The organism is Thermodesulfobacteriota bacterium (assembly GCA_040755095.1).
Classification (GTDB): domain Bacteria; phylum Desulfobacterota; class Desulfobulbia; order Desulfobulbales; family JBFMBH01; genus JBFMBH01.
Genome location: JBFMBH010000004.1, coordinates 1 through 56,523, shown reverse-complemented (window position 1 = coordinate 56,523; position 56,523 = coordinate 1). Strand labels below are relative to the sequence as shown.

General features: G+C 67.4%; 52 protein-coding genes, 4 tRNA genes, 1 other RNA gene and 1 pseudogene (1 of these 58 only partly in view). 42 read left to right on the top strand and 16 right to left on the bottom strand.

The genetic code is table 11. The features are described from left to right. Both AB1634_01725 and AB1634_01720 read left to right on the top strand, forming a co-directional pair. Window positions 1–283 carry the 3' portion of a mannose-1-phosphate guanylyltransferase/mannose-6-phosphate isomerase gene (locus AB1634_01725; GenBank protein ID MEW6218236.1) on the top strand. Its footprint begins 1,124 nt before the window's first position, so 283 of the gene's 1,407 nt are visible here — the last part of the coding sequence; its start codon lies off the left edge, out of view; it ends in the stop codon at window positions 281–283. A 4-nt stretch (window positions 284–287) separates the two neighbouring features. Next, on the top strand, window positions 288–1,052 hold the full coding sequence (locus AB1634_01720) for a hypothetical protein (GenBank protein ID MEW6218235.1): 765 nt from the start codon (window positions 288–290) through the stop codon (window positions 1,050–1,052). 1 nt (window position 1,053) lies between these two features. Here AB1634_01720 and AB1634_01715 read toward each other — a convergent pair whose 3' ends face one another. The 3 genes and pseudogenes from AB1634_01715 to AB1634_01705 all read right to left on the bottom strand — a co-directional run bounded on the left by AB1634_01715 (window position 1,054) and on the right by AB1634_01705 (window position 3,489). Then, entirely contained in the window at window positions 1,054–1,419 is a 366-nt protein-coding gene (locus tag AB1634_01715; GenBank protein MEW6218234.1) for a response regulator, read from the bottom strand. Between the two features lie 202 nt (window positions 1,420–1,621). Next, window positions 1,622–2,986 (bottom strand): annotated as a pseudogene (locus tag AB1634_01710) (PAS domain-containing protein). Between the two features lie 95 nt (window positions 2,987–3,081). After that, window positions 3,082–3,489 carry a TM2 domain-containing protein gene (locus AB1634_01705; GenBank protein ID MEW6218233.1) on the bottom strand — a complete coding sequence of 136 codons (408 nt, stop codon included), beginning with the start codon at window positions 3,487–3,489 and terminating at the stop codon, window positions 3,082–3,084. A gap of 162 nt (window positions 3,490–3,651) precedes the next feature. Between AB1634_01705 and AB1634_01700 the strand changes: the two genes are divergently transcribed. From AB1634_01700 to AB1634_01670, 7 genes are all read left to right on the top strand, one after another. After that, the gene (locus AB1634_01700; protein MEW6218232.1) at window positions 3,652–4,509 is read left to right on the top strand and encodes a ribonuclease H-like domain-containing protein; all 858 of its coding nucleotides are present in this window, start codon (window positions 3,652–3,654) and stop codon (window positions 4,507–4,509) included. 150 nt (window positions 4,510–4,659) lie between these two features. After that, the gene (locus tag AB1634_01695; protein ID MEW6218231.1) at window positions 4,660–5,391 is read left to right on the top strand and encodes a hypothetical protein; all 732 of its coding nucleotides are present in this window, start codon (window positions 4,660–4,662) and stop codon (window positions 5,389–5,391) included. Window positions 5,392–5,423: 32 nt separating this feature from the next. Continuing rightward, on the top strand, window positions 5,424–6,716 hold the full coding sequence (locus AB1634_01690; GenBank protein MEW6218230.1) for a M48 family metalloprotease: 1,293 nt from the start codon (window positions 5,424–5,426) through the stop codon (window positions 6,714–6,716). Continuing rightward, complete coding sequence (locus AB1634_01685; GenBank protein ID MEW6218229.1) at window positions 6,713–7,282, top strand: hypothetical protein; 570 nt, start codon at window positions 6,713–6,715, stop codon at window positions 7,280–7,282. The genes AB1634_01690 and AB1634_01685 overlap by 4 nt, the downstream gene beginning before the upstream one ends. A 504-nt stretch (window positions 7,283–7,786) precedes the next feature. After that, window positions 7,787–8,599 carry a hypothetical protein gene (locus AB1634_01680; protein MEW6218228.1) on the top strand — a complete coding sequence of 271 codons (813 nt, stop codon included), beginning with the start codon at window positions 7,787–7,789 and terminating at the stop codon, window positions 8,597–8,599. Beyond that, window positions 8,578–9,285 (top strand): CxxxxCH/CxxCH domain-containing protein, encoded by a 708-nt coding sequence (locus AB1634_01675; GenBank protein MEW6218227.1) that lies wholly within the window; start codon window positions 8,578–8,580, stop codon window positions 9,283–9,285. Before AB1634_01680 ends, AB1634_01675 begins: the two co-directional genes overlap by 22 nt. After that, window positions 9,286–10,254 carry a fibronectin type III domain-containing protein gene (locus tag AB1634_01670; GenBank protein MEW6218226.1) on the top strand — a complete coding sequence of 323 codons (969 nt, stop codon included), beginning with the start codon at window positions 9,286–9,288 and terminating at the stop codon, window positions 10,252–10,254. A 56-nt stretch (window positions 10,255–10,310) separates the two neighbouring features. Here AB1634_01670 and AB1634_01665 read toward each other — a convergent pair whose 3' ends face one another. Then, on the bottom strand, window positions 10,311–11,015 hold the full coding sequence (locus tag AB1634_01665) for a MazG family protein (protein MEW6218225.1): 705 nt from the start codon (window positions 11,013–11,015) through the stop codon (window positions 10,311–10,313). Between the two features lie 376 nt (window positions 11,016–11,391). On the opposite strand from AB1634_01665, the gene AB1634_01660 reads away from it, so the two are divergent. Continuing rightward, entirely contained in the window at window positions 11,392–12,312 is a 921-nt protein-coding gene (locus AB1634_01660) for a manganese-dependent inorganic pyrophosphatase (protein ID MEW6218224.1), read from the top strand. 684 nt (window positions 12,313–12,996) lie between these two features. After that, window positions 12,997–13,590: a PEP-CTERM sorting domain-containing protein gene (locus tag AB1634_01655; protein MEW6218223.1), complete on the top strand. Its 594-nt coding sequence runs from the start codon at window positions 12,997–12,999 to the stop codon at window positions 13,588–13,590. A gap of 162 nt (window positions 13,591–13,752) precedes the next feature. Here AB1634_01655 and AB1634_01650 read toward each other — a convergent pair whose 3' ends face one another. Then, a complete protein-coding gene (locus AB1634_01650; GenBank protein ID MEW6218222.1) occupies window positions 13,753–14,478 on the bottom strand; it encodes a hypothetical protein in 726 nt (241 codons plus the stop codon). 26 nt (window positions 14,479–14,504) lie between these two features. Next, window positions 14,505–15,326 carry a DsbC family protein gene (locus tag AB1634_01645; GenBank protein MEW6218221.1) on the bottom strand — a complete coding sequence of 274 codons (822 nt, stop codon included), beginning with the start codon at window positions 15,324–15,326 and terminating at the stop codon, window positions 14,505–14,507. Window positions 15,327–15,563: 237 nt separating this feature from the next. On the opposite strand from AB1634_01645, the gene AB1634_01640 reads away from it, so the two are divergent. The 25 genes from AB1634_01640 (at window position 15,564) to AB1634_01520 (ending at window position 38,411) form a co-directional block, all read left to right on the top strand. Next, on the top strand, window positions 15,564–17,834 hold the full coding sequence (locus AB1634_01640; GenBank protein MEW6218220.1) for a tetratricopeptide repeat protein: 2,271 nt from the start codon (window positions 15,564–15,566) through the stop codon (window positions 17,832–17,834). Then, entirely contained in the window at window positions 17,831–18,844 is a 1,014-nt protein-coding gene (locus tag AB1634_01635; GenBank protein MEW6218219.1) for an oligopeptide/dipeptide ABC transporter ATP-binding protein, read from the top strand. Before AB1634_01640 ends, AB1634_01635 begins: the two co-directional genes overlap by 4 nt. Before the next feature lie 90 nt (window positions 18,845–18,934). Then, window positions 18,935–19,855 (top strand): FAD-dependent oxidoreductase, encoded by a 921-nt coding sequence (locus AB1634_01630; protein MEW6218218.1) that lies wholly within the window; start codon window positions 18,935–18,937, stop codon window positions 19,853–19,855. Between the two features lie 30 nt (window positions 19,856–19,885). Further along, window positions 19,886–20,443 (top strand): tRNA adenosine(34) deaminase TadA, encoded by a 558-nt coding sequence (gene tadA, locus AB1634_01625; protein MEW6218217.1) that lies wholly within the window; start codon window positions 19,886–19,888, stop codon window positions 20,441–20,443. Continuing rightward, window positions 20,420–20,512 (top strand) — tRNA-Ser (locus AB1634_01620). The genes tadA and AB1634_01620 overlap by 24 nt, the downstream gene beginning before the upstream one ends. A gap of 90 nt (window positions 20,513–20,602) precedes the next feature. Continuing rightward, window positions 20,603–20,694 (top strand) — tRNA-Ser (locus AB1634_01615). A 23-nt stretch (window positions 20,695–20,717) separates the two neighbouring features. Then, an RNA gene (gene ffs, locus AB1634_01610) (signal recognition particle sRNA small type) lies at window positions 20,718–20,815 on the top strand. Between the two features lie 46 nt (window positions 20,816–20,861). Beyond that, window positions 20,862–22,601: a DNA polymerase III subunit gamma/tau gene (gene dnaX, locus AB1634_01605; protein MEW6218216.1), complete on the top strand. Its 1,740-nt coding sequence runs from the start codon at window positions 20,862–20,864 to the stop codon at window positions 22,599–22,601. Window positions 22,602–22,620: 19 nt separating this feature from the next. Further along, complete coding sequence (locus AB1634_01600; protein ID MEW6218215.1) at window positions 22,621–22,929, top strand: YbaB/EbfC family nucleoid-associated protein; 309 nt, start codon at window positions 22,621–22,623, stop codon at window positions 22,927–22,929. Between the two features lie 10 nt (window positions 22,930–22,939). After that, complete coding sequence (recR, locus tag AB1634_01595) at window positions 22,940–23,590, top strand: recombination mediator RecR (GenBank protein MEW6218214.1); 651 nt, start codon at window positions 22,940–22,942, stop codon at window positions 23,588–23,590. A gap of 124 nt (window positions 23,591–23,714) precedes the next feature. Further along, a tRNA-Val gene (locus tag AB1634_01590) sits at window positions 23,715–23,789 on the top strand. A 102-nt stretch (window positions 23,790–23,891) separates the two neighbouring features. Further along, complete coding sequence (gene thrS, locus AB1634_01585) at window positions 23,892–25,823, top strand: threonine--tRNA ligase (protein MEW6218213.1); 1,932 nt, start codon at window positions 23,892–23,894, stop codon at window positions 25,821–25,823. A 94-nt stretch (window positions 25,824–25,917) separates the two neighbouring features. After that, window positions 25,918–26,463 (top strand): translation initiation factor IF-3, encoded by a 546-nt coding sequence (gene infC, locus AB1634_01580; protein ID MEW6218212.1) that lies wholly within the window; start codon window positions 25,918–25,920, stop codon window positions 26,461–26,463. A gap of 55 nt (window positions 26,464–26,518) precedes the next feature. Then, window positions 26,519–26,716: a 50S ribosomal protein L35 gene (rpmI, locus tag AB1634_01575; protein ID MEW6218211.1), complete on the top strand. Its 198-nt coding sequence runs from the start codon at window positions 26,519–26,521 to the stop codon at window positions 26,714–26,716. Window positions 26,717–26,732: 16 nt separating this feature from the next. Beyond that, window positions 26,733–27,092 (top strand): 50S ribosomal protein L20, encoded by a 360-nt coding sequence (rplT, locus tag AB1634_01570; GenBank protein MEW6218210.1) that lies wholly within the window; start codon window positions 26,733–26,735, stop codon window positions 27,090–27,092. Between the two features lie 50 nt (window positions 27,093–27,142). Then, on the top strand, window positions 27,143–28,156 hold the full coding sequence (pheS, locus tag AB1634_01565) for a phenylalanine--tRNA ligase subunit alpha (protein ID MEW6218209.1): 1,014 nt from the start codon (window positions 27,143–27,145) through the stop codon (window positions 28,154–28,156). Window positions 28,157–28,199: 43 nt separating this feature from the next. Beyond that, window positions 28,200–30,650, top strand: coding sequence for a phenylalanine--tRNA ligase subunit beta (pheT, locus tag AB1634_01560; protein MEW6218208.1), 2,451 nt, complete (start codon window positions 28,200–28,202; stop codon window positions 30,648–30,650). Further along, window positions 30,647–30,949, top strand: a complete 303-nt coding sequence (locus AB1634_01555; GenBank protein MEW6218207.1) for an integration host factor subunit alpha — start codon at window positions 30,647–30,649, stop codon at window positions 30,947–30,949. Before pheT ends, AB1634_01555 begins: the two co-directional genes overlap by 4 nt. Window positions 30,950–30,983: 34 nt before the next feature. Next, window positions 30,984–31,352: a MerR family transcriptional regulator gene (locus AB1634_01550; GenBank protein ID MEW6218206.1), complete on the top strand. Its 369-nt coding sequence runs from the start codon at window positions 30,984–30,986 to the stop codon at window positions 31,350–31,352. Window positions 31,353–31,414: 62 nt separating this feature from the next. Next, a tRNA-Pro gene (locus tag AB1634_01545) sits at window positions 31,415–31,491 on the top strand. Between the two features lie 385 nt (window positions 31,492–31,876). Beyond that, window positions 31,877–32,449 (top strand): hypothetical protein, encoded by a 573-nt coding sequence (locus tag AB1634_01540; protein MEW6218205.1) that lies wholly within the window; start codon window positions 31,877–31,879, stop codon window positions 32,447–32,449. 262 nt (window positions 32,450–32,711) lie between these two features. Next, window positions 32,712–33,284 (top strand): hypothetical protein, encoded by a 573-nt coding sequence (locus AB1634_01535; GenBank protein ID MEW6218204.1) that lies wholly within the window; start codon window positions 32,712–32,714, stop codon window positions 33,282–33,284. A gap of 186 nt (window positions 33,285–33,470) precedes the next feature. Beyond that, window positions 33,471–33,785: a VPLPA-CTERM sorting domain-containing protein gene (locus AB1634_01530; protein MEW6218203.1), complete on the top strand. Its 315-nt coding sequence runs from the start codon at window positions 33,471–33,473 to the stop codon at window positions 33,783–33,785. Window positions 33,786–34,086: 301 nt separating this feature from the next. Then, window positions 34,087–36,681 carry an ATP-dependent chaperone ClpB gene (gene clpB / locus AB1634_01525; protein ID MEW6218202.1) on the top strand — a complete coding sequence of 865 codons (2,595 nt, stop codon included), beginning with the start codon at window positions 34,087–34,089 and terminating at the stop codon, window positions 36,679–36,681. 8 nt (window positions 36,682–36,689) lie between these two features. Continuing rightward, a complete protein-coding gene (locus AB1634_01520; protein MEW6218201.1) occupies window positions 36,690–38,411 on the top strand; it encodes a YgiQ family radical SAM protein in 1,722 nt (573 codons plus the stop codon). Window positions 38,412–38,424: 13 nt separating this feature from the next. Here AB1634_01520 and AB1634_01515 read toward each other — a convergent pair whose 3' ends face one another. The 7 genes from AB1634_01515 to AB1634_01485 all read right to left on the bottom strand — a co-directional run bounded on the left by AB1634_01515 (window position 38,425) and on the right by AB1634_01485 (window position 47,621). Next, window positions 38,425–39,966: a 4Fe-4S binding protein gene (locus AB1634_01515; GenBank protein ID MEW6218200.1), complete on the bottom strand. Its 1,542-nt coding sequence runs from the start codon at window positions 39,964–39,966 to the stop codon at window positions 38,425–38,427. 1 nt (window position 39,967) lies between these two features. Beyond that, window positions 39,968–40,876: a DUF362 domain-containing protein gene (locus tag AB1634_01510; protein MEW6218199.1), complete on the bottom strand. Its 909-nt coding sequence runs from the start codon at window positions 40,874–40,876 to the stop codon at window positions 39,968–39,970. A 58-nt stretch (window positions 40,877–40,934) separates the two neighbouring features. Next, complete coding sequence (locus tag AB1634_01505) at window positions 40,935–42,080, bottom strand: iron-containing alcohol dehydrogenase (GenBank protein ID MEW6218198.1); 1,146 nt, start codon at window positions 42,078–42,080, stop codon at window positions 40,935–40,937. 45 nt (window positions 42,081–42,125) lie between these two features. Beyond that, window positions 42,126–43,010 (bottom strand): phosphoribosylaminoimidazolesuccinocarboxamide synthase, encoded by an 885-nt coding sequence (locus AB1634_01500; GenBank protein ID MEW6218197.1) that lies wholly within the window; start codon window positions 43,008–43,010, stop codon window positions 42,126–42,128. Window positions 43,011–43,102: 92 nt separating this feature from the next. Next, window positions 43,103–44,956: a DNA mismatch repair endonuclease MutL gene (mutL, locus tag AB1634_01495; GenBank protein ID MEW6218196.1), complete on the bottom strand. Its 1,854-nt coding sequence runs from the start codon at window positions 44,954–44,956 to the stop codon at window positions 43,103–43,105. Between the two features lie 9 nt (window positions 44,957–44,965). Continuing rightward, on the bottom strand, window positions 44,966–46,321 hold the full coding sequence (locus AB1634_01490) for a M23 family metallopeptidase (protein MEW6218195.1): 1,356 nt from the start codon (window positions 46,319–46,321) through the stop codon (window positions 44,966–44,968). 115 nt (window positions 46,322–46,436) lie between these two features. Beyond that, window positions 46,437–47,621, bottom strand: coding sequence for an SDR family oxidoreductase (locus AB1634_01485; GenBank protein ID MEW6218194.1), 1,185 nt, complete (start codon window positions 47,619–47,621; stop codon window positions 46,437–46,439). A gap of 143 nt (window positions 47,622–47,764) precedes the next feature. On the opposite strand from AB1634_01485, the gene AB1634_01480 reads away from it, so the two are divergent. From AB1634_01480 to AB1634_01460, 5 genes are all read left to right on the top strand, one after another. Next, window positions 47,765–48,781 carry an NAD(P)/FAD-dependent oxidoreductase gene (locus AB1634_01480; GenBank protein ID MEW6218193.1) on the top strand — a complete coding sequence of 339 codons (1,017 nt, stop codon included), beginning with the start codon at window positions 47,765–47,767 and terminating at the stop codon, window positions 48,779–48,781. Between the two features lie 42 nt (window positions 48,782–48,823). Further along, window positions 48,824–49,117 carry a hypothetical protein gene (locus AB1634_01475; protein MEW6218192.1) on the top strand — a complete coding sequence of 98 codons (294 nt, stop codon included), beginning with the start codon at window positions 48,824–48,826 and terminating at the stop codon, window positions 49,115–49,117. A gap of 161 nt (window positions 49,118–49,278) precedes the next feature. Continuing rightward, window positions 49,279–49,680 carry an Hsp20/alpha crystallin family protein gene (locus tag AB1634_01470; GenBank protein ID MEW6218191.1) on the top strand — a complete coding sequence of 134 codons (402 nt, stop codon included), beginning with the start codon at window positions 49,279–49,281 and terminating at the stop codon, window positions 49,678–49,680. An 80-nt stretch (window positions 49,681–49,760) separates the two neighbouring features. Continuing rightward, window positions 49,761–50,207: an Hsp20/alpha crystallin family protein gene (locus AB1634_01465; protein MEW6218190.1), complete on the top strand. Its 447-nt coding sequence runs from the start codon at window positions 49,761–49,763 to the stop codon at window positions 50,205–50,207. A 24-nt stretch (window positions 50,208–50,231) separates the two neighbouring features. Continuing rightward, window positions 50,232–50,636: an Hsp20/alpha crystallin family protein gene (locus AB1634_01460; protein ID MEW6218189.1), complete on the top strand. Its 405-nt coding sequence runs from the start codon at window positions 50,232–50,234 to the stop codon at window positions 50,634–50,636. 129 nt (window positions 50,637–50,765) lie between these two features. Here the strand turns inward: AB1634_01460 and AB1634_01455 are convergent, their stop codons facing one another. After that, window positions 50,766–52,457, bottom strand: a complete 1,692-nt coding sequence (locus AB1634_01455) for a prephenate dehydratase domain-containing protein (GenBank protein ID MEW6218188.1) — start codon at window positions 52,455–52,457, stop codon at window positions 50,766–50,768. Between the two features lie 267 nt (window positions 52,458–52,724). On the opposite strand from AB1634_01455, the gene AB1634_01450 reads away from it, so the two are divergent. Continuing rightward, the gene (locus tag AB1634_01450; GenBank protein ID MEW6218187.1) at window positions 52,725–53,183 is read left to right on the top strand and encodes an SH3 domain-containing protein; all 459 of its coding nucleotides are present in this window, start codon (window positions 52,725–52,727) and stop codon (window positions 53,181–53,183) included. Window positions 53,184–53,192: 9 nt separating this feature from the next. On the opposite strand, the gene AB1634_01445 is transcribed toward AB1634_01450, so the two are convergent. After that, window positions 53,193–56,051, bottom strand: coding sequence for a DEAD/DEAH box helicase (locus tag AB1634_01445; protein MEW6218186.1), 2,859 nt, complete (start codon window positions 56,049–56,051; stop codon window positions 53,193–53,195). 19 nt (window positions 56,052–56,070) lie between these two features. Beyond that, window positions 56,071–56,283, bottom strand: a complete 213-nt coding sequence (locus tag AB1634_01440) for a hypothetical protein (GenBank protein ID MEW6218185.1) — start codon at window positions 56,281–56,283, stop codon at window positions 56,071–56,073. Window positions 56,284–56,523 lie beyond the last annotated feature (240 nt).

The window sequence follows — 56,523 nt, the reverse complement described above, 5'->3', positions numbered from 1 at the left end:
GATCAAGCGCATCACCGTCAATCCGGGGGCCAAGCTGTCGTTGCAGATGCACCATCACCGCTCCGAGCACTGGGTGGTGGTGCGGGGCACGGCCCGCATCGTCCGGGGAGACGACACCTTCCTTCTGGTGGAGAACCAGTCCACGTACATCCCGGCCAACGAGCGCCACCGGCTGGAGAACCCGGGCAAGATCCCCCTGGAGCTTATCGAGGTGCAAAATGGGTCGTACCTGGGCGAAGACGATATCGTCCGCCTGGAAGACACCTACGGCCGCCAGGACTAGCCTTGTGGCCGCTGCCCTGGCCCTGGCCAGCTGCGCCAGCGGCCCGGATAGCGTCCGGCACCCCGACCTGGCGGCAGCCCTCGGCAGCGCCGAGCCGGTGCTGGTGCTCTGGCCCCTGGCCTCGGTCTATGAAAACGAGCTGTTCAGCCGCGAGGCCCTGGTGGATGCCGAGGCCAGCCAAGGCCTGGCGGCCTGGGTGGCGGAGGTGCTGGCCGCAGGCTTTGGCCAGCGGGGCTGGACGGTGCGTCTGGCCGAGCCGCGGGAGTACCCGGGGCTTGCGGCGGGCGCCGAGCTGGCGGCGGAGGAGCACCGCGCCGCCGGGGCGGGCCAGCTTCTTCAGGCCCTGGATGCCATCGGCCGCGGGGTGCGGCTGCACGAGAAGAACGAGGGCCGGCGCACGACCGATCGCGGGGTGGCGCCGGATCTGGTCCGCTCCCTGGCCGGCGGCGCCGGCAGCCTGGTGGCGGCGGTGGTGGTGGGCTGCGACGGCCGTTTCGAGTTTCCCCCCTGCGGGCAGATCCAGTTTCCTCCGTACCGGCCATCGGACGGCGGCGGGCTGGGCGGTCCGGGCTTTGCCGCCGGCACCACGGTGCCCCGGGGCCTGGCGGTCCAGATCTACTGGCTGGAGGCCGCCAGCGGCCGGCTCCTCTGGTACGACGACGGCCGCTGGTTCAACAGCGACTCCCGCCGGGCCGACGACGTCCGCGCCGGCGTCGAGGCGGCCCTGGCCGAGCTGCCCATCCGGGGCGACACTGGCGAGGGCCGCTGAGCTACTGGGCCTGCGGCGGCAGGTAGCGGCGGACCATGGCCACCAGGTCGGCGATGCCGATGGGCTTGGCGAGGTAGTCGTCCATGCCGGCGGCCAGGCAGCGCTCCCGGTCCCCCTTCATGGCGTGGGCGGTCATGGCCACCACCGGCAGATGCCCGCCGGCGACCTTCTCCCGCTGCCGCAGGCGGTGTACCGCCGCCAGCCCGTCCATGACCGGCATCTGCAGATCCATGAGCACCAGATCGAAGCCCTGGGCCTCCAGGGCGGCCAGCGCCTCCTGGCCGTTGGCCACCGCGGTGACCAGCCAGCCGGCCTGCTCCAGAACGGTGACCGCCAGGGCCTGATTGACCTCGTCGTCCTCGGCCAAGAGGATGCGGGCCTGCCGGGGGGGCGGTGCCGGTACGGTGGCTGTGGCGGCTGGCGGGCTGGCGCCGGCTTCCCGGGGAGCAACAGGCGTGGCGCTGGGGGGGGGGGGCGGCTTGTACGCTGGGCTGATATGGAAAGAGCGCGGTGAAGTGGAAGGTGGAGCCCTTGGCCGGGACGCTCTCCACCCAGATGTGTCCCTCCATGAGGGCCACCAGCCGGGAGGCGATGGCGAGGCCCAGACCGGCGCCGCCGTAGCGCCGGGTGTGGGAGCCGTCCGCCTGGCTGAAAGGCTCGAAGATCCCATCCAGCTCCTTGCGGGGGATGCCGACACCGGTATCCTGCACCGTCACATGCAGGAGCACCTTCTCGAGGTCCAGCATCTCGGTGCTGATCCGGACGGCGACGGAACCGGTCTTGGTGAACTTGACGGCGTTGGCCAGGAGGTTGACCAGGATCTGACGCAGGCGCTCGCCATCCCCCTGCAGCAGGTCGGGCACGTCGCTGTCGATCTGCCAGGACAGGTCCAGCCCCTTGGCCCGGGCCTGCACGGCGAAGATCGGCATCGTCCTTTCCAGAAGGGCCCGCAGCTGGAAGGGCTGGTCTGCCAGCCGCAGCTGCCGGGCCTCGATCCGGGAGAAGTCCAGGACGTCGCCCACGATGCCCACCAGGCGGTCCGCCGAGTCCCGGGCCATGTCCAGGTGGCGGCGGATGTCTGCCGGCAGGTCGCTGCCCAGGGCGATGGCCAGCATGCCAACGATGCCGTTCAAGGGCGTTCGGATCTCGTGGCTGATGTTGGCCAGGAACTGGCTCTTGGCCGCGAGGGCCGCGTCCGCCTTGCTTCTGGCCTCCTGCAGGGCCACCTGCTGGCGGAGCCGTTCGGTGATCTCCCGGATGCTGAGAGCGGCCGAGCCTGCTTCGTCCAACCGGAAAGCGGTCATCTCCACCGGCACTGGCCGGCTGCTGGCCAGATGCTGGATCCGGAGCTCTCCCCGGTACTCACCACGGCGGTGCAGGATCGGCAGGATGGAGTTGGTGAACAGGGAGTGGTCACTGGCCGGGATCAGGTCGGCAAAGGGGCGTCCCAGTCCTGATTCCACGGTGTCCAGACCGAGGAGCCGGCGGCCGCTGTCATTGAGGTAGACGATCCGGCCGCTGGCATCCAGGATGGCCACGGTGTCTGGGCTGTGCTCCAGGACAGCGCCCAGACGGCGCCGGTCCTCGACCGCCTGGCTGTGGGCCTGGCGCAAGGCCTGTTCTTCGCGGCGCCGGACTGTGATGTCCCGGCAGACCTCGATGCCCGCCACGATGCGTCCCTGGCTGTCCCGGAGGGGCGAGGCGGTGATCTCGATGACGGCCTCGCCCTGGGACCCGCGGCCTGTGCGCTCGCAGAGATGGGTTTGTCCATCCCGGAAGGCGGCCAGAAGCGGGCAGCGGTCGCAGGGGTGATCCTGTCCCTCGTACGCGACAAAGCAGGGCTCTCCCCGGTGATCGCCGACCAGGGCCTGGTGGGCGGGGTTCTGGTACCGGATGACCAGGCTGGTATCCTGGATGCTTACCGGATCGCCCATGGCGGCCAGGATGTCCTCGGCGCGCAGGCTGTCCATGAGGTCGCGGCCGGCGGCATGGACAGCTTTCTCAGGGGACGGCGGCAGGCTCTCTGACATCATCGCAGGCTCCCTTGGCTGTTCTTGAGGCTGATCTGGCTGTTGAGGGTCCAGAAGTCATAGATGACCCCGATCCCGAACAGGCCACAGGTGAGAAGATACAGGATACCGCTTGGCCATTTGCCGATGTAGATCCGGTGCGCCCCGAACAGGCCCAGAAAGGTGAGGAGAATCCAGGCCACCGTGTAGTCGATGGGCCCGGGCACAAAGCGCAGGTCCGCCTGCCGGTCCATGGCGGGAATAAGGAACAGGTCCACCAGCCAGCCGATGCCCAGAAGGCCCAAGGTAAAAAACCAGACCGTACCGGAGATGGGCCTGCCGTAGTAGAAGCGGTGCGAGCCGGTGAAGCCGAAGATCCAGAGGATGTAGCCGATGGTGACGCTGTGGGTGCTGGGAAAAGGATGCATGGGACCGGTGTCCTCCTGTCGCCGGGTGGTGCCCCTCGGTCTGGCGCTTGCCTGCGGACAGCCACCACCATACGGGAAATCGGTCTGCGCCTGCAAGACCTGGCTGCCGCGAGACAGCAGCCGCACCGGGGCCGGTATGTGCAGGGGGAGGGAGGTCACGGCATGCTGGAACAGTCCTTCCTGCTCCTGACCGGCATCGGTGTCAAGACCGAGCGCCGGCTGTGGTCAGCGGGCGTCCATTGCTGGGATGACCTTCTGGCTCGGGGTGAGCGCTTTTTTGCCCCGGGGACCATGGTCCGCTTGGTCACTGAGATCGACGCCTGCCGCCAGGCTCTGGCGGCAGGGGATGCCGTCTTCTTCGAGCGGCTCCTGCCGCCGGGCCAGCACTGGCGGCTCTTTCCCCATTTCCGGCCCCGGACCGGCTATCTCGATATCGAGACCACCGGTGACGCCGCCAACCAGGTCACCACGGTGGCGGTCTTCGACGGGGCGGCCGTGTCCTGGTATGTGCGTGGCCGCAACCTGGACCAGCTGGCCGCGGAGCTGGCCGGCTACGACGTGCTCGTCACCTTCAACGGCCGGCGTTTCGATGTGCCGGTGCTGCGGGCCCAGCTGGGCCTGGCGCTGCCCCAGGCCCAGATCGATCTGGTCTCGGTGCTCCGGGCTCTGGGGCTCAAAGGCGGGCTCAAGGCCTGCGAGCGGTCGCTGGGACTCGACCGCGGGCCTCTCGACGGCCTGGACGGCTATGCTGCGGTGCTCCTCTGGCAGGAATTCCAGCGCAGCGGCTGCCGAGCCGCCCTGGACACCCTCCTGGCCTACAACATCGAGGATACCGTCAATCTGGAGGCCTTGCTGGTGGAGGCCTACAACCGCCACCGCGCGGCGACGCCGCTCGTCACCTGCCCGCCTATGCCGGCCCCCGGCCAGCCGCTGCGGCCGATCCTGCCGGATCCATCCACCGTGGCCCGTCTCAAGGCCCGACTGGCGGCCCGCCGGACTGCCGGGCCGCCCCCCTGGTGAATCCTGCCAGATGGGGCCGGACCGACGGCTTTTCCGTTGCATCGGCGCCAGGTATTCGCTATAAGGATCAGCTGTTGATGCCAGGGCTTCGCGGCCTGGTGCTCTCCGGCCGCACCGCGGCTCCATTCCTAAGACTGCCCCCATCGTGCCATGGACCGAAAACGAGGCGTTTGTTCGCTCGCCATCATCCCTCTGCTCCTGGTGCTTCTGGCAGGCTGTGTGCCGAGCACCGTCTGCAAGCCCTTCCCGGACCTGTCCTTGCGGCAGGCAGGCAAGAAGGTGCTGCTCATGCCCCTCGATGTGGAGCTGAGCCTCTTGAACGCTGGCGGGGTGGAGGAGCCCAATGCGGCCTGGACCCAGGATGCCAAGGGCTTCATGGAACGGGCCTTCAATGAGCGTTTCGCCGGTTGCGGCATCACCTTGCTGGCCGATCCGGGCGGCCAGGCGGTGGCGCTCACCGCAGCCGAGCGGGAGCGCCGCAGCCAGATCATCCAGCTCCACAGCGCGGTCGGCACCACGATCCTGAGGCATCACTACCTGGAAGGCCTGCGCCTGCCCAACAAGGCCGGCCGCTTCGACTGGTCCCTGGGCCCCGGGGCGTCGTTTCTCAAGGACAGATACGGCGCTGACTATGCCTTGTTCGTCTATGTCCGGGACAGCTACGCCAGTGCCGGCCGGGTGGTGATGCAGGTGGCCGTGGCGGCCTTGACCGGCGTGGCGGTGGGTGGCGGCCGGCAGCTGGGCTTTGCCTCCCTGGTGGATCTGGAGACCGGCGAGATCGTCTGGTTCAACCGCCTGCTCCGGGGCGCCGGCGATCTGCGCACCCAGGAAGCGGCTGTCGAGTCGGTGGCCGCGCTTCTGGTCGACTTTCCCGCCTCGTGACCAGGGCCACGGGAGGCGGCGACGTGAAGACGATGGCAGCACCCGGAGGGGGACCGGCACGGCAGCAGCGGGGCTGGAGCTGGACCGGCTGGCTCGCCCTGGCGCTCGTGGCCCTGGCGGCTGGGGGCTGTGTGAGCAGCCAGGCCCGCTACGCCGCGCCGGTGGAGGGCATGGCCCAACCCGGCGGCCAGGGGCCGTGGCCGCTGCCGGCGGTGGCGCCCGGGGAGCTGGCCAGCCTGCAGCCTGGCCAGCGGCCGGCCCTGGCTACGGACGAGGCCGGGATCTGGATGGTCATGGACCGGACCGAGGAGGAGTACAAGGAGGCGGGCAACCGGATCACCGACCCGGAGCTGGCGGCCTATCTCCAGGAGGTGGTCTGCCGGCTGACCCCGGAATACTGCGCCGACATCCGGGTCTATGCCCTGCGTGTCCCGTATTTCAACGCGACCATGGCCCCCAACGGCGCCCTGGTGGTCTGGTCCGGCCTGCTGTTGCGGGTGCACAACGAGGCCCAGCTGGCCTCGGTACTGGGGCACGAGATCGGCCACTACCTCCGGCGGCATGCCCTGGAGCGGATGCGGGATGTGGTCAACACCACCAACGTCCTGGCCTTTGTGCGGCTGGCCGCCGCAGCGGCCGGGGTGGGGGTCGCCGGTGATCTGGCGACCCTCGCCGCCGCCGGCGGGCTTTCCGCCTACAGCCGGGATCAGGAACGGGAGGCGGACGGTTACGGCCTGGCCCTCATGGCCCGGGCGGGATACGATCCCCGCCAGGCTGCGGCCCTGTGGCGGCAGGTCATCGCCGAAAAGGATGCCGGCGAGGACAAGACTTTCTCCCTCATGCTGTTCGATTCCCACCCCCCTTCCGAGGAGCGCCTGGCGGCCCTGGATGAGCTGGCCGGCCGGCTGGTGGCCGGCGGCCGGGAGGGCAGTCTGGAGCAGGAGCGCTACCAGGCCATCCTTGCTCCTCATTGGCTGGACCTCTTGCAAGACGAGCTGCACCTGCGCCAATTCGGCCGCACCGAGGTCCTCCTGTCCAGCCTGGCCCAGGCCGGCACCGACCCCGGCCGGCTCCGGTTCGGGGCCGGCGAGCTGCACCGGCTCCGCAACCAGGCCGGGGACCGGGCGCTGGCCTTGGCTGCCTACACCGAGGCCATCGCCGCCCCGACCCATCCGGCGGAGGCCCATCGGGCCCAGGCCCTGCTTCTCCGGGAGCGGGGGGAAGCGGCCCAGGCCCGGGAGGCCTTCCACAGCTACCTGGCCGAGCGACCGGCCGCGCCGGACCGGGAGATGATCCTCCACATGCTGACCCAGGAGACCCCATGAAGCGTGCCATCGTCCGCCTCATCCCGGTCCTGCTGCTCATGATGAGCGGCTGCAGCTACTTCACCCTGGTGGAGTCCGGCACCTCGCAGACCGTGGGCGAGGTCTTCCGGGTGCAGCCCCGCTTGGCCTGGAGCATGCACGAGGACCACGGGGTGGTCTTCTGGACCATCGACGGCCCGGCCTTGCACCGGCTGACCTTTGTCCCGGCAGTAGACAGCGGCGAGGGTCTGGATCTGGGCTTCGGGCCAACCAGGGATCTGCCGGCCTTTGCGGACACCATGACGCCTCTGGAGATCATGGACCTGGTGGAGGCGACCCTGGCCCGGAGTGACTGCCACGGCATCGAAAAGAGCGATCTCAAGCCGGCCCGTTTCGGCACCCTGGAAGGCTTCCGCTTCCAGATGGCCTTTGCCACCCGGTCCGGCCTGCGCTACCGCGGTCTGGTGGCCGGCGCCGTCCAAGGCCGCCGGCTGCATCTGGTGCTGTACGCCGGCAGCGACCTCTACCATTACGAGCGCTATCTGCCCGAGGTGACCGCCATCATCGATTCCATGGAGATCCTCTAGCCCCAGGCAACAGGGCACGGCGGCCGCCGGCCCCGGCCAGGAGGTACCCCGCCATGCCGGCTGGGCGCGAGCTCCGGTCGCTCCCCCGCGCAACCTTCCCACCGGTCACCCGTCCTCCGCTTAATCCGAAATGAGCGTTCCGCCAATTGAGCCCGCCGGCCGCTTTTTGGACAAGAGAACGATGCGGTACGCCCCGGCGGCGTGTTCGGGGCCGGTGGCCGCGAGCGGCAGCTCATCCATCCGGGAAAGGGGGAAGGCGGATGCGACAGGGAAGGCGGAGCGGCATCTTGTCCGTGGTGGCGGTCCTGGTGCAGGGCGGTCTTCTGGGATGGCTCGCCGGGGCGCCCGGCCTGGCTTACGCCCTGGCGGTGGAGTGCACGGATTGTCACCAGGCCAGCCATGTGCAGGCCGCCAACTGCGCCGCCTGTCACGGCGCAAGCCATGAGGCCCGCCACGACCGGACGGTGCTGCCGGCTGCCTCCTGCCAGGAGTGCCACGACGCCAATGTCTACCGCACGGGCCGCCTGGGCGGATCCTGGCCGTTGGAGCCACAAGACCGGACCGGGCCGCGGTCTCATCCTTCTGCCCAGCCTGGCGGCCCCGGAGGTGAGCTTCGAGATCCTTGCCGCCGACGCCGCCTCCATCACAGTGAGCGGCAATATCGCCGCCATCCCGGCCTATGCCGGCCAGGTGGCCAGCGGCGACGCCTTCGCCATCCTCTACGGCCAGTATGTCAAGGAGGAGATGGAGAACCCGGCGGACCACAGCCTGAAGCCGGTGAAGCTCTTCGACCGTGAGGGCACGAACGGCTTTGCCGACGATGGTGGCGATCCGGCGGCCGACCCCAGCCCGGACGGGGTCTGCCAGGTCTGCCACACCGCCACCGACCACTGGCGGGCCAACGCCATGCTGGCCGACCATTTCAGCGGCCGCACCTGCACCGACTGCCATGACCACGCCACCGGCTTTGCGCCCAGCTGCCTGGCCTGCCACGGCTACCCGCCGGTAACCGACGCCCCGGGCAGCCCGGACGGCCTGGTGGACATCCCGTCGCCCACCGGCTCGGCGTCCGCCGGCGCCCACCGGATCCATGTCGACCAGGCCACCGGCTACGGTTTTGCCTGCGACAACTGCCATAGCGGCGGGATGCCGGCCAGCCCGGTCTACGATGACTCCAGGATCCAGATCGGCTTTGCCACCTTCGGCCGCGCTGGAGAAAATACCATCTTCCACGGCCAGACCGCGGTGTCCCCGGCGGTCACCGGCTACGACTACAGGCCACCAACGGCACCGCGGTGGTCAAGGACGATGCCCTGACCTGTGACAACGTCTACTGCCACAGCGACGGCAAGAGCAGTGTGGACGGCCGCCGGGTCACCGGCCGCTCACTGGCCTGGGATGGCTCCGCTTCCGATCCCCAGGGGGACAGCGACACCTGCAACAACTGCCACGGCCGGCCGCCGGCCGGCGACGCCCACTGGACTCACATCTCCCGGGGCTGCACCTGCGAGCTGTGCCATGCCACCAGTGTGCAGAAGGATCCAGCTGCCGGCGCCATCTCGATCCGGGACCGGTCGATCCATGTCAATGGCCGGATGGACGTGGTGGCCGCCCCCCAGTTCTTCGCCCACCAGGCCTGGCAGCCATTGAGCTTTGTTTATCAGCCCAAGGTCGGCGGTGGCACCTGCTCCAGCAACGCCTGCCACATCTCCTGGCGGTTCAGCAATCCCATCGATTGGCGCAACGAGCTGCCGCCGGCCGAGCTGCCGCCGCCGGCGCCCACGGCCCTGACCATGTCCAGCACCTCGGTCAATGGGCTCGCCTTCTCCTGGCGTCACCTGCCCCATGGCCGGCTGGACTACGAAGAGGGCTTCACGGTGGAAAGATCCCTCACCGGCACCGGCGGCTGGGTGCAGATCGGCACTGCGCCGGCCATCAACCACGCTATGGGCGGCACCTCCAGCAGCTTTGTCGACCAGGGCCTGGAGCCCAATACCCCGTAGATGAAGGTCTCCGCTGGCAGCGTCGGCCATGTTCTTTGGACCACCACCAGCGACACCGCAGAATCGATGTCCAAGGCCCTGGCCTTCACCCCCATCGTCGACGGCCAGTTCCATCTGTACGCCCTGGATCTGTCCGGCCATCCCCAGTGGGCCGGCAAGGACATCCGCAGCCTGCGCCTGGATCCCACGGACGTGGCCGGCGCCGCCATGGCCATCGATTTCATCCAGACGGTACCGCCGCCTGCCCCGGCCGCGGCGCCGCCCGCCGCCCCCAGCGGCCTGGTGGCGTCCGCTGTCTTCCACAACCGGGTCGACCTCCGGTGGACAGACCATGCCGACGACGAGGACGGCTTCGTCGTCGAGCGGTCCACCGATGGCAGCACCTGGGTCGTGGCAGCGGACAATGGCAGCAACTTCGTGACCAGCACCGTCTCCGGGCTTGCCCGGGCCACCAGCTACTGGCTCCGGGTCAAGGCGGTCAACGGTCAGGGGGAATCCGCCAGCAGCAACGTGGTGGCGGTCACCACCGCGGCGAGCCCGGTGAGCTTCCAGTTCGAGGCGGCCGGTGACACCGAGGGCTGGGTGAAGAACACCCACCTGACCTCCCTGGTGGTGTCGGGTGGCGCGCTGGCCACCTCCAGCACCGGCACCGATCCTTACCTGCGACGCAGCGGCATGTCCTTTGCCGGCAACGAGGTGCCCCTGCTGGCGGTGCGCATGAAAACCAGCTGCAGCGCGGCGGCCACCACCACCGGCCAGCTCTTCTGGACCCACAGCACTGCTCTGTCCGAGTCGGAGCTGAGGAAGATTAACTTCGCGGTCACCGCCGACGGCCAGTTCCACGACTACCTGATCGACACGGCGGCCCATGGCGAGTGGGCCGGCCGGGAGATCCGCAGCCTGCGCCTGGATCCCACGGTCACCAGCGGCTGCGCCATCGAGATCGACTCCATCGCCACCGCGCCCTGAGGCAGGCTCAGCCGCTCCGGCAGCCTGCTGGCTTGTGGCCGGCCAGCGCCGACCGGTCAATCGGTGGCCGGGACCACGGCCCCGTCGCCGCCGGTCCCCAGCTCGACGATCAGGGCCTCCAGGCGGCGGGCCAGGATCTCCTCGGCATTGAGACCGGCCCTCCTGGCCCGCTCCACCAGGGCCAGGAGGGCGTCGGCCAGCTGGCGGGCATCATCGGCCGGGGTTGCCTCCGGTGGCGGCGCAGCCAGAGACGCCAGGGTGCCGGTGAGATCCGGCAGCGGCAGGCCGTCCGCCGTGGCCCGGGAGAGGATCTTCTGCGCCCGGCGCAGGGCGGGCAGGGTGCGGGGGATGGAGGCCAGACGGTCGGCCCGGCCTTCCGCCGCCTTCAGCCGCTGCCAGGCGGCCCGCTGCGCGGCCTCGTCTGCCAGGCGCTCGCTGCCGAAGACGTGGGGGTGGCGCCGGATCATCTTGGCGATGATGCCGGCGGCCACCGCCGGCATGGCGAAGGCCCCCCGCTCGGCGTAGAGCTGGCTTAGAAAGACGATGTGGAACAGCACATCGCCCAGCTCCTCGCAGACGTGGCCGGGATCCTGGCGATCCAGGGCCTCGGCCAGCTCGTAGGTCTCCTCGATGAGGTGGCCTTTCATGCTCTCGTCATCCTGGCGCTGGTCCCAGGGACAGCCCTCCGGCCCCCGCAGCCGGGCGACGATCCGGATGAGCTCTTCCAGCTTGGCTCCCGCCCCCTCGTTGGCTTGGCTCATCTCCCCCCTCCTCTTTTCCGGCTCCTGGCCTGGCGCGCCGCCTCAGTTCTGAACGTCCGTGCAGGTCCGCTGGCTGCGGATTGACCGCGCGACGGCCCCCCAATCTATACCCGGGGTACTGTTTTGCAAGGCCGAAAAGGGCCGCTTCCGGTGCCGGATGCCGGCCCCTTTTTTGACTTGACGCCGGCCATTCCGGACACTAAGATGCCGACGACCTCTGTTGACAACTGAATGGGTCCTCATCGCCGGCAGAGGTGCCGCGTCACTCCGGCGGGCAGGGACCAGGGCTATGCGGGATCCGTCCCCCGGACCCCGACGGATGTGGTGGATCGCGGCTGAGGGAGCCAAATCACACGAAGCAAAGGAGGAGCGTACGATGTCTGTCTATGTGGTGGGGCACAAGAGTCCGGATACCGATTCTGTGGCGGCGGCGATCGCCCTGGCCAACCTGCGCAAGGCCCAGGGCATGGATGCCGTGCCGGTCATGCAGGGACCGCTCAATCCCGAGGCCCAGGTGGTGCTCAGCAAGTTCGGGGCCGCGACCCCGGAGATCATGACCGACGCCGCCGGCAAGAAGATCATTCTGGTGGATTTCAGCGACCTGGCCCAGGGCCCGGCCAACATGAGCGCCAATGACGTCGTCGAGATCGTGGATCATCACAAGATCGGCGACGTCACCACCAACAACCCCATTTTCTTCTACGCCAAGCCGGTGGGCTGCACCTGCACCGTCATCACCGAGATGTACAAGAGCGCCAACGTCGCCATCTCCAAGCAGATGGCCGGCATCATGCTGTGCGCCATCCTGAGCGATACCGTCAACTTCAAGTCCCCCACCTGCACCGACGAGGACAAGGCGGCGGTGGCCGAGCTCGCCAAGATCGCCGGCATCACCGACCGGGACGCGGTGTTCATGGAGATGCTCAAGGCCAAGTCCTCCATCGACGGCGTGCCGATCAACGACCTCTTGAACCGCGACTTCAAGGACTTCGACATGAACGGCAAGAAGGTGGGCATCGGCCAGTTGGAGCTGGCGACCATCGACCAGGCCGCTGGGGTCCGCTCCGACTTGGTCAAGGCCCTCCAGGGTCTCAAGGCCGACGGCCGCCACTCGGTCCTGTTCATGCTCACCGACGTGGTCAAGGAAGGCACCGATCTTCTGGTGGTCTCCGAGGATCCGGCCCTCATCGAGAAGGCCTTTGGTGGCAAGCTCCAGGGCGAGTCCATGTGGCTGCCCGGCATGATGAGCCGCAAGAAGCAGACCGTGCCGCCGCTGCAGAAGGCCTTCGGCTGCTGAGATCCTTTCCGCCGCTGTTCGGCCACACGGTCCAAGGCCCCGGGGGGTTGCCCCCTGGGGTCTTTTTTTATGCGCCGAGGCCTCCGCTCGCCGGCCAAGGCACGAGGAGAGGCGCAGACGACCCGGTCATGGCTCGTGCAGTGCCCCTGTGCAGGGTTGGCGGATCCGCTGCCGGCCGCAAGCTCCGGAGGGGTGGCTTTCCGGCATGCGGCAACCGCCCCTTCATCTGCCCCAGCGGACCGCTCTTGGCAATGATCCGCAGCCAGCAGCTGGCTTGACCGGCGCGGCTTCCGGGAGGCATACGATGGACATCCCGGCCAGGACAACGGTGCCTCGGCCGCAGCCCCCATGGAACACGCCAAGGAGAGATATGCCCATGCGATGCCGGGGGGGCAGGACGGGTGGGGAAGGGGATTCCGGCTTCCGCGTTTCCGAACGGCTATTCCGGATTGCCGAATGGACTCCTTGTCGGGCAGCCGGCAACCATCCGACCAACTGGTTGAAATTGCTGGATGTTGAAAGAAGACCTCCCGCTCGGCAGGGTGGCGCCCTTTATGCATAGCCTTCTGCGCAGGCGGCACCCTGAGCCGTCGTGGCGGCCAAAGATGCTAATCGGCCGCCTCCCCCCCAGGGCGGGGACTCTCACACTTGGCAGAACAAGGCAACCGAAGGAGCGAGACCACGATGAAGAGACTGCTGCGGGCCGCATTGGCAACCGGATTCTTGATGCTCGGCATGACCAACCTGGCACAAGCATCGACGGTTATTTACTCCAATCCCAACCTGGGCGACCATACCACAGATGCCGTGACCATCAATCTGAGTGGCCTGGCGCCACATTCAACGGTCACCGTCAATTTTGACCTCTTCATCATGGACAGCTGGGATGGCTCGGATGGTGGCTGGTCACCAGACGCCTTCGGTTTCAGTGTGGACGGGGCGGCTCAGGGCTGGACATTTGACAACTTCGGCGGGGCCGAGTCCAACACCGATACCGCCGATGGAATCGGCAACTACAACGGCATCAACAGCTGGGGGCCAATCGATCGCTACTTCCAGAACTACAACAACGGCTTCACCTTTGCCCACACGGCGACCACGTTGAGCCTCTCCTTCTATGGCTATGGCTCTGGATTTCAGGGCATCAACGATGAATCCTGGCGCGTGACGGAGCTGGTAGTCTCCTCGGATGCCGGGACCCCGGTGCCCGCGCCTGCCTCCATCCTCCTTCTGGGCTCTGGCCTTGCCGGCCTGGCCTGCCGGCGGCGACAGAGATAGCACGGGGCTCGTTTCCCCTCTGCCCCCAAAGGCAGGGCCGCTCATCTCCGGGCGGCCCTGCCTTTTTTTGGGTGCGTGCCACGACACCTCCGGCGGGTAGCGCTCCGCTTCGGTCTCGCCGGCAACGGGTGCAGCGGCTCGGGGCGGCGGTCGTTGTCTCCTTCAGGCCGGGCCTGGTGGTCCGGCCGGGTCGGCGGGGGTGAAGAAGGGCTCCAGGCTGCTCAGGTTGGCGTCGATCTCCATGGAGAGCATCTGCGCCAGGGAGTGAAGGATGGTCATGGCGTTGCGGTCGGCGTCCCGGGAGGAGATGGCCCGGATCCGTTGCAGGATGGACTCGTTGATCTGCTGCACCCGGCTGTAATGAGCGTCCAGCTCCTTGAGGCCGAGGTCCGGGGGATGACCTTCCTTGAACCGGAAGTACTGGCCTAAGAGGTAGAAGGAGATGGCCCGGACCATGGTCTCCTCCACCGTGGAGAACGGCAGGTGGAAGCGGGCCATGGGCTTGAAGGGCTGCATGACCGGGCAGCCGCTGGTGGCCATCACCAGGCCGAGGATGGAGTACAGGCCGTCCTGGACGGAGGTGTCCTTGGCATAGGTGCGGTCGGCGGTGATGCAGCGGACATGAACCTGATCGAAGGAGGGGGTGTCCGCGAAGGCGTCGACGATGCGGGCAATGCTGGCGGCCAGGGGGCAGATCGCCTCCGGGTCCGGTGGCAGGGGACAGCAGGGGCACTGGTGGTCGGTGAGGGCGGTCCAGGGCGGCGGCTCCCCCCCGGCCTTGGCAAGGAGGACCAGCCGCTCCATGTCGATGTCCAGGGGGAAGACCTTCACCGGACTGTCCGGGAAGTGGAATTCGTAGCGGACGGTGGCGACGCCGGTGTCCTGCATGGGGATCTCCTGTCGGTCGGTCGATCTCACTCCTTCGGCGGCTCGCCCACCAGCTCGATCATCCGGTCGGCGGGCTTGAAGCCGGGGATAACCCGGCCGTCGCCCAGGATCAGGGTAGGGGTGCTGTTGATCCGCAAGCGGGCGCCCAGGGCGATGTTCTGGTCCACAGCCTCGCCGGCGCAGGTGGCAGCCGGAATCGGTTTTCCCGCCAGGCTGTCCTCCAGCAAGCCAAGCGAGGCGGCACAGACGATGGCCTTCGCCTTGTCGTAGGCGGTGGGGTGGGACTGCAAAGGGAACATCTTGATGTAGAACGCGATATCCGGCCGCTGGGCCACCACCGCCTGCATCTCCGGCTGCAGCTTCTGGCAGTAGCTGCATTCCGGGTCATCGAAGACGATGATCCGGTTGGCCGCCTGCCGGCTTCCCAGGACCAGGGCGTCCTCCAGGGGGATCTGGCTGACGTCCACCCGGTTCATCTCGATGACCTTCTCCCGGGTCAGGTTCTCCTGGGTGGCGATGCGGATGACATTGCCGCTGACCACGAACCGCTTGGAATAGTCGATGTAGACCGGGAACTTCCGGTCGTTCTGGCGGACTTCCACCATCCACAGCCCTGGCACTTCGCTGTCTTGAACCGTCAGCACCTCGCTGACCATGTCCTTCAGGAGCTTTTCGGCATCGGGCTTCGACAGCTCGTGGCAGTCCCGGCATTGGCCAACCCCGCAGCCACTCTCCTGGAAGGCGATGGCATGGGTGACCGGCCCGAAGACCGCCAGGAGGGCGACAAGAAGCGTGGTGAACGGCATGGGCAGGATCTCGCTGACAGCCTGATTGACGGGCAGGGCCACCTGGCTCTCTTAAAAGCGCCAGCGGCCTCGGTGGCGGGCGGACAAGGGCGGCCGCCGGCATGGCGGCTCGATCGTATCCGCTGTTATACCCGGTTTCGCGGCCGAATTCAAAGCCCGCCCGGTGGCGCCGAGGGCGGGGGGCGGTGATTGCTGCGCTGCCGGAATCGCAGTAAGATGCCCTTTTTTGGGCCAAGCTCCGACCCGTGGCCGATCTCGACTGGGCTGCCGTGAGCACTCATGACCGACCTCCGCAACCGACCCGCCTTGTGGCTGCTGCTCGTGGGCCTGCTGGTTCCGGCTCTGGGGCTGGGCCTCGTCCGCGGAATGCGGCAGCGGGGACAGCCCGGCGGGGAGCCGGCTCCGCCTCCCGTGGTGGAGCCGGCCGGCCAGAGCGCTGCCCCGGCCAGCGGGGATGCGGATCCCGGCCCGCAACGTCTCGGCTTGCCAGCCGGGGTCTATCAGGCGTTGCGGCAGGCGCTTCCTGACCGGCTGACGACCAGGGAGCGCCGGGAGCGCCTGCGGCTCATGAGCGAGCGCTACCGCCTGGTCCGCAACCGGCTCGCGGCATGGGAGGAGGACAGTCTGTCCGGCGATCCCGGGGCGGCTCAGCTTCTGATCTGGCTCAATGCCGGTGAGCTGGGCCGGCTGCACGAGGAGCTGGCCCGCCTGGCCGGCCAGGCCCGGGAGAAGGCCACCGGCGGCCAGGGGGCTCTGGCCGCCGCCACCCTGCTCGGCTTCGACGGCGACCGGGCCTTCATGCTGCTGGCCACCGCCGAGGCGGCCAGTATCTATGGCCAAGCGACAGAACTGGTGCCGGCCGGAGCAGGAGCCGACGGGCTGTTGGCCGACCTCCTGGCCCGCCAGGCCGCGGCTGCCGAGGAGCTGGGGGAGATGCCGGCGGCCAGTCAGCTCCGAACCCGGGTGCTGGCCCTGACCCTGTCCTCGCACGGAGGCCGCCACCCAGCCGCGGCCTCCGCTGCTTTGGCCCTGGCCCAGACGCAGGAAAGAGTGGGCGATCTCGGCCAGGCCGAGGCCGGCTATTTGCAGGCCCTGGCGGCCTTGGCCGCCGTGGAGCCACGGCAGCGGGGCCGGTTGGCTGCCTGTCTTCTGGGGCTTGGCCGGGTCAATCGGGACCGGGGCGACCTGCCGGTGGCCAAGGCTGCGCTGGAGGCGGCGCTCGCGGAGTGGCGGGCCGCCCTGGGGCCTTCCCATTCCGACCTGTTGCCAACGCTCCGGGCTCTGGCCGAGGTGCAAAAGGCTTTGGGGGAGACCGCCGCAGCTGCTGGCACCCTGGAGCAGGCCCTGGCCATCCAGCGCCGCATCCTGGAGGCGGATGATCCGGAGCTGGCCGAGACCTTGACCGACCGGGGGCGTCTGTTCCTGGCCCAGGGGCAGCCCCAGGCTGCGGAGCCGCTCCTGCGGGAGTCGTACGCCATCCGCCGGCAGGAGTTTGGCCCTGACCACGCCTGGACCGCGGCCAGCCTCTCGGATCTGGTGGACTGCCTGCGCCTGGCCGGGCGGTTGGGGGAGGCGGAGCCGTTAGCCGGCCAGGCGGTCGCGGTATGGGAAAGGCTTTTCGGGGTGGAGCATCCCTTCGTAGCCGGTCAGCTGCAGCTTGTGGCCAGCCTGCGTCTGGCAACCCAGGGACCGGGCGCTGCCCTGCCGCTCCAGGCCCGGGCGGTGGCGATCTGGGAAGCCACCTTTGGCACCCAGGCACCTGAGCTTGTCGAGCCGCTCTTGATCCTGGCGGATCTCCAGGAACGGGTCGCTCAGCCGGTTGCGGCGGAGGAGACCTACCGCCGGCTGCTGGGGATCATCGAGGCCAGCCAGGGCACGGCAGCCCTGGAGCTGGTGCCGGCCCTGGGGGGCCTGGCCAGCGTTCACGAGCAGGGGGGGCGCCTCGCCGAGGCCGAGGCCTCGTTGCGCCGGGCGGTGGATCTCTTGGCGGCCCAGCCCGGTGCCGACCGGGGCGAGCTGGCCCGCTGGCAGGCCCGCCTGGCCCGTCTGCTGCTGGCTGAGCGGCGGACCGAGCCCGCTGAGGTCTTGTTCCGGGAGGCCCTGGCCGGTGCCGAGCAGGCCGTGGCGCCCAGCGATTCCCTGCAAGGCGAGATCCTCAATGACCTGGCGCGGCTGCTCCACGGTCAGGGTCGCTTCCGGCAGGCCGACACCCTCTACCGTCGTGCCCTGAGCGTCTGGGAGGAGCACCTGGGGCCGGAGCATCCCTATGTGGCGGCGGTGCTCAGAAACCTGGCTGGTCTTCATCAGGACCAGGGACGCTACCAGGAGGCCGAGCCGCTCCTGCGGCGCAGCCTGGCGATCTGGGAGCAGGCCTTCGGGCCGGAGCACGGCAACATCGTCCTGGGACTGTCTGCTCTGGCTGCCAACTGCCAGGCCCAGGGGCGCTACATGGAGGCGGAGGGGCTGTACAAGCGGGCCCGGGATATGGGCCAGCGCCTGGACAGGCAGCGGGCGGGCTCGGCCCAGGAAGGGACAGGGGGGCAGCCGTGAGCGGGCCATCCAGCACTGGGGAGCAGCTGTTGACGGTTCAGGGGCTCAAAAAATATTTTCCGCTGCGGCGCGGCGTTCTGCAACGGCCGGCGGGCTGGATCAAGGCGGTGGACGGCATTGACCTGGCGATGGCCCCGGGCCAAACCCTGGGGCTGGTCGGGGAGAGCGGCTGCGGCAAGTCCACCGTGGGCCGGCTGGTGCTCCGGCTCCTGCCCGCCGACGGCGGCCGGGTTCTCTTCCAGGATCAGGACCTGGGCCGCATGCCGGCAGGGGAGCTGCGGCGTCTGCGGCGGCAGATGCAGATCATCTTCCAGGACCCGTACGGATCCTTGAACCCCCGTATGACCGTAGGCGAGGCTATCGAGGAAGGGGTGCGGCAGGAGGGCGGTCGCGGCCCGGAGCGCCGGGCCCGGGTGGCCGAGCTTCTGGAGATGGTGGGCCTGCCCCGGGCGGCGGCCGGCCGTTACCCCCACGAGTTTTCCGGCGGCCAGCGCCAGCGGGTCGGCATTGCCCGGGCGCTGTCTGTCCGGCCGCGGCTCATCGTGTGCGACGAGCCGGTGTCAGCCCTGGACGTGTCCATCCAGTCCCAGATCGTGAACCTTTTGACCGATCTCCAGGCCGAGCTGGGGCTTGGCTACCTGTTCATCTCTCACGACCTCCATGTGGTGGGCTATCTCAGCCACACGCTGGCGGTCATGTATCTGGGGCATATCATGGAGTATGGTCCCTGCGGGGCGGTCTTTGCCCGGCCCAGCCATCCGTACACCCGGGCGCTTCTGGCGGCAGTGCCTTCTGTACGTCCGGACGAAGGCCGTGGTCTCGCGGTCCTGCCCGGCGAGCCGCCGAGCCCGGTGGATCTCCCCCGGGGCTGCCGCTTCCAGGGCCGCTGTCCCCTGGTGGAGGCCCGCTGCCGGGCCGGGGCAATCGCCGCCTACGCCATTGGCCCTGGCCACTGGGCCCGCTGCTGGAAGGCGGGCGGACAGGTCCTGGAGCCCGGTCTTCAGTCGTGAGCCACCCGGATGGCCCGGGGGAAGAGATGAAAGACAGCCGGCCGCCGTCTGCCGGTAGGCACGAAAGTCTATGGTCTGGGAGGAGTCACCATGAATGAGCCGATTGTCGATGTCATCATCATTGGCAGCGGGCCGGCGGGACTGCAGGCCGCCATCCATGCTGTGCGCAAGAAGGCCTCGGTGCTGGTCCTGGGCCGGCCGGAGCGCAGCAGCCTGGCCGGCGCCCATGTGGAGAATTATCTGGGGGTGGAGGGGGTCTCGGCCGGCGAGGAGCTGGTGGCCATCGGCCGGCGGCAGGCGCTGGCCTTTGGCGCCCGCCTCCTTGGCGAGGACGTCCTGGCGGTGCGGCAGGAGGGGGACGGCTTTGTGGTGGAGAGCGAAGGCGGCGGGCAGCACCAGGGCCTGGCGGTGATCCTGGCCACCGGCACCGCCCGCAAGAAGCTCAAGGTGAAAGGGGAGAAGGAGCTGGCCGGCCGTGGGGTGAGCTACTGTGTGGACTGCGACGCCAACTTCTTCCGCAACCAGCGGGTGGCGGTGGTGGGCAACGAGAGCGCTGCGGCCGATGGCGCCTTGACCTTGACCCGGTATGCCCGGCAGGTCACCCTCATCGCCCGGGAGCTGGCAGTCTCCGACGCCCTGGCGCAACGGTTGGCGGCAAGCCCGGTGGAGGTTCGCCAGGGGGTCTGGGTGCAGGAGGTCCTGGGGGAGCAGGAGGTGGCGGGCCTTCTCCTGGACGATGGCCGCCGCCTGGAGCTGGAAGGGGTGTTCGTGGAGCTGGGGGCCAAGGGCGCCCTGGAGCTGGCCACCAGCCTGGGTGTGGACCTGGACCCCGAGGATTTCACCCACATCCTGGTGGACCGCAAGGGCCGCACCAACCTGGCTGGGGTCTACGCCGCCGGCGACATCACCGGCCATCCGTACCAGATGGCCAAGGCGGTGGGCGAGGGCTGTGTGGCCGGCTGGGAGGCGGCCAACTACGCCCGCAGCCGCCGCCGGGCTGCCGGCGGCTGACCGCGAGCCGGTTGCAGCCAGCCCTTGGCCATGGTATATAGTGCCCTCCCGTTGGCCGAGCAGGATGCGGCCTGCATGGCCCTGGCCCTGGAAGAGGCGCAGGCCGCGGCGATCCGGGGCGAGGTGCCGGTGGGCGCGGTGCTGGTGGACGGGAGCGGCCAGGTGCTGGCCCGGGATGGCAACCGCAGCCGGGAGCGCCACGACCCTACTGCCCATGCCGAGATTCTGGTGCTGCGGGCCGCCGGGCAGAGGCTGGCCAATTACCGGTTGACCGGCACCACGGTGTATGTGACCGTGGAGCCCTGTGCCATGTGCGCCGCGGCCCTGGTGCATGCACGGGTTGCGCGTCTGGTCTACGGCGCCGACGACCCCAAGGCGGGGGGGGTCGCTTCCCGCTACCGGATCGGGCAGGATGGCCTTCTGAACCACCGCCTGACGGTCTGCGCCGGGGTGGCGGCGGAGGCCTGTGGCGGGATCTTGAAGGATTTCTTTCGCGTCCGCCGGCCCCTTGCGGGCGGTTATGCTGGGATCGAGGTCAGGGGGCGGGATGCCGCCAGCGGTTGCGGAGAGGTACCGAAGCGGTCATAACGGGGGCGACTCGAAATCGTCTGTCCTGGGGAACCGGGACCGTGGGTTCGAATCCCACCCTCTCCGCCAAAGCCATGTCGTCAGCCGGAAGCCTGAAATGCCCGTTGGGGTATGGCGGCCCGCCGGGAGGAGATATCCCTCGACAACCGTTTGCCATCAGGAGAGGTGACCGAGAGGCCGAAGGTGCACGATTGGAAATCGTGTGTTCCGGGAAACTGGGACCGTGGGTTCGAATCCCACCCTCTCCGCCAGGAAGAAAGGACTTCGGTTTGATAGCCGGGTCCTGCGCAACAAAGTCTTGCGAACCCCGCCAGGTCCGGGAGGAAGCAACGGTAGCAAGATCCTTTGTGTGCCGCAGGGTGCCTGGCTATCATTTTTTTCGGGGCCAGCTGATGCTGTCTGGTCCGGCGAGCGCGCCATGAGCTACCTGGTGCTGGCCCGCAAGATGCGGCCGCAGACCTTTGCCGATGTCATCGGCCAGCGGTCGGTGGTCGCCACCCTGGAGAATGCCCTGCGGCGGGACCGGGTGCCCCATGCCCTCATCTTCTCCGGGGTGCGGGGGGTGGGCAAGACCACCCTGGCCCGGATCATGGCCAAGGCCCTCAACTGCGTCGAAGGTCCCACCCCAACCCCCTGCAACCGCTGTCCGCCCTGCCAGGAGATCACCGCCGGCGCGGCCCTGGACGTGCAGGAGATCGACGGCGCCTCCAACCGGGGTATCCAGGAGATCCGGGACCTCAAGGAGAACATCCGCTACTTCCCGACCCAGTGCCGCTTCCGGGTGGTGATCATCGACGAGGTGCACATGCTCACCACCGAGGCCTTCAACGCCCTGTTGAAGACCCTGGAGGAGCCGCCGGCCCACGTCTACTTCCTGTTCGCCACCACCGAGCTGCATCGGGTGCCTGTGACCATCCTCTCCCGGTGCCAGCGCCATGAGCTCAAGAGGGTGTCGATGGCCGAGCTGGCAGCCTTCTTCCGCCGGGTGGCCGACGGGGAGGGGGTAGCGATCTCGGATCGGGCCCTGGGCCTGGTGGCTCGGGAGGCCGGGGGCTCGGTGCGGGACGGCCTGTCCCTGCTGGATCAGATCTTTTCCTTTGCCGGCGAGTCGGTGGCGGATACCGACGTCCTGGAGGTGCTGGGCCTGGTCGACCGCCGGCTCATTGAGGAGATGGCCCGAGCCATTCTGGCCGCCGACCTGGGACGCTGCCTCGGGGTGCTGGCGCGGGTGAGTCAGATCGGCGGCGACGTGCGCCGCTTCGCCCAGGATCTGGTGGAATACTTCCGGGCTCTCCTCGTGTGCCGGCTGGCCCAGAAGCCAGCCGAGCTCATTGATCTGCCGGAGGAGGAGCTGGCGGCGGCCAGGGACTTGGCAGCCGGTCACGCCGTGGAGGCGTTGGGACAGCACTTTCACCACCTGGTCCAGGGGGTGGAGGCCATGGGGCGGGCGGCCCAGCCGCGGCTGGTGCTGGAGACCGCACTCATCCGGGCCATGCAGGCCGGCCAGCTCGTGCCCCTGGACGAGGTGCTGGACAGGCTGGATCGCCTGCTGGCTGCAGGGACTCTGCCGGCCGGCCTGGGTTGGCCGGTGGAGCCGGCGGCGCTGTTGGCCCAGCCGGCCGGGGCCCCGGGCCTGCCCCGGCCGGTGCCAACCGGGGGACCGGGCCAACCGGCGGCCAATGCCCCCGCGCCGGCCCCCGCCGAGCCCCGCCGGCCGCCGGCTGCCGCCGAGCCGCTCCCGGTGACGGGGCCAGCGGGCAACCGCTCGGTGCGCCAGGGCTGGGACGAGTTCATCGGCTATGTCAAGGGCCGCAAGCCATGGCTGGCCCACTCCCTGCGTCTGGCCGACGGGGTCCGGGAGGAAGGGGGCAGTCTTGTGGTACGCTTCGGGCAGGCCAGCGACGGTGCGGTGCTCCAGGACCAGGAGAACGTACGCCTGATCGCCGGCTATCTGGCTGATTTTTTTCAGCGGGAGCTGCGGGTCGTCATCGACACCCCGGCCGGTATCCCGGAGTCAGCGCCGGCCGCGGCCACCAGTGGTCCCGACCCCGGCGCAGAGCGCCGGGCCCTGGCCGCCGAGCCGCTGGTGCAAGCCGCGGTGGAGATCTTCGGCGGCGCCATCACCGAGATCCGCACCAGCGACGCCAGAAAGCCCTGAGGGCCGGAGGAAAGACACCATGAACATGGATCAGCTGTTCAAACAGGCCCAGCAGTTTCAGAAAAGGATCGCCGAGATGCAAGAGGACCTGGGCTCCCGGCGGGTGACTTCGTCCGTAGGCGGCGGCATGGTGCAGGCCACCGTGAACGGCCGCCATGAGCTGGTCGCCCTGACCATCGAGCCGACGGTGATCGACCCCGCCGATCCGACCCTGCTCCAGGATCTGGTGATCGCCGCGGTGAACGATGCCCATTCCAAGGCCGCGGCCATGGCCCAGGAAGAGATGGGCAAGCTCACCGGCGGGATGCGCATTCCGGGCCTCTTCTAGGCGCTGCCATATGCGGGAGACCATGCCGGCGGCCCTGGTCCGGCTCATCGAAGACCTGCACCGCCTGCCGGGCATCGGCAGGAAGACCGCCACCCGGCTGGCTCTGTTCCTGCTGCGCCGGCCGGCGGCGGAGGCGCAGGCCCTGGCCCGGAGCCTGGCGGAGCTGCATGGTGCCATCCGCCTCTGTTCGGTTTGCTGCGCCTTTTCGGCGACCGATCCCTGCCCCGTCTGCGCCGATCCGTCCCGGGACCGGGGCCTGGTCTGCGTGGTGGAGGAGGCCAGCGATCTGGCCGCGGTGGAGAAGTCCGGTACCTACCGGGGCCTGTACCATGTCCTCCACGGCGTGCTGTCCCCCGTGGACGGCATCGGGTCCGAGGAGCTCAAGGTGGATCTGCTCGTGGCCCGGGCCCGGCAGCCGCAGATCCGGGAGGTGCTGATTGCCACCAGTTCCACGGTGCCGGGGGAGGCGACGGCAGCCCTCCTCATCCAGCGCCTGCGCGGAGGAGCGGCTCGGATCTCCCGGTTGGCCTTCGGTATTCCCATGGGCATGGACATCAAGTATGCTGACGAGGTGACCCTGGCCCGGGCCATCGAGGGCCGCCGGCCGTGTGCGCCGGGTCCGGTGGACGGCCAGGGGCAGGGGGGAGCAAACGGGGGCTGACGGCCGGCGGCCGGCCGTCAGAGCGGCGTCCCGGGCCATATTCCCCTTGACTTCGCCACCGTTTGCTGGTATTTGAACGGGGTCCCGCCGTGACCTTGCCAGGAAGCGTTGGACCAAACAGAACAGGCGCGTAGCTCAGTGGGAGAGCGCTACCTTGACGCGGTAGAAGTCGGCGGTTCAATCCCGCCCGCGCCTACCATTCCTGTTTCCGTCGGTTGTTGACATCGGTGTTTGTGCTGGCTGCTCGGCTTCGCAACGATCCGCCGTCGTTGCGGAGCTTCCTTTTTCCTGTGGGGCGGGCATGAGCGTGATCACTGTATCGCTGCCGGACGGTCAGGCCAAAGAGGTCGATGCCGGCACCACCGTGGCGGGCGCCCTGGCCGAGCTGCTGTCCAAGAAGCAGGCCAAAAGAGCCCTGGCAGCGCGCACTGCCGACGGCCAGCTTCTGGACCTGAGCCGACCGCTGGCGGTGGACACGGTCCTGACGTCTCTTGCCGAGGACGCCCCGGAGTCCCTGGCGATCCTCCGCCACAGCACCGCCCATATCATGGCGGCCGCGGTGCGGGAGCTGTTCGGGCCCGGGGTAAAGGTGGCGATCGGGCCAGCCATCGACAACGGCTTCTATTACGATTTCGACCGCGCCGAGCCGTTTACGCCCGAGGATTTCGAGGCCATTGAGGCTCGGATGCGGGAGCTCATTGCCCAGGCGCTGCCCTTTGTCCGGGAGGAGATGGATCGTGCCGCGGCCATCGCCCTCTTCCGGGAGCTTGATGAGCCGTACAAGGTGGAGCTGCTGGAGGAGCTGACCGAGCCGATCGTCTCGGTCTACCGTCAGGGCAGCTTCCTGGACCTGTGCCGGGGGCCGCATATTCCCCACAGCGGCTGGATCCGGGCCTTCAAGCTGACGCAGGTGGCTGGGGCTTACTGGCGCGGCGACGAGACGCGGCCCATGCTGCAGCGCCTCTATGGCACTGCCTTCTTCGAGGAGAAGGCCCTGAAGGCCCATCTGGCAGCCCTGGAGGAGGCCAAGCGCCGGGATCACCGCCGGTTGGGCAAGGATCTGGAGCTGTTCGCCATCCAGGATGGCGTGGGCCCGGGGCTCATCCTCTGGCAGCCCAAAGGCGCCCTGGTGCGCCGGCTGATCGAAGACCACTGGAAGGAGATGCACAACCGGCACGGCTACGAGCTGCTCTACACACCCCATATCGCCCGCCTGGACCTGTGGCGGCGCAGCGGCCATCTCGACTTCTACAGCGAGAACATGTACGCGCCGATGGCCATCGATGAGGTGCCCTACCAGCTCAAGCCCATGAACTGCCCCTTCCATATCGCCATCTACAAGGTACGGCGGCGCAGCTACCGGGAGCTGCCGATCCGCTGGTGCGAGCTGGGCACGGTCTACCGTTACGAGCGCACCGGGGTGCTGCACGGCCTCATGCGGGTGCGGGGCTTCACCCAGGACGACGCCCACATCTTCTGCCGGCCGGACCAGTTGGAGGACGAGATTTTCAACATCCTGGACCTCAACCTCCAGGTGCTGTCCACCTTCGGTTTTGACCAGTACGACATCTACCTGTCCACCCGGCCCGAGAAGTACGTGGGCAGCGACGAGCACTGGCAGCAGGCCACCGACGCTCTGCGCTTGGCCCTGGAGAAAAAGGGTATGGCGTATGCCATCGACCCCGGTGAAGGGGTGTTCTACGGCCCCAAGATCGACATCAAGATCAAGGACGTTCTGGGGCGCGCTTGGCAGTGCTCGACCATTCAGGTGGACTTCAACCTGCCCGAGCGCTTTGATATCGGCTACACGGGTGAGGATGGCCAGGAGCACCGGCCGATCATGGTGCACCGGGCCTTGATGGGCTCCCTGGAGCGTTTTTTCGGCGTGCTCATCGAGCACTATGCTGGCGCCTTTCCGGTCTGGCTGGCCCCGGTGCAAGCGCGGCTCCTCACCGTGACCGACGAGCAGGCGGACTATGCCCAGGCCGTGCATCGCCAGCTGCAGCTGGCCGGCTGCCGGGTGGAGCTGGATCTGCGCAACGAGAAGCTCGGCTACAAAATCCGGGAGGCCCAGTTGGGCAAGGTGCCCTACATGGTGGTGATCGGCGACAAGGAGAAGGCTGACGGCACCTTGACCGTGCGGCTGCGGGACGGCCAGAACCTGCCGGCCATGACCCCTGCCGCCTTCCTGGAGCTGGTGGGGGAGGAGAGCCGCCGCGCCCGGGGCTTCTAGGGCGGTCGTTGCGCCTGGGGGCTTTAGGTATCGGAGCGGCTGGCGCATTGGCGCCGGTGGTTGGGGATCATTCGGTCGTTACAGGAGGTAGGGTATCAAAGGTAAGAAGCTGCCGCAGAGGCCAACGCAGGAGGTCAGGGTCCGGGTCAACCATATGATCAACGCTCCGGAGGTCCGTCTGATCGGCTCCGATGGCAAACAGATCGGGGTGGTCTCCAGCCGGCAGGCCTTGGCTCTGGCCGAGGAGGAGGGGCTGGATCTGGTGGAGATCGCTGCCGCTGCCACACCGCCGGTCTGCCGGATCATGGATCACGGCAAGTACCGGTTCGAGCAGAGCAAGAAGGCTCAGGAGGCCAAGAAGAAGCAGACGGTGGTGGAGGTCAAGGAGATCAAGTTCCGGCCCAAGACCGAGGAGCACGATCTGGCCTTCAAGATCCGTAACATCCGCAAGTTTCTGGAGCAGAAGAACAAGGTCAAGGTGACCTTGCGCTTCCGGGGCCGGGAGATCGCCTACGCCGATCAGTACGGGATGCAGCTCCTCACCAAAGTCGGGGAGGCCATTGCCGACGTCGGGGTGGTGGTGCAGCCACCGAAGATGGAGGGCCGGCAGATGGCCATGTTCCTGGGCCCCAAGCACTAAATACCGCCGGTCGTCCCCGTCCCCTGGGGACACGGTCCGACAGGAGTGATGATCCATGCCGAAGATGAAGACCAACCGCGGCGCTGCCAAGAGGTTCCGGCCTACCGGTGGCGGCCAGATGATGGCCAGCAAGGCCAACCACAGCCACATCCTCACCAAGAAGACCACCAAGCGCAAGCGCGGGCTGCGCAAGGCCGAGGTGGTGGACGACGCCAACCGTCGAGGCCTCAAGCGGCTTCTGCCGTACGTCTGAGAAAAGGGGTGCACTCATGCCACGAGTCAAGCGGGGCTTCAAAGCCCGCCAAAGACGCAACAAGGTGCTGAAGCTGGCCAAGGGCTACCGGGGCGGCCGCAGCCGTTTGTACCGGACCGCCACCGAGACGGTGGATCGGGCCCTGGTGTATGCGTACCGGGATCGACGGCAGCGCAAGCGGGATTTCCGCCGGCTGTGGATCGTCCGGATCGGCGCCGGAGCAGCCCTGCATGGTCTTTCCTACAGCCGGTTCATGGGCGGGCTCAAGAAGGCCAATGTCGAGCTGGACCGCAAGGTTCTGGCCCACTTGGCCCTGGTGGATCCGGCCTCCTTCGGCCAACTGGCCCAGTTGGCCTCCCAAAGCTTCGCCTCCTGAACCGACCTGTCGTGAGCCCCAAGATCACTGTCCCGGCCGGACCTTCGGACCTGGAGGCGGGTCTGGCTGCTTTGCGGATCCAAGCCCGGGAGGCCATCGCTGCAGCCACGGGGCCGGAGGCCGTGGAGGAGGCGCGGATCCGTTTCCTGGGCCGCAAGGGCCTTCTGACCGCCGCTCTTCGGGAGCTGGGCAAGGCGCCCGCCGCCGAACGGCCTCGCCTGGGGCAATTGGCCAATACGATCAAGGCGGAGCTGGAAGGGCTGCTGGCCGAGCGGCTGACCATGGCCAGCACCGCCCCCGCGCCGGTATCGACAGGGCCGCTGCTGGATCGCTCCTTGCCCGGGCGGGGCATGCCGTTGGGACGGCGCCATCCGGTGTCCCAGGTCCTGGAGGAGGTGTGCTCCATTTTCACCGATCTGGGTTTTTCGGTGGCCGAGGGACCGGACGTCGAGCTGGATTTCTACAACTTCGAGGCCCTCAATATTCCGCCCCACCACCCGGCCCGGGACATGCACGACACCTTCTACCTGGGGGAGGGGGTGCTCCTGCGCACCCACACCTCCCCCATGCAGATCCGGGCCATGCAGGCGCGTCGGCCCCCGTTGAGGATGATCGCGCCGGGCAAGGTCTACCGCTGCGACTCCGACATCACCCATACCCCCATGTTCCATCAGGTGGAAGGATTCCTGGTGGACCGCCGAGTCTCCTTCGGGGACCTCAAGGGACTCCTCTCGCTTTTCTGCCAGCGCATGTTCGCCCCGGACATCGCCTTGCGCTTTCGGCCTAGTTTCTTCCCCTTCACGGAGCCGTCCGTTGAGGTGGACATCGCTTGCGTCATCTGCGGCGGCAAAGGCTGTCGGGTGTGCAAGACGACGGGCTGGCTGGAAATCCTGGGCGCCGGCCTGATCGATCCGGAGGTCTTCCGGATGGTAGGCTACGATCCGGAGGAAGTGAGTGGCTTGGCCTTCGGCCTGGGGATCGAGCGGATTGCCATGCTCCGGTACGGCATCGATGACATCAGGCTTTTCTACGAAAACGACCTGCGCTTCCTGACCCAATTCTGAACGAGGCCAGCCACCGGGGTGCGTCCAGGACCTCCTTGGTGGCGTGGCCCCCCCTGGCAACGGCATGAAGTTCACCATCAACTGGCTCAAGGAGTACGTGGACACCCCGTTGTCGCCGGCGGCTGTGGCTGACGGCCTGACCATGCGCGGCCTGGAGGTGGAGTCGATCAGTCATCTGGCTCCGGCCCTGGACAACGTGGTGGTGGGCCAGATCCTGGAGGTGAGCCGCCATCCCAGCGCGGAACGTCTGGCGTTGTGCCGGGTGGCGATCGAGGGCACGGCCTTGCCGGTCGTCTGCGGTGCGGCCAATGCCCGCCCCGGCCTCTTGGCGCCCCTCGCCTTGCCGGAGGCGGTGCTGGCGGATGGCCGTCGGGTGTCCGCCGTGGAGATCCGAGGTCGGGCCTCGGCGGGCATGCTGTGCTCAGCCAAGGAGCTGGGCCTGGGGGATGACGCGACCGGCCTTCTGGAGCTGCCACCGACCTGCAGGCCAGGGCAGCCCCTGGCCACGGCTCTGGGTCTGGACGACTGGCTTATTGAGGTGGATCTCACCCCCAACCGGCCGGACTGCGCGTCGGTGATCGGGATTGCCCGGGAGGTGGCAGCGTTGACCGGCCAGCGGCTGGTCCGGCCACAGGCTGCCGCCGAGCTGCCGGCGCCGTCTGCAGATCTGCCCTTTGCTGTGGAGATCCAGGCCCCGGAGCACTGCCCTCGCTATGCCGCCCGCCTCATCACCGGCGTGCGAATCGGTCCTTCTCCCTGGTGGCTGCAGTTGCGGCTGCGGGCGGTGGGGGTCCGGCCAATCAACAACATCGTCGATGTCACCAACCTGGTGCTTATGGAGCTCGGCCAGCCGCTGCACGCCTTTGATTTCCAGCGCATCGCCGGCGGGCGGATTGTGGTGCGAACCGCCAGGGTGGGGGAGGCCATGGTCACTCTGGACGGGGCGCGCCGGCAACTGGACGCCGGCATGCTCCTCATCACAGACCCAGAAAGGCCGGTAGCCCTGGCGGGGATCATGGGCGGGGAGAGCTCGGAGGTCACGGCGAGCACCACCGAGGTGCTGCTGGAGAGCGCGTTTTTTGAGCCCACGAGCATTCGGCGCACGGCCCGTGTTCTCAAGATGTCCACCGAGGCTTCCTACCGCTTCGAGCGCGGCGTGGACTTCGGCGGCGTGGTCCCGGCCTTGCAGCGGGCGACGGCGTTGATGGCGGACCTGGCCGGCGGCCAGCCGCGGCCCGGTGGGGTGGACTGCTGCCCCCGGCCCAGACGGCCGGTGACCCTGGGCCTGCGGGTGGCCAGGACCAATACCTTGTTGGGCACGACCCTGACCGCCGGCGAGATCCGGACGACGCTGGCCCGCATCGAGGTGGCGTCCACCCAGGTTGCGGAAGACCGGCTGGCGGTGACGCCGCCATCCTTCCGGGTGGATCTGGAGCGGGAGATTGACCTTATTGAGGAAGTAGCCCGGGTGGTGGGCTATGAGACCATCGGCGCCAGCCTGCCGCGGGTGCCGCTGGTTTTGCCCGAGGCCACTCCGGACAGGCCGTTGCGCCGGGAGGCAGCCTCGATTCTGACCGCCTTGGGTTTCTGCGAGGCGGTCAATTACAGCTTCACCGACAAGCGGTATTGCGAGTGGCTGGAGCTGCCGCCTCAGGATCCTCGACGTTGTCAGCTGCCGCTGCTGAACCCTCTCGCCGAGGACCAGGGGGTGCTGCGCACCAGCCTGTTGCCCGGACTCTTCAGCAATGTTCGCCACAATCTGAACCGGCAGACCTTGCGGTTGCGGCTGTTTGAGGTAGGCAAGGTGTTCTTCGCCCAGGACGGCAAGCCGCAGCCCCAGGAGGGCCAGCGTCTGGCAGCAGTGCTCACCGGCCCCCGGTGGCCCCGGGGCCAGAGGCTGCATGGCGCCGGTGATGAAGGGGTTGACGTTTTCGATGTCAAGGGTGTCGCTGAAGCCCTGATCCAGGGCCTGGGGCTGGCGACCGCCGGCCTGGTTGCCAGCCAGGAGCCCCTGGGCTTCGCGGTGCCCGAGAGTCTCCTGGCTGTCGTTTTGCCCGGCGGCACTGTGGGGCATCTGGGCCAGGTGGCGCCGCCAGTGGCGGATCGTTTCGGGATTCGCCAGCCGGTGTTCTTCCTGGATCTGGACCTGGATGCCCTGGTGGCGGCGGAACGGCACCGCAAGGCCTTCGCAGCGTTGCCCCGCTTTCCCGCGGTCAACTGGGATCTGGCCCTGGTCGTGGCCGACGAGGTGCCCGCCGGGGCGATGGTGGCAGGGCTTATCGCCGCCGGAGAGCCTCTGGTGGAAGCGGCGGAGCTTTTTGATGTCTATCGGGGAAAGCCCTTGGCGCCGGGGGAGAAGAGCGTCGCCATCTCGGTCACGTACCGGGCGCCCGATCGTACCCTGGGCGATCTGGAGGTGGAGAAGGTGCACCGTCGACTGGCGGACCGCATGGTAACCCTGTTTGGCGGGCGATTGCGGGAGACGACAGCGTGAGGAAGCCGAGTCTGACCCGAAAGGAGCTGGCGCGGGCCATCCACGAGCAACTGGGTTTTTCGCTGCGGGTGGCAGGAGAGCTGGTGGATGACGTCTTCTTGTGCCTGCGGGAGACCCTTTTGGCCGGCGAATCGGTGAAGCTTGTCCAGTTCGGCACCTTCCTGATCCGGGACAAGGCGGCCAGGCTCGGCCGTAATCCTCGGACCGGGGTGCCCATGGCCATCACCCCCCGCCGGGTGGTCAGCTTCCGGCCCAGCAAGAAGCTACGGCAGCGGATCAACGGCCAGGGCGGAGGTTGAGGCAAGGCCCCTGGGCGGGGGAGAGGACGCGGCCGTGACCGACGCACGGAAGGCCCCGGCAGAGACTCAGGCCATGGCCATCCCTGACAAGCAGTACTTCCGAATGGGGGAGGTGGCCTCTCTCACCGGTGTCGCGGCGCATGTCCTCCGCTATTGGGAATCGGAGTTTGCGGTCATCCGACCAAACCGCGTGGCCTCCAAGCAGCGGCTGTACCGCCGGGCGGATGTGGAGAATTTCCTCAGGATCAAAGAGCTCCTCTACGAGGAGGGATATACCATCCCTGGCGCCAGAAAGGCCCTGGCCCAGGCCCGCAAGGGGGGCCGCAGTCAGCGCTCGGATATCCTGGCCGCCATCAAGGGGGAGCTGGTGGCGATCTGCCGGCTGCTGGAGGAGGAGCGGTGAGTCTTCTCCTTGACCGAGGCGGCTATTCATGGTAACCATTGAGCCTTTTTGGGGCATGGGGTCGGGACGTAGCGCAGTCTGGTAGCGCACCTGAATGGGGTTCAGGGAGTCGGAGGTTCAAATCCTCTCGTCCCGACCATGGTTTTTCACACCAAGGCCGGCCATTCTGGCCGGCCTTGGTGTTTCTGGGAGGGCCTGCGGGTGGGCGCCTCCTGGTCGGTGCAGGGGGTGAGACGTGTTGGTCGGTCCCGCCTTTTTCGGGTTGTTCGGTTTCCTGGAGGTTTTCCGGCTTTCCGAACGGATTTTCCGGCTTATCGGATTGGTGGTGGGCTGATCGGGCAGGGTTGGCTGGTTGGAATGCCACGACTGGTCTCCTGAGTGGCGCTGGGCAGCCTGGTCAGATCCTCAGATGAGTGGCACACTTCCTGCTTGCTTGGGATGGGCAGATGGAAAGTGCTGCCGGTTCCCGGGATCGGGCAGGACGCGATGAAACGAAGGTCTTGCATAATCTGAGGAGGAAGACGATGCGAAAGATGCGATGGATGGCGATGATCGCCTTGGTGCTGCTTGCTGCAGCCCTGCGGCCGTGCCCAGCGAGCGCCTATACCTACGGCGGCGCCTGGCAGCCCAATGACCTCAACAACACCCAGGACGATGTGTTCACCTTCGCCCTGCACCTAGTTGCCCAGGACGTGAGCTACCCCAGGATGGCCTTCTACGATTGGGGCAATCCGGGCAGTGCCTTGTGGGTGATCACCCCTACCGCCAGGACCAGGACAGTCAACTTCAGCAACATCGGTGGCACCTGGTACATGGGCTTCACCCCGAACTCGACGACCGTCTCCCTGGGGCCGACCGCTGAGTTTGGCATCAAGTTCGGCATGGTGAGCGGCGGCGGCGTGGTGACCAATCTTCAGTACGATGTGGTGCCGATCCCGGGCGTGGAAGCCTATGAGGTGTGGGACATTGTTGGTCAGCCGAGCTCCGGCACCGGCGTCCTGATCCACGATGCCAGCCCGGTTCCAGTGCCGGCCTCGGTGCTGCTCCTGGGCTCCGGCCTCTTCGGGCTCATTGCCGTGCGCGGCCGCCGCAACTAGAGTCGATTTCGATCCAGGTTTCGCATCCGGAGGCAGGAGGGTCCGGGCCCTGCTGCTTCCGGATTTTTTTTTGCTCTTGGCCGGCTTGTGGCTGCGGGGGCGCTTCCCTTGCGGTTATGGCATGGTTTCTGCTAGCGGGGAGGGGGCAATGGAAAGGTAGCGCCGGTTCCCGGGATCGGCGCGGAATGTGGAGTCGAGGGGCTGCCTGGGCAGACCCCAACCCGATGCAACGAAGGTCCAACATAATCTGAGGAGGAAGACGATGCGGAAGATGCGATGGATGGCGGTGATCGCCTTGGTGCTGCTGGCTGCAGCCTCGCGGCCGAGCTCGGCGAGTGCCTATACCTATGGTGGCGCCTGGCAGCCCAACGACCTCAACAACACCCAGGACGATGTGTTCACCTTCGCCCTGCACCTGGTTGCCCAGAACGCGACCTACCCCAGGATGGCCTTCTATGACTGGGGCAATCCTGGCAGTGCCTTGTGGGTGATCACCCCCACCGCCAGGACCCGGACCGTGAACTTCAGCAACCTCGGTGGCACCTGGTACATGGGCTTCACCCCGAACTCGACGACCGTATCTTTGGGGGCCACCCCGGAGTTCGGCATCAAGTTCGGCATGGTGAGCGGCGGCTCGGTGGTCACCAATTATCAGTATGATGTCGTGCCGATTCCGGGCGTCGAGCTCTATGAGATCTGGGATATTGTCGGTCAGCCGAGCTCCGGCACCGGCGTCCTGATCCACGATGCCAGCCCGGTTCCGGTGCCGGCCTCGGTGCTGCTCCTGGGCTCCGGCCTTTTTGGGCTCATTGCTGTGCGCGGCCGCCGCAACTAGAGCCAATCCGGTTTCAGACTTCGCATCCGGAGGCAGCAGGGTCCGGGCCCTGCCGCCTCCGGATTTTTTTGTGCCTTTTGCCGGCGCGTGGCTGCGGGACACACTTTCCTTAGTTAGGCCTTCTACGACTGGGGCAATCCGGGCAGCGCCCTGTGGGTGATCACCCCCACCGCCAGGACCCGGACAGTGAACTTCAGCAACCTCGGTGGCACCTGGTACATGGGCTTCACCCCGAACTCGACGACCGTCTCCCTGGGGCCGACCGCAGAGTTCGGCATCAAGTTCGGCATGGTGAGCGGCGGGTCGGTGGTCACCAACCTCCAGTATGATGTGGTGCCGATCCCGGGCGTGGAAGCCTATGAGATTTGGGATATTGTGGGGCAGCCGAGCTCCGGCACCGGCGTCCTGATCCACGATGCCAGCCCGGTTCCGGTGCCGGCCTCCGTGCTGCTCCTGGGCTCCGGCCTCTTTGGGCTCATTGCCGTGCGTCGCCGCAGCTAGCACCATCTCCTTTTCAGCTCTTACCCCCGGGGGAGGCAGGGTCCGGGCCCTGTCTCCCCCATGTCTTTTGGGTCCTGCCGCCATCTGTTGCAGGCCAAGGACCTGCCCGTCCTTTCTTGACAACCCCCGTTACCCGCCTTACTCGTTCACACGACTGTTGCGGTCTCGCGTACCGATTCCCGCAGTCAGCCCGTCCTGCTGGTAAGGATTCCGTCCTGCTGATCAGGATGTCTGTCCTGCCGCCGAGGATATCACCCGGCTGCTCAGGCGAGAAGCGCCCTCTCCTTGTGAGGTGTCTGGTATGCAATTCGACAAGCTGACCATGAAGTCCCAGGAGGCGGTCTACCAGGCTCAGCGCCTGGCCGAGGCCAAAGGCCATCAGGAGCTGCAGCCGGAGCATTTGCTACGGGCGCTCCTGGAGCAGCCGGATGGGGTGGTGGTGCCGGTCTTGAAGGCCATGGGGGTAGAGGTCGGTCGCCTCCTGGCGGAGGTGGACGCCCTTGTGGGCCGTCTGCCCCGGGTGAGCGGTGGCGGAGCCGGCCAGCTCTATCTGTCCGCCCGGCTGCGCAAGGTGATGGACGCCGCCTTCCGGCTGGCTGGGGAGATGAAGGATGAATACGTGAGCCAGGAGCACCTCTTTCTGGCCCTTCTGGAAGACAAGGACGGGGCCATACCCCGCCTGTTGGCTGGGCAGGGCGCAAGCCGTGAGGCCTTTCTACAGGCCCTGGTCGGGGTGCGGGGCAGCCAGCGGGTCACGGATCCCAACCCGGAGGAGAAGTACCAGGCGCTGGAGAAGTATGCCCGCAACCTTACCGACTTGGCCCGGCAGGGAAAGCTCGATCCGGTGATCGGCCGGGATGACGAGGTGCGGCGGGTGGTCCAGGTCCTGTCCCGACGTACCAAGAACAACCCGGTCCTGATCGGCGAGCCCGGGGTGGGCAAGACGGCCATCGTCGAGGGATTGGCGCAGCGGATCGTGGCTGGCGATATTCCGGAAACCCTGCGGGACCGGCAGGTGCTGGCTTTGGACATGGGGGCCCTGGTGGCCGGCGCCAAGTACCGGGGCGAGTTCGAGGATCGCCTGAAGGCAGTGCTCAAGGAAGTCCAGAAGAAGGAGGGGCAGATCGTCCTCTTCATCGACGAGATCCACACCCTGGTGGGGGCTGGCGCCGCCGAGGGGGCCATGGATGCCTCCAACATGCTCAAGCCCGCCTTGGCCCGGGGCGAGCTGCACTGCGTGGGCGCCACCACCCTCAGCGAGTACCGCAAGCACATCGAGAAGGACCCGGCCCTGGAGCGTCGCTTCCAGCCGGTGCTGGTGCGGGAGCCCACGGTGGAGGACACCATCGCCATCCTGCGGGGCATCAAGGAGAAGTATGAGGTGCACCACGGCGTGCGCATCAAGGACGCGGCTACGGTGGCCGCCGCCACATTGTCCCAGCGCTACATCACGGACCGCTTCCTCCCGGACAAGGCCATTGATCTCATCGACGAGGCTGCCTCCCTCCTGCGCATCGAGATCGACTCCATGCCCACCGAGATCGACGAGCAGGAGCGGCGGCGGATGAAGCTGTCCATCGAGCGGGAGGCGTTGAAGAAGGAGAGCGACGTCGCGTCCCGGGAGCGCCTGGCCCGTCTGGAGGCCGAGCTGGCAGACATCGAGGAGCAGCTGGCCGGCATGCGGGCTCACTGGGGCCTGGAGCGGGAGGTGATCGCCAGCATCCGGGCCAAGAAGACGGCCATGGACGAGGCCCGGGTGGAGGAGCAGCAGGCACAGCGGGCGGGCGATCTGTCCAAGGTCGCAGAGATCCGTTACGGCCGCATCGGTGCCCTGGAGCGGGAGCTGGCCGCGGCCAACGCCCGGCTGGCCGCGGTGCAAAAGGACCGGCGGATGCTCAAGGAGGAGGTGGACGAGGAGGATGTGGCCTCGGTGGTGGCCAAGTGGACGGGCATCCCGGTGGACCGCATGCTGGAAGGAGAGAAGTCCAAGCTGGTCCAGGCCGAGGAGCGGCTGGCCTCCCGGGTGGTCGGCCAGACCGAGGCCATCGCCGCGGTGGCCAACGCCGTCCGTCGGGCCCGGGCTGGCTTGCAGGACCCCAACCGGCCCCTGGGCTCCTTCATCTTTCTGGGGCCCACCGGGGTGGGCAAGACCGAGCTGGCCCGGAGTCTGGCCGCCTTCCTGTTCGATTCCGAGCAGGCGATGATCCGGCTCGACATGTCGGAGTTCATGGAGAAGCACTCGGTGGCCCGCCTGATCGGCGCCCCCCCTGGCTACGTCGGCTATGAGGAGGGGGGGTACCTCACCGAAGCGGTGCGGCGGCGACCCTATGCCGTGATTCTCTTCGATGAGATCGAGAAGGCCCACCCGGACGTCTTCAACGTCCTGCTGCAGATTCTGGACGACGGCCGCATGACCGACGGTCAGGGACGGACCGTGGACTTCAAAAACACCATCCTGATCATGACCTCCAATCTGGGCAGTCCGCTGATCATGGAGCTGGGAGAGGCCCGGCGGACGGAGATGGAGCAGGCGGTGCATGCCATCCTGCACCGCCAGTTCAAGCCGGAGTTCCTGAACCGGATCGACGAGACCATCATCTTCCACGCCCTGGGCCGGGAGCATATCGAGCGGATCGTCGACATCCAGGTGGATCTCCTGGCCAGGCGCCTGGCCGACCAGAAATTCAGCCTGGAGCTGGCGCCGGCGGCCAAGGCCTTTCTGGTCGACAAGGGCTTCGATCCCGCCTTCGGCGCCCGGCCCCTCAAGCGGGCCATCCAGCGCCATGTCCAGGACGCCCTGGCCATGGAGATCCTGGCCGGCCGCTTCCGGGAAGGGGACCGGATCAGGGTTCTGCCGGCCCCGGACGGCAGCCGGCTCCTGTTCGAAGAGGCGTAGGGAGCCAGGTGTTCCTGCCTGCGTCGTCAGAGGAGGTGCGAAGCCGCGGCTGGCCGGCAGTGGATGTCCTTCTCGTCACCGGCGATGGCTACGTGGACCACCCGGCCTTTGGCATCGCCCTCATCGGCCAGTGGCTCTCGGCCCACGGTTTTCGGGTGGCGGTCCTGGCCCAACCCCGCCACGACGGCCCTCAGGACTTCCTTCGCTTCCGCCGGCCCCGGCTTTTCGCCGGCATCAGCGCCGGCAATCTGGACTCGGTCGTCGCCAACTATTCGGGCAATGCCCGGGTCCGGGACCGGGATGACTACAGCCCTGGGGGAGATCCCTATTTTCCGGGTGCTGCCAGCCGTGGCAACCGCCGCCGGCCCGACCGGGCCACCATCCGTTACAGCCAGTTGGCCCGGGCCGCCTGGCCGGGGCTGCCCATCGTGCTCGGCGGCCTCGAGGCCTCCCTGCGCCGTTTCGTTCATTACGATTTCCAGCAGGAGCGGCTGCGCTCGTCGGTGCTGGCCGATGCCAAGGCCGATCTTCTCGTCTACGGCATGGGGGAGCGGGCGGTCCTTGCGGTGGCCCAGCGGCTGGCGGCCGGGCTTGATCTGACCGGCATCCCCGGCACCTGCGAGCGGCTCACCGACCGGGAGCAACGGGAGCGGCCCTATCCTGTCCCGCCGTTGGTCTTGCCCTCCTGGGAGGAGATCGCCGCTGATCCCGGCCGTTTTCTGGACGCGGAAAAGGCGGTGGACCGCCAGGCCCGGGCTGGGGATGACCAGCCCCTCCTGCAACGGCAGCAGGCGGTGTGGATCCTCCAGCACCCGGCGTCGCCGCCCCTTGGTCCTGAGGAACTGGACGCGCTCTACGGCCTGCCCTATAGCCGCGTGTCCCACCCGGGCGCCGGTGATGTGCCGGCCTTTCGGATGATCCGCCATTCGGTGACCATCGTCCGGGGCTGCTGCGGCAACTGCTCCTTTTGTGCCATCGCCCGCCACCAGGGACCGGTGGTGACCAGCCGCTCCCTGGCTTCGGTGCTGGCCGAGGTGGAGGCGATCTGCCGGCAACCGGATTTTTCGGGCACGATCACGGATCTGGGCGGCCCGACCGCCAACCTCTACGGCACCTCCTGCCGCCGTCCGGGTCCCTGCCGCCGCCGGGACTGTCTCTATCCCCGGATCTGCTCCCATCTGGCCATTGACGAGGAGCGGGTCCTGGCTCTCCTGGACGCCGTTTCCCGCCGCGCCGGGGTCAAGCACCTCTTTGTTTCGTCGGGCTTGCGCATGGAGCTTCTGCTCCGCACCCCGCGCCTGCTGGCTCGGATCCTGGAGCAGCACCTGCCCGGTGCCCTCAAGATCGCCCCCGAGCACACCGAGCCCGAGGTGCTGCGCCTCATGCACAAGCCAGGGGCTGAGGTTCTGGAGGCCTTCCTGGCCACCTGCCGCCGGCTGAACGGCGGTCGCCTCCCCCCCCTCACCCCTTACCTGATCGCCAGCCATCCCGGCTGCACCCAGGCCCACATGGAGGCGTTGGCCACCCGCCTCCGCGGCCTGGGTCTTGCCCCCCGCCAGTTCCAGGACTTCACCCCCACCCCCGGCACCATCGCCACCGCCATGTACGTCAGCGGCCGGGGCCGTGACCGCGGCCAGCCCATCCACGTTGCCCGCCGGCGGGCCGAGCGCCAGGCCCAGCGGGCCGTGCTGGAGGCCCTGCGGCCTTGCCCTGGGCGCGCCGGACCGTAAACCGGGGGCACTTTCAGGTCATGCTGTCCCCGGGGGCCGGCAGCAGGATATCCGGCTCCGACCGGCGGGATTCGTTGGTGTTGTTGATGACAATGGCGGGCTGGCTGGCCAGAGGGCAGCGGGCCTCGCAGATGCCGCAGCCCACACACCGCTCCACCACCACCCGGGGTACCTGCACCTGTTGCCGCCGGCCCAGGGCGTCGGTCACCGTCTCGGGTGCGAGGAGGATGGCCTTTTTCGGCGTGGGACAGACCTCCTCGCAGACGATGCAGGGCAGGCCCTGGGACCAGGGCAGACAGCGGCTGCGGTCCACGAAGGCCAGGCCGATGCGGGTGCGGGCTTTCTTCTCCGGATCAAGGCGGGCGATGGCGCCGGTGGGGCAGACTTGGCCACAGAGGGTGCAGCGGAGCTCGCAGTATCCCAGGCGAGGCACCAGGACCGGGGTCCAGAGGCCCACGAGGCCCGCCTCCAGAAGCGCCGGCTGCAGGCCGCCGGTGGTGCAGACCTTCATGCATTCGCCGCAGCGGATGCAGGCGTCGACAAAGGCCTCCTCCGGCAGGGCTCCCGGTGGCCGCAGCAGCGCGGCTGACTGCTTCCGGGCGGCAGGCTCGTTGGGGAGGAGAGGCGCGGCCACCATGCCGGTGGCGGCGGCCACCAGAAGACGCCGCCGGCCCAGCTCCACCCCCTGGCGACCGTCGCTGCCCCGCCAGCGGAAGGCCACTGCTCCCGGCCGGCAGACGGTCCGGCACTGGAGGCAGCGCAGGCATTCGGCGGTCTGGTCAGCGCTGCCGGTGGCGTTGCCCGGGCAGACCCCGGTGCAGGCCCCACAGTCGCTGCAGGCCGCGGATACCTGCCGCCGCAGGAGGGACCAGCGGCTCAAAAGCCCGAGGAGCGCCCCCAGAGGACACAGGCAGCGGCACCAGAGCCGGCGCTGGTAGCGGTTGGCAGCCAGGATCAGGACCAGGAGCAGGGTCAGGAACAGGCCCTGGTGGAAGAGCGGCTGCCGGAGGGCGAATACCCGGGCGCGCAGGAAATTGTAAAGGCCTTCGGAAAGGTCCACCAGGCAGGGCGGATCCAGACGGAAGACGGCGTCGAAGAAGGCTGAAGCAGCCGCCTGCAGGGCTGGAAACACCCCGAGGGCCAGGGAGCGGACCAGGAGGGACAAGGGGTCGAAGATGCCCGCCAGCTGGACAGAAAAGAAGGCCGCGGCCAGGAGGCTGGCCAGCAGTGCGTATTTGAGCCAGTGCCAGCGGCGGCCCGACTCGGCGGCGGACGGCGAACCGCCCACCAAGTCGTGGCAGGTCCCCAAAGGGCAGATCCAGCCGCAGAAGACCCGGCCCAGGAGGATGGTAAGGACGACGGTAGCGAAGCTGGGCCAGAAGGTCAGGGGCCAGGAGTGGCGGGCCAGGCCGGTCGCCAGGCCCAGGAGCGGGTCGAGCTCCAGGAACAGCTTCACCGGATGGCCGAGCTGGTCCTCGCCCCGGCCGTCGGTTTCGATGAAGAGCCAGAGGAACAGGGCCAGGAACAGGCCCTGGCACAGGCGGCGCCAGGGCATCTCAGGATACAGCCAGCTCCCGGATCGTGATGGCGGCCAGCTCGGTCTTGCCCAGATCGCGCCGCCGGGCCGCAGCCAGCACCGGCAGATCATCCGGGGTCCGGCCGAACAGGGTACTGGCCCAGGCATCCACGGCCACCTGGTCCTGGCCCACCACGATGGTGTCAGCGGCCAGAACGTCGCCCAGGTCGCCGCCCTGCGGGCCGTTGCGCAAGAGGACCCGGGTAGCGTCCAGCACCGTCAAGGTGGGGCGGACGAAGCTGGCCAAGTCGCAGAGGGATTCGTCCAACCGCTGGTGGATGCGGCTGCGGTTGCCGCCCATGATCCCCATCCAGTTCTTCATGGCGCCAGTCATGCGAGCCAGGCTGTGGTGCTTGGCGATGGGGACGTTGATCACCTTGTCCGCTTCGAAGACCTCCACATACAGGGGCCAGTTGGCCATGGTCTCGCCTTTGACCGCCATCTCCCGGAAACGGCGATCGTCCATCTGCTTGACCTGGGCACCGGCCCCGATTGCCGCCCTCTCGATGCCGCTTTGCCTGTAGCAGCGCCGGGGGTCGTTCACCGGCCGGTCGAAGACCTTGACTGTCTTGGCGCCAGCCGCCAGGCACAGGCGTACCACTTCGGCCACCACCGCGGGGTCGGTGTTGGCGGCCTGCTCCGGGGTGCGGTCCCAGGCCATGTTGGGCTTGACCACCACCACGTCACCCCGGCTGACAAAGCGCTCCATCCCGCCCCAGGCTGCCACTGCCGCAGCCACGTTGCGGGCTGCCACCGGTCCCCGGGCTACCGCCAGATCGAAGGTGGCGCTCGCTCCCGGTGGCGGCGCGGCCAGGCTGAGGCCCAGGTCGCCGGCGAGCGCCAGGCCGGCGCCGGCAAGGCTCGATTGCAGGAACTGTCGACGGTCCATGGCGGCTCCTTCGGCCTTCCATCGGCTCTACGACGTGGGCTCGCTGCGGCCGGTCCTCTCAGGCCGCCAGCTCCAGGATCTGACCGATGGTCGCCGGGGTGTAGACGTCGGCCAGGCCCCACTGCCGGGCCAGACCATGGGCGTTCTCCGCCAGGGCCGGGATATCGGCGGCGGGGATATGGACCTCTCCGAGCCGGGTCGGGGCCTTGATGGCCCGGAACCAGGTCTCCAGCCCGGAGATGGCGTCGGCGGCCCGGGTCTTGCCGAAGATCTCCCGGGCGAAACGCTCGAACGGCGCCGGCTGCCGTGGGGCGAGCCACTTCATCCATGCTGGGATGACGATGGCCAGTCCCGCGCCGTGGGGAATGTTGTAGAAGGCACTCAAGGAGTGCTCGATCATGTGGTTGGGCATGCCGTAGCCCCCGACACCGGCGGTGGTGAGCCCATTCAAAGCCAGGGTGGCGGCCCACATGAGCTCGGCCCGGGCCTCGTAGCTGGTGGGGTGCTCCAGGATCTGGTTGTGGCTGTCCATGACCGTACGGACGATGGCCTCCACCAGCCGGTCCTGGAGCCGGGCCCGGATGCGGCCGGTGAAGTAGGCCTCAATGACATGGGCGATGGCATCCACCGCGCCATAGGTGGAATGGTCCAGCGGCACGGTGCAGGTGAGCTCCGGGTTGAGGATGGAGACCCGGGGCGCGAGATGGGGCGAGGAGATGGCGTATTTCTGGCGGCTCTCCTCGTTGGTGACGACGCTGTTGCGGTTCATCTCGCTGCCGGTGGCGGCCAGGGTCAGGATGGTGAAGACCGGCAGCGCGGCGGTGATCGGCTCCCCGAGGAAGAAGTCCCAGACATCCCGGTCGGAGCAGGCACCGGCGGCAATGGCCTTTGCCTCGTCCAGCACCGAGCCACCGCCCACCGCCAACACCCCATCCGCCTGCTGGATCTTGGCCAATGCCACGCCCTGCCGGGTGTGGCTGAGCACTGGATTGGGAACGACACCGCCAAAGGGCACTGCCTCCACGCCCGCCTCCTGGAGGCTGGCCAGGGTCCGTTCATAAAGACCGGAGCGCTTGACGGACTGCTGGCCGTGGACGAAGAGCACCCGCCGGCACCCCGCCTCCCGGATTTCACTGCCGATGAGGCCCTCTCGGCCGCGGCCGAAGACGATCTTGGTGGGGTTGTGGAAGACGAACTCGAACATCGCCGCGCTCTCCTTTGCCTGAATCGGATGGCCCATTCCGCTTGCTCAGCCGGCAAGACGCTTCAGGGCCTCCAGGTACCGCTCCCTGGTCCTGGCGACGATCTCCGCCGGCAGCCTCGGAGGCGGTGGCGTCTGCGGCCAGTCCAGGCCGGCCAGATAGTCCCGCAGGAACTGCTTGTCAAAGCTCCTCTGGGCCCGGCCCGGCTCGTAGTCGTCCGCGGGCCAGAACCGGGAGGAGTCCGGGGTCAGCACCTCGTCGATGAGGATCAGTCGGCCGTTGTGCCATCCCATCTCGAACTTGGTGTCCGCGATGATGATGCCCCGTCCCCGGGCGTAGTCGGCCGCCTTCTGGTAGAGCCGGATGGCGACAGAGGCCACCTGCGCCACCACCTCCTCCCCCAGCAGCTGGCCTGCGGCAGCCAGGGTGATGTTCTCGTCGTGCTGGCCGATGGCTGCCTTGGTGGACGGGGTGAAGATAGGCTGGGGCAGCTGCTCCGACTCCCGCAGCCCAGCCGGCAGGGGGATGCCGCACACCGAGCCCTGGCGCTGGTACTCCTTCCAGCCCGAGCCGGCGAGGTACCCCCGGACGATGCACTCCAACGGCAGGGGCTGGCAGCGCTTCACCAGCATGCTGCGGCCGGCCAGCTGCTCCCGGTAGGGGTGGCAGGCGGCAGGATAGGCGGCCGGCTCGGCGTTGACTAGGTGATTATCGATGATGTCCCGGAGGTAGTCAAACCAGAACAGGGAGATCTGGGTGAGCACCCGGCCCTTGTCCGGGATCGGGTCGTCCATGACCACGTCGAAGGCGGAGATGCGGTCGGTGGCCACCATGAGGAGCTGGCCATCGACCGCGTAAAGATCTCGTACCTTGCCCCGGTGGACGAGGGCAAGATCCGGGAAAGAGGTCTCACGGAGCGGGGCGGTGTTCATCGGTGTGGGATTCCTGTTTCTGGAGGGGTTTGACTGGAGGCCTGGGCGGGAGCGACCTTGTCTGGTGCCGCCTGAGGCCTGGCATCACGTGGCTAGGCGCGCAGAAACCAGCGGCGGATTTCGCTGGCCGCGAAGGAGCGGGTCACCGGCCGGCCATGGGGACAGTGCGACAGAGCCGGGGCTGCGGCCAGCTGCGACACCAGGCTCGTCATCTCCTCCGCCCGGAGGGGCTGGCCGGCCTTGATGGCGGCCCGGCAGGCCAGGCTGGCCAGTACCGCCCCCTGGGGGGAGAGGCCTCGCCGGCCATCGGCACTGGCTGCCGGGGCCAGACCGGAGAGCACCCCTGCCAGCACCTCCTCCGGCGGCAGATGGGCGGTCAGGCCGGGCACGGCGCTGATCCGGAAGGTTTCGCCGCCGAAAAGCTCGATGACGAACCCCAGCCGTTCCAGCTGCTCCTGGTGGCGACGGACCAGCTCGGCCTCCTCCAGCCCCAGCTCGGTCAGGGTGGGGAAAAGCAGCCTTTGGCTGGGAACCGAGGCCCCCTCATATTGGCTGGTCAAGGTCTCGAACAGGATGCGCTCGTGTGCCGCGTGCTGGTCGATGGCCACCAGCCGGTCTCCCCCCTGACAAAGGATGTAGCTGTCCAGGAGCTGGCCGATCACCCGCAGGGGGACGGCCGGCCTTGCCCCCTCGCCAGGGGGCGATGCCGCTGCCGGCGCCGGAGAATGGCTCGGGCCAGCCGCCGGGATCGCGGGGGATGAAACCGGGAAGGAGGTCGATGGCGGATCCGGGATCTGGGGCACCGCCCCCCCGTCGGGCTCGGCAGACCAGGAGTGCGGCTCACTCTCGCCCAGGCTAAACAGGGGAACGGCTGCGGCCGGCGCTTCCGGGGGGCTCTCGCGCGGGCGGCCCACTGCCGGGCTTGACCCGAAGATGCGGGAGCGCAGCTCCTCCTGCCATGCCGCCAGGGCGGAGGATACGGCCGCCACCACAAAGCGGTACAGGGCGGCTCCATCCCGGAAGCGGGCCTCCTGCTTGGTGGGGTGAACGTTGACATCCACCTCCTCTGGCCGCAGGTCGAAGTAAAGACAGCCCGCCGGCTGCCGGCCCACAGCCAAAAAGCTGCGCATGGCCTCAGCCACCCCGTGCGTGGCCATGGGCAGGCGGACCGGCCGGCCGTTGACCACGGTCCTCAGGCGTCCCCATCCCGAGGTGCCCTCGTCCGGCGGCAGGAGAAAGCCATCAAGTCGGCCCAAGGGGGATTGGGACTGGACCCGGATCAGCGGCCGTTCCGAGCCTCTGGGAACGAGGCGCCGTACCCGATCCTCCCGGGAATCGACCCCACCGGGCAGGTGGACCCGCTCCCGGCCGTCGATGGTGAGGGTGAGGCCGATTCCCGGATGGGCCAGGCCGGTGGCCACCACCACCTCCTCGATATGGCCCAGCTCGGTGGCTGAGCTCTTCAGGAACTTGCGGCGGGCGGGCACGTTGCCGAACAGGTTCTTGACCTCGACCGTCGTGCCCACGGGTGCCCCGGTCTGCCGCACCGCCAGCACCTTGCCGAAGGCGACCTCCAGGTGAGTGCCCAGGGGACGATCCAGAGGGCGGCTGTCGATGGTCAGCTGGGAGACGGAGGCGATGCTCGGCAGGGCCTCCCCCCGGAAGCCCAGGGTGTCGATGGCGGCAAGATCCGCCGGCTGGCGGATCTTGCTCGTGGCATGCCGCTCCAGGCAGAGCAGGACATCGTCCTCGTCCATGCCCTCGCCGTCATCGCTCACCTGGATGCGGCGGGTGCCGCTGCCCTCCACCAGGACCTGGATAAAGCGGCTTCGCGCGTCGACGGCGTTTTCCACCAGCTCCTTGACCACCGAGGCCGGACGCTCCACCACCTCGCCAGCGGCAATCTGGTTGGCCAGGAACTCGGCAAGAACGCGGATCCTGGACATGCGGTTTTCCTACGGACTGGCCGTTGCCTGGGGCACGAGATCGAAGATGCTGACCTTGAGCCAATGATCGTCCCACCACTCGATGGGGTTCACCGGGGTGCCGTTGATGAGGACAGCGAAATGGAGGTGGTCGCCGCCGGCCATGCCACTGAGGCCGGTGGTGCCCAGCTGCGCCCCGTCCTCCACGCGATCCCCCGCTTTGACCTGGATCTGGTCCAGGTGGGAGTAGAGGGTGAAGAGCCCCTGGCCGTGGTCCAGGAGCACGGTGTTGCCATAGATGCCCAGGTAATCGGCAAAGGCGACGAGGCCGGTGTTCGCGGCTGGCACCGGCGCCCGCTCCGTGGACGCCAAGTCGACGCCCAGATGCACCTGCTCGTCGATCTTCACCCCATTATGAAAATAGGTCCGGTGGTCGGCAAAGCCGGCCCGAGGACTGCCGCGGGGCAGCCGCCGCAGCCGGCCCCGCCACAGCTGCTCCGGATGGGGCGTCCGGCACAGCTCCAGGATTCGCTGGTTGTTCTCCCGCCGGATCGGGCCGTTGACGGACAGATATTGCTCCACTGGCGAGCCAGTCAGCTGCGGGTAATGTTGGCGGAACTCCGGCAGCTTCTGCTCGAGAAAGTGGTCGGAGATCTCGAGCCGGTCGTGCTTCCAGGTCACCCGTTTCAGGGTCGGGTTGACCGATTGCCGGGCCTGGTTGCCGGCCAAGTCGGTAGCCAGAACCTCCACCTTCTCGTCGCCGCCGAGATCGTAAGGAAAGGCCAGATAGCTGACAAACAGGCCGGCCGCTGCCGGCCCCACCGGGAACCCCGGATGGAAGGTGTCCCCCACCGTCACCCCCTGGCTGGCCGTCGGCTCTGCCAGGCGGAAGAAGACCACCCCACTCCCTCCCAGATTGACGTAGCGGGTGAAGCCAGAGACAGCGATGACCGGCGGCTGGCCGTCCAGCTCCAGATCCAGGGTCTGCATCGCCTGGTTGCCGTCTCCCCAGCGCCACCAGGAATGGTCGACTGCCGTCACCTCCAGCTGCGCCGGACCATTGGCCAGACCCAGCTTGCGGATATCCAGGCTTACGGCCTCTTTGATGCTGGGCGTGCCTACCCTGCCCAGGGTGCCGGTACGGGGGAAGTCCCGCACCAGCACCGGCAGCCGCCGGCCGTTTTGCAGGATCGCCACCTCAATCCGCTGCAAGCCGCATCGGCCGTCCGTCAGCTCCAGGGCGATGGGCTTGGCAGGCCCCACTGGGCCCAGGGACTCGGGCAGGGAGATCCGGGGGGCTTCCCAGTCTCCGAACAGCACCAGGAAGATGATCAGGGCCAGCGCCAGAACGGCGGCCGGGACGATGCGGACAAGGGATGGTCTCATGGACGTGCGGCTGGCAGGGCAGGTCTGGGGTTGGGGAAAGGGACCACTCCGGAATTCCCGATCGTTACTGATTCTGATTTCTACTGGCGGAGGGTAGCTGATTTGGTCGAGCGGGTCAAGATGAGGCGCCAACCGGTCTGTGCCCAGTTTTCCGCGGTCTGCTCCAGTCCTCCTCCAGCAGAGCGGCCGGGTCCTTGAGGAAGCGGTTTGCCCCCGGTGTGGGGGTGGCCAGGCGATCATACGGGGAGATGAGGTTGAGGTGAGCCCAGCGGGTCACATAGTATTCCACCAGGAATGGCAGCTCGGTGAACACCGTTTCTTCAGGGCAAGGGTCGTGGAAGCTGGAAGCGGCCAGCTTGGCCGCTGACAGGGTCTGAGTCCGGTAGAACTCCCGCAGAAACAAGAGCTCAGCTGGCAGGCGGGCCTCGATGCCCAGGCGGTTCAGAGTGCGGACCAGGGTGCGGGCCAACCTCTGACCGAAACGGGCTACGGGAAAGGGGATGGAGACCTCCATAGGCCGGCTGATCCGGAGAGTGGCCTTGATCCGCCGGATGATCTGAACCATCTCCACCGGCTCCTGATCAACAAAATGGTATGTCTGGCCGGTAAATTCCTGGCGGTGGCCCAGGATGTACTCGACGAACCGGGGCAGCTTGGCCGCGTTGGAATAGGAATGGCGCACTCCAGGGCGGGTGAGCAGCACCGGCATCCGGCCGCTGGCTACCGAGAACAGCAGGCGGTGAAACCCCTGGATTTTGTGGTCATGCTCGCCGTAGACCACCGCCAGGCGGATGACGGTATAGTCGAGGCCATGCTCCCGGTGCAGACGTGCCAGGGCCTTTTCGGCCAGGAGCTTGGACTTGGGATAATTGGGCAGCCCCGCCACCAGGGGCAGGGACTCCTCCTCTCGCAAGTCTTCGCCAGCGGGAAGGGTGGCTGCGGAAGACAGGTGGATGTACGGGATGCCAAGCTTGATGGCCGCCTGGGCCAGATGGATGGTCCCGAGGAAGTTGACTTCATAAGCCAGGGTTGGGGAGCTGTCGATGGCGGCCAGGGCGGAGTTGATGATGAAATCAGGGCGGAAGTGGCTGACGTAAAGATCGATGTCCGCGGGGTTGCGCAGGGAGACCCTTTTGCTGTTCGGGGCCAGGATCTCCACCGCAGGGACATTGGTCTTGAAATGGTGTAAGATGGTGCCGCCCAAGAGTCCGGAGCCACCGAGAAGCAGGCCGCAGCGGCGATCACCTCCTCGGGGCGGCGGCGGGCCACCTGATCCTGTCAAGAATGCTGATTCTGGCATGGCGATTCCGTTCTCCTTGTGGAGCTACTTTAGACAACCGGGCGCGGGCCCGCAACGGCTGACCCTGCCCGCGATCCAGGCCGGGAGCTGGAAGCTGCAGGTGGTTGCGGCCAGGAACAAGCGCCCTTGGTCCAGGCCCTGATATGCCGCGTTACGATACCATCATCGTCGGGGCGGGCCCAGCGGGCCTGGCCTGCGCCGCGACCCTGGCCCGGGCCGGACAGGATGTCCTGGTGCTGGAGCGAAACCGCGCCATCGGGCCCAAGGTTTGCGCCGGCGGCATCACCTCGGGCGGCCTGTCCCGGCTGCTGCCGGAGGCCTACGTGGAACGGGGCTTCCCTGAACAGCTGGTGACCAGCGACTGGCAGCGCGTGCTGATCAGGGCTGAGCGGCCGATCATCTCCACGGTGCGGCGCGAGGTGCTGGGGGAATGGATGCTGGCGGCAGCCTTGCGCGCCGGGGCCAAGGTCTGGACCGGGGCGGCAGTGAGCGCCCTGGCGGCTGACGCGGTCATCTGCCAGGGGAAGCGCCTTGGCTACCGGTTCCTGGTCGGTGCGGATGGCTCGTCCTCGCTGGTACGTCGCTGGCTGGGCCTGCCCGCCAAGGCCTGGGGGATCGGCATCCACTTCCTGGTTCCAGGCCTTTTCCCGGCCATGGAATGGCATGTCTCGGTGCGGCGTTTCGGCAACGGCTATGCCTGGATCTTTCCCCGGCGCCAGGATGCCTCGGTGGGGGTTTACAGCCCAGCCGGCCGCCGACCCGCCGCAGATCTGGTTGCCGCCTTCACCGACTGGTGCGGCCACCGCGGATTGGATCTGGCCGGGAGTCCCCCCCGAGCTGGTCGGATCAGCTATGATTTCCGGGGTTGGCACTTTGGCAACCACTTTCTGGCCGGTGACGCCGCAGGCCTGGCGTCTGGGCTGACCGGCGAAGGAATCTACCCGGCCATCATCTCCGGTCAGGCGGTGGCCCGTACCATCCTCAACCCCCACCACCGGGACGATGCCCTCGCGGCCATCCTCCGGAAGCATCGCTGGCACGCCCGCCTGGCCGCCTGGACCGGCCGCAGCCCTACCCTGGCCCGTCTTTTTCTGGAAACAGGCCTCCTGGCCCTCAGGACCGGGGCCCTGTCGTTTGCCGCCATCGAGATGCGGGATTGACTTCCCCCCATCTTCTGCCGGGACTCTCATTGAGGTGTCTTCATGGCTCAGCTGCCCAGCCGTTCCCGAACCGTCTTCATGAACCTGGCCTTTGTTGCCGTGTGCGGCGGCATCTTCCTGTTCCTGTACAATGCGCCACCCGAAACCACGGCCAAGTTGCCTTTCGATGACGATCATGCCCGGTTCTATCCCATGGACAAGAAAGCAGCGGAAAGGGAGTGCGAGGCATGCCATCGGCCCGACGGCAGTGCTCCCCTGCCCCCGGACCACCCTCCCAAGTACCGCTGTCTGTTCTGCCACAAGAAGCTGCCGGCTGCGGAGCAGCGGCAACCTTGAGCCTTGCTCCCGTCCATCCCTTGACAGGTGGACGATGCAGCTTACTGTATTGGCAGACTCGCTAACAATGCGAGCAATTTCAGTGCGTTGCAAGGAGGTGACCAGTTATGTTCGAGCTGATGCCATGGACGAGGAGTCGTGAGGTGGCCCCTTGGCGGCAGATGGATGAGCTGGTGGAGCGGATGTTCCGAGGCTTCCCTCTTCTGGGTGTGACGGAGGAGGGGACTTCGTGGCTTCCTTCTCTGGAAGTGGTTCAGACCGATAAGGGGCTGGTGGTGCGGGCTGAGTTGCCCGGCATCGAGACGAAGGATGTGGATATCTCGCTGGAGGGTGATGTGTTGACCATCCGTGGCGAGAAGCGGCGGGAGATTGAGCACAAGGAAGGTGAGTGCATCTGCCGGAGCGAGCGCTTCTTCGGCAGCTTCTGCCGGAGCTTGCGTCTGCCGGAGGAGGTGGATGCAGGGGCCGTGGAGGCCCACTACAAGGATGGAATCCTGGAGGTGGTTCTGCCGCGAAGCCCGGAGGCGAAGGCTCGGAGTCGCAAGATTGAGATCCATCACTGATCCCGAGGGAGCCAGCGCGGGGCCATGGCGGCTTCCGCGCTGGTGCTGTGTGGATGGTCAAAAAAATGGAGGAGAAAGCCATGAGCGTGTACCGTTTTGACCAACCGTTCTGGAATCCATGGGTGGAGTTTGAGCGGCTGCACCGGGAGATGGATCGGCTGTTGTACGGGGTGCCGAGCGCCGTTTCGCCCCGGATGGGCGTGTTCCCGGCGCTCACGGTAAGCGAGGACCGGGACGCGCTGTATGTGCGGGCCGAGATGCCAGGGATCAAGGCGGAGGACGTGGAGATCTCCTTGGAAGACGGCACGCTGCTCCTGAAAGGGGAGCGCCGGCCGATCCAACCGGAGGGCAATGTGTCGTACCACCGCCGGGAGCTGGAGTACGGCAGGTTCAGCCGGGCCATCACCCTGCCCAGCAAGATCCGCATGGACAAGGTGAAGGCCACCACACGGGACGGTATTCTCACCATTACCCTGCCCAAGGCGGAAGAGGCAAAGCCCCGGCGGATCACTGTGGATTTGGGCTAGCTGGACGCGGATGGAGGTGCGGCGATGAACGACAAGGAGCTGCAGCTGAAACAGAAGCAGGTGGCGCCCCAGGCCGGTGAGTCAACACGGCGCGAGAAGATTTTCGTGCCGGCGGTGGACATCTACGAGACCGAAACTGCGGTAACAGTGGTCGCGGAAATGCCGGGGGTGTGCAAAGAGTGTGTGGAGGTGGGGCTGGACAACGGCGAGCTCACCATCCGGGGCTGGATCAAGGATCCGGACATCAAGGCCGAGGAGAAAGTGCTCCTGCAAGAGTATGAGAACGGCAGCTTCTTGCGGCGGTTCTCGGTGGCGGAGACTATCGATCAGGAGCGGATAGGTGCAGCGCTGGCCGACGGCCTGCTCACGATCACCCTTCCCAAGGTGGAGCCCGCCAAGCCACGGCGCATCGAGGTCCAGGTCGCGTAAGGATCACCCGGCAGCGGGGACCAGACGGGCGGCGGCGGAGCCTGAGGAGGCGCCGCCGCCGTTTCCTTTTTGCGAGGCGGGCGCCAGGATCCTCCTTGCCGGACTCACCGGCTGACACGCCGATCGTTCTCAGAGGGTGAGGGCTTGGCCCAGGGTTTCATCCACCGCCTTGGCCTGCCCCATGAACTGGGCGAGGAAAGGCTCGCCAAGATAGCTGCGGTTGTTGGTGATGAGGGCAGCCAGGCCGGCCAAGTCCCCGACCTCGGCCAGGGACAGGACCTGGTCCAGGGCCTGGGCGAAGTCGCGGGCGATCTTGCCGCCCTGGCCGGCAGTGGCCAGAATCTCGGCGTAGGTGCGGGGGTTTTGGACATGGACCCGGGCCATGGCCAAGAGGCCATAGAGGGACGTCAGGGTGGCGTGGCGGCCGATGGCCTGGGGGTCGATGCCGTTGGCGGCCAGGGCTATGCCTAAGGCCACCGAGATGGCCGTGGGCAGCTTCTGGGTGACCCCCATCATGAGGTCATGCTGGACGGCCTGGTCCCGCGAGATCACCGCACCGTGCTTGTAGAGAAAGGCTTCCAGCTCCGAGCACAAAGGCCCGGAGCGCTCGGTGCGCACCACCACCACGTTCTTGTCCTTCATGGTGGCCGTGCTCGGTCCCCACAGGTTGTGGATGAGCATCACCTCCACGCCCTCCTCGGTGCAGGCCAGGGCTTCGGAAAGGGTATGCTCGGCCTCGCCAGCCAAGAGGATCAGGGCTTGGCCGGCCCGCAGCAATGGCCCGAAACGCCGCACCGTCTCCCGGGTCACCGAGATCGGTACACAGACGGCCACAACCTCCACCTGCCCGATCATGGCCTCTGGCCTTACAGCGCTGGCGCGACCGGTGAGCAGGGTGGTGTACCCCTCGTTGGTGAGGCGCTCCGCAAACCACCGGCTCATGTCGCCAGAGCCGATGAAGCCCACCCCACGGATGAGCTTGGCCCGCATGTCCACCCGAGGATAGGAGCCGAGGAGGCGGATGGCGCCGGGCTCTTGGATGATCTGGCTTTCGATGCGGGTCACCGCCGAACGAACTGCCTCGTCGGCCACGTGGCCTTCGGCCTCGATGTAGAAAGAGAGCTTCTGGGTGAGGACATCTGTCTCCGACCGCATGTCCAGAAGATTGACCCCGCGGCGGGCGAATTCTCCAAGGATGTCGTAGAGCAGGCCCACCCGGTCCTTGAGGGGCGCAGTGATCATGGCGGTGGCGTCGTAGCCGGTGCGGGCAGGCAGCTGGTGGCCGACGATGGCAAAGCGGGTCTTGTTGTGGGGGGCCAGCTCCCGGGCCCGGATCTTGAGGCCCTGTGCCCGCAGCCGTTCCTCTCGGTCGATAACCCCCTGATCCGTAGCCTGGCTCGCCCGCACGGCAGCGACAGCCGCATCCAGGTTGTCAACGGCCATCAGGGTGACGTCGGGAAACGAGGCAGAGATGTACTCCTCGCACTGACGAAAAACCGGCGCCTCGCTGATCAAGACCCTGAGGGGGCAGTCCAGGACGAGGGAGCCGAGCGACAGATCGATGGGGAGGACCACGTTGTCCACCCAGAAGCCGCGCTCCATGTCCTTCAAGAGCCGGAAGTGATCCTTGAGCTCACCACTGCGGGTGTTGTACACCGGGACCACAGCCAGGCAGGCTTCGCCCCGCACAAAGGCGGCCAGGGCCGCGGCCACGGAAGGATAGGTGTGGATGGCAGCATCGGGTCGGTAGGTGCGGGCGGCCTGCCAGGCCTGGGAGCCTTCCGGTCCCTGGACGGCGATGACGAATGGGGGATGCTCCATGGTGGCTGCAAGGGCAAGACAGGGCCGGCTTGGGGCCGGCATTGAAGGAGATGACCCTTAAGGATTAACGAGAGCCACTTTAGGGGCTTGCCAGGCAGCGGTCAAGGGGAAAGCCGGGCGGGCGACCAGCGGGTGGGCGGCTCTGTGTTGCCAGCTGGCGTCTTGCAAATCGAAAAGGCCAAGATTACACTGACAAAAACCTGCCCCGGGGGCATCCGATTCCTTTGACGCTCCGGGGCATAACACAAAGGTGCGGGCATGGGCACGATGGCGCGATCCGCGGGGGCAGGGCTGCTGGCGGCCCTGGTGATGCTGATGATCCTGCCTGGGCAGACGGCCCTGGCGGGTGAGTATCGGAGCGTTTCCAAAGATGGGGTCAATTTGCGCTCCGGTCCCAGCACGGAAGCCGAGGTCCTCTGGGAGGTCTTCCAGGGGTTTCCCCTGGAGATCGTCGACCGCAAGGGCCAGTGGGCCCAGGCCGTGGACTATGAGGGCGACAAGGCCTGGATCTACCTGCCGCTGTTGTCCGAAGCCAAGACCGTGATTGTCAAGGTCGCCGAGGCCAACCTGCGGGTGGGGCCCGGAGCCAATTACGAGAAGGTGGTGACGGTCAAACGAAACGTCATCTTTTCCTTTCTGGAGAAGAAGGGCGACTGGGTTCGGGTCAAACATGCCTCCGGGGTCAGTGGTTGGATCAGCGCACCCCTGGTGTGGCCCAGCCACTGAGCCTGGCCCTCACCAGTTCACCGGCAACCGCACCAGGCTGCCGGCCTTGTTCCGGAACAGGAGATAGCCCTTCTCCTGGCCGAGTCGGAACAGATCCCGGGTGATGAGCACATCGTTGCGGCAGTAGTCGGCGATGAGATCCAGGCGGCCCGCCTTGAACCAGGCGAGGGCCTGCAGGCCGTCCGCAGTCTTGGGCCGGCCCAGGCTATGCTCCGCCAGATGCTGCAGGGAGAGCCGGTAGCCGAGCCGCCGATGCACCTCCTCGAGGAGGTCCAGGACGGGCACTCCGTCTAAAGCGCGGGGGTGATAGCCGGCTAGCACCTGGCGGTCGAAGCGCTTGATGTTGAATCCCACCAAGAGGTCCAAGTCCTGCACCGCTGCCAGGAGGTCAGGAACCCGATCCTCGGCAAAGACTTCGCAGGAATCCGTGCTGCTGTCATAGAGCACGGCCAGCGACAAGCCCATCCTCTCCGGATGCTGCCAACCGCCCACCTCCGCGGCTGAGCGTTTGGTCTCCACGTCCAATACCCCGTACCGACGGACCGGGCAGGACCCGGCGACAGGCCTCGGTCTGGCTAACGGCGCCGGCTGCCAGGTGCCCGCGGCGGTGGCGGTGGTGTCCAGCAGGCCATCCAGGATACGCATGGCGGCGGCCTTGTCGATGGGGCGGTTGCCAGAGCCACACTTGGGAGAGTGGACGCAGGAAGGACAGCCCAGCTCGCAGGGGCACGAGGCTACGGTCTGCCGGGTGGCCGCCAGAAGGGTGGCAATCTCTTGGAAGGCCTTGCGGCACAGGCCGATCCCCCCGGCATGGCCGTCGTAGAGGAAGATCGCCGCGCCAGGCAGCTGAGGATGCGCGAGCTGCGAGATGCCGCCGACGTCGTTGCGGTCACAGAGGACGATGAGGGGCAGGATGCCGATGGCCGCGTGCTCCACCGCATGGATGCCGCCCATGACGTGGATCTGGCTCCTTTCCATTGCCGTCCGGATGGTAGCCGGAATCTCCAGCCACAGCCCCTCTGTCTCGAACGCGACGGGCGGAAGATCCAGGGCTTCACTGCTCACCAGCCTCTGGCCATGCACCAAACGCCTCTCATAACCAACCACCTTTTCCGTCACCTGGAGCCGTCCCCAGGATACCCGGGTTCCGGCCACGGCCTTGGTTTCGTACTGCTGGAGAATAGAGGTCTCCTTGTTCGTCAGGCCACGGGTGAAATAGTTGACGGATCGGGGCTCAGCAGTGATCTCCCGACCCGCCAGATCGAGATCGGTGACCAGATAGGTCTCACCTCGATGCAGATAGACGGCACCCGGGTGGCATTCCTTGAGGCAGCGCCTGTCGTCGATTTGGCCGAGGGGGGTGGGACGCCCTGTCAGGCGGATGGTGAAAGGGGATCCGGCGCCTCGGAGATCCACCGTTCGATGGATGTGCCGGCGGTCGCAGAACCAGGCCTTGCCGTCACCGGTCATGAGGAGGTGGCCCTCTCGGCCCAGATTGGACAATGCCTCACGGATCGGATCGGAGTCCAAGAGCGGATCGCCAGGGGACAGGGGCAGCTCGGCAGCCGCACACAGCAGATGGCGGCGCGCGATTTCCTCGTTGTCCGGGTTGATCACCGCCGCCTCCAGAGGCCGGCGACAAAGCTCCTGGGGGTGGCGCATGAAGTACTGGTCCAGGGCATCCTCCCGGGCTACCAGGATGATGGCCGCTTCCTGCTGCTGGCGTCTTCCCACCCGACCGCCGCGCTGCCAAGTGGCCATCATGCTGCCCGGGAACCCCACCAGGACGCAGACGTCCAAGCCGCCGATGTCGATGCCCAGCTCGAGAGCGCTGGTGGCGACAACCCCCAGGAGGGCTCCGGAGGCGAGGCGGCCTTCGATCTCTCGTCGCTCGGCGGGGGTGTAGCCAGCGCGGTATGAGGCCAGGTGTGGTCCGAGATTGCCCAGCCGCTGGCGGGTCCAAAGGTAAATCAGCTCCGTGGCCTTCCGGGACTGGGTGTAGACGATGGTACGCAGACCCCGGCTCACCGCCATGGCCAGAATCTCACACGCGGTCCCGGCGGCGCTCGCCTCAGGGTTCATGAGAACCAGGTGCCGGCTGCACCTGGGTGCTCCGCTGGCGGTCACCGCAGCAACCGGCGCGTTCAGCAGTGCAGAGGCCAGTTCGCCAGGGTTGGCGATGGTGGCTGAGGAGAGGACAAAGGTGGGACTGCAGCCATGTTGTCTGCAGATCCGTTGCAGCCGCCGCAGCACCCAGGCCATGTGGGAGCCGAACACCCCCCGGTATGTGTGAACCTCATCCAGAATCACATGACTGAGGCGGGAGAAGAAGCCCTGCCAACTGGCGTGGTGGGCCAGGAGCGACAGATGCAGCATCTCCGGGTTTGTCAGCAGGATCTGGGGCGGCCGTCCTCGCAGGCGGCGGCGGACAGTGGCCGGGGTGTCGCCGTCAAAAATGGCCGTAGACGGCCGGCACTCGGCTGGTAAGGTGGCGGTGAGCTCAGTCAGAGCCCTTTGCTGATCCTGGGCCAGGGCCTTGAGAGGAAAGAGGTAGAGGGCATGGCTGTCCGGCTGCGTCGCCAAGTGCTCAAGAACCGGCAGGTTGTAGATGAGGCTCTTGCCGCTGGCGGTGGGGGTGGCCACCACCACGTGGCGTCCTGCTCGTACCTGGGCTGTAGCTTGGACTTGGTGGCTATACAGGCTGGCGATGCCGTTCGCCTGGAGGAGGGCGTCCAAGAACGGGGGCCAGGGAGGGGCAGATTCCTGGAAGGACGGAGGGCCTGGCGGCAGGACTTCGTGCAGTACCACTTGGCTGGCGAAACGGGCCGACGCCGTGAGGGCTGCAGCCAGCTCTCCCGCCGTGGCCATACCGACAGCGGGCTCACGATCAGTCAACCGTTATGCCCTTTTTCTTGAGGTCCACCAGCACGTTTTCGATCTGACTCCTGTTGCAGTCGCTGATGTCGTAGACATTTTTCATGCCGTCCACGAAATGAACCACCAGCCGGCCGTCTTCATTCCGCACCACTCTGCGGATATGCTCCCCGTCGAGCCATGGGGCGAGCTCAGCCATGAAATCGTGGAGATTGCATGTGCGCATGATGGGTCTCCTGGTCAGGATCGGTGAAAAGCTTCGGCCATGGAACAGCCCCGTTGGAGGCCGGTCTTGATCCTACGCCGGAGGCGTCCAGCCGTCAAGCGCAGCGCGGTAGCTCTGGATATTCGATAAGCAGACGCCGGCCGACGGTCCTCGGGAGGGCGCGGCCGACATTTTTTTTCGGATCAGCCGGACAACGACCACATTCGCGCTATGCACCTCGCGCCCGCGAGACGCCATTCT

Excerpts from the sequence above, each read along its gene's own strand:
- AB1634_01705 (MEW6218233.1), bottom strand. The coding sequence starts at position 3,489 with ATGCATCCTTTTCCCAGCACCCACAGCGTCACCATCGGCTACATCCTC.
- AB1634_01700 (MEW6218232.1), top strand. The coding sequence starts at position 3,652 with ATGCTGGAACAGTCCTTCCTGCTCCTGACCGGCATCGGTGTCAAGACC.
- AB1634_01695 (MEW6218231.1), top strand. The coding sequence starts at position 4,660 with ATGGACCGAAAACGAGGCGTTTGTTCGCTCGCCATCATCCCTCTGCTC.
- AB1634_01690 (MEW6218230.1), top strand. The coding sequence starts at position 5,424 with ATGGCAGCACCCGGAGGGGGACCGGCACGGCAGCAGCGGGGCTGGAGC.
- AB1634_01685 (MEW6218229.1), top strand. The coding sequence starts at position 6,713 with ATGAAGCGTGCCATCGTCCGCCTCATCCCGGTCCTGCTGCTCATGATG.
- AB1634_01680 (MEW6218228.1), top strand. The coding sequence starts at position 7,787 with ATGTCTACCGCACGGGCCGCCTGGGCGGATCCTGGCCGTTGGAGCCAC.
- AB1634_01670 (MEW6218226.1), top strand. The coding sequence starts at position 9,286 with ATGAAGGTCTCCGCTGGCAGCGTCGGCCATGTTCTTTGGACCACCACC.
- AB1634_01665 (MEW6218225.1), bottom strand. The coding sequence starts at position 11,015 with ATGAGCCAAGCCAACGAGGGGGCGGGAGCCAAGCTGGAAGAGCTCATC.
- AB1634_01660 (MEW6218224.1), top strand. The coding sequence starts at position 11,392 with ATGTCTGTCTATGTGGTGGGGCACAAGAGTCCGGATACCGATTCTGTG.
- AB1634_01655 (MEW6218223.1), top strand. The coding sequence starts at position 12,997 with ATGAAGAGACTGCTGCGGGCCGCATTGGCAACCGGATTCTTGATGCTC.
- AB1634_01650 (MEW6218222.1), bottom strand. The coding sequence starts at position 14,478 with ATGCAGGACACCGGCGTCGCCACCGTCCGCTACGAATTCCACTTCCCG.
- AB1634_01640 (MEW6218220.1), top strand. The coding sequence starts at position 15,564 with ATGACCGACCTCCGCAACCGACCCGCCTTGTGGCTGCTGCTCGTGGGC.
- AB1634_01630 (MEW6218218.1), top strand. The coding sequence starts at position 18,935 with ATGAATGAGCCGATTGTCGATGTCATCATCATTGGCAGCGGGCCGGCG.
- tadA (MEW6218217.1), top strand. The coding sequence starts at position 19,886 with ATGGTATATAGTGCCCTCCCGTTGGCCGAGCAGGATGCGGCCTGCATG.
- dnaX (MEW6218216.1), top strand. The coding sequence starts at position 20,862 with ATGAGCTACCTGGTGCTGGCCCGCAAGATGCGGCCGCAGACCTTTGCC.
- AB1634_01600 (MEW6218215.1), top strand. The coding sequence starts at position 22,621 with ATGAACATGGATCAGCTGTTCAAACAGGCCCAGCAGTTTCAGAAAAGG.
- recR (MEW6218214.1), top strand. The coding sequence starts at position 22,940 with ATGCGGGAGACCATGCCGGCGGCCCTGGTCCGGCTCATCGAAGACCTG.
- thrS (MEW6218213.1), top strand. The coding sequence starts at position 23,892 with ATGAGCGTGATCACTGTATCGCTGCCGGACGGTCAGGCCAAAGAGGTC.
- rpmI (MEW6218211.1), top strand. The coding sequence starts at position 26,519 with ATGCCGAAGATGAAGACCAACCGCGGCGCTGCCAAGAGGTTCCGGCCT.
- rplT (MEW6218210.1), top strand. The coding sequence starts at position 26,733 with ATGCCACGAGTCAAGCGGGGCTTCAAAGCCCGCCAAAGACGCAACAAG.
- AB1634_01540 (MEW6218205.1), top strand. The coding sequence starts at position 31,877 with ATGCGAAAGATGCGATGGATGGCGATGATCGCCTTGGTGCTGCTTGCT.
- AB1634_01535 (MEW6218204.1), top strand. The coding sequence starts at position 32,712 with ATGCGGAAGATGCGATGGATGGCGGTGATCGCCTTGGTGCTGCTGGCT.
- clpB (MEW6218202.1), top strand. The coding sequence starts at position 34,087 with ATGCAATTCGACAAGCTGACCATGAAGTCCCAGGAGGCGGTCTACCAG.
- AB1634_01515 (MEW6218200.1), bottom strand. The coding sequence starts at position 39,966 with ATGCCCTGGCGCCGCCTGTGCCAGGGCCTGTTCCTGGCCCTGTTCCTC.
- AB1634_01510 (MEW6218199.1), bottom strand. The coding sequence starts at position 40,876 with ATGGACCGTCGACAGTTCCTGCAATCGAGCCTTGCCGGCGCCGGCCTG.
- AB1634_01505 (MEW6218198.1), bottom strand. The coding sequence starts at position 42,080 with ATGTTCGAGTTCGTCTTCCACAACCCCACCAAGATCGTCTTCGGCCGC.
- AB1634_01500 (MEW6218197.1), bottom strand. The coding sequence starts at position 43,010 with ATGAACACCGCCCCGCTCCGTGAGACCTCTTTCCCGGATCTTGCCCTC.
- mutL (MEW6218196.1), bottom strand. The coding sequence starts at position 44,956 with ATGTCCAGGATCCGCGTTCTTGCCGAGTTCCTGGCCAACCAGATTGCC.
- AB1634_01490 (MEW6218195.1), bottom strand. The coding sequence starts at position 46,321 with ATGAGACCATCCCTTGTCCGCATCGTCCCGGCCGCCGTTCTGGCGCTG.
- AB1634_01485 (MEW6218194.1), bottom strand. The coding sequence starts at position 47,621 with ATGCCAGAATCAGCATTCTTGACAGGATCAGGTGGCCCGCCGCCGCCC.
- AB1634_01480 (MEW6218193.1), top strand. The coding sequence starts at position 47,765 with ATGCCGCGTTACGATACCATCATCGTCGGGGCGGGCCCAGCGGGCCTG.
- AB1634_01475 (MEW6218192.1), top strand. The coding sequence starts at position 48,824 with ATGGCTCAGCTGCCCAGCCGTTCCCGAACCGTCTTCATGAACCTGGCC.
- AB1634_01470 (MEW6218191.1), top strand. The coding sequence starts at position 49,279 with ATGGATGAGCTGGTGGAGCGGATGTTCCGAGGCTTCCCTCTTCTGGGT.
- AB1634_01465 (MEW6218190.1), top strand. The coding sequence starts at position 49,761 with ATGAGCGTGTACCGTTTTGACCAACCGTTCTGGAATCCATGGGTGGAG.
- AB1634_01460 (MEW6218189.1), top strand. The coding sequence starts at position 50,232 with ATGAACGACAAGGAGCTGCAGCTGAAACAGAAGCAGGTGGCGCCCCAG.
- AB1634_01455 (MEW6218188.1), bottom strand. The coding sequence starts at position 52,457 with ATGGAGCATCCCCCATTCGTCATCGCCGTCCAGGGACCGGAAGGCTCC.
- AB1634_01450 (MEW6218187.1), top strand. The coding sequence starts at position 52,725 with ATGGCGCGATCCGCGGGGGCAGGGCTGCTGGCGGCCCTGGTGATGCTG.
- AB1634_01445 (MEW6218186.1), bottom strand. The coding sequence starts at position 56,051 with ATGGCCACGGCGGGAGAGCTGGCTGCAGCCCTCACGGCGTCGGCCCGT.
- AB1634_01440 (MEW6218185.1), bottom strand. The coding sequence starts at position 56,283 with ATGCGCACATGCAATCTCCACGATTTCATGGCTGAGCTCGCCCCATGG.